We start from the raw sequence: 56,036 nt of genomic DNA, 5'->3' as shown, positions 1-56,036 counted from the left end.
GCGGGCCTTGATGCGAACGCCCTTCTGACCGCTTGCGAGGCGGCGCTCTAGGACGAGATGAAATCGCGCCTGCCTCAGGGCGAGCGCCCAAGACGAATAAGGGTTCGAGCCGGCCTCCCTCTCATGCGCCGGTGAGACGATAAGGAAGACGACCATGTTGGTGATTGACGATCTCAAAGCGCGTGTGGATGCGGAAGACGGCGACGGCCGTGAAATTCTCAAAGGCGTCAGCCTGAAAGTCCCGGCGGGTGAAGTTCACGCCATCATGGGACCCAATGGCTGCGGCAAGTCCACATTGTCTTACGTGCTCTCTGGCCGCGATGGGTATGAGATCACCGGCGGCTCCATGAGCTTTGAGGGTCAGGACCTCGCCGATATGGAGCCTGAAGAGCGCGCCGCGGCGGGCGTTTTCCTGTCCTTCCAGTATCCGGTCGAGATCCCGGGCGTGCCGACCCTGACCTTTGTGAAGGAAGCGCTGAACGCGCAAAAGCGTCTGCGTGGCGAAGAAGAAGTGCCGGCCCCGGCCTTCATGAAGCTGGCGCGCGAAGCCGCCGCTCAGCTGAGCATCAGCAATGACATGCTCAAGCGCCCGGTGAATGTGGGCTTTTCGGGCGGTGAGAAGAAGCGCATGGAGATTTTCCAGGCGCTGATGCTGCAGCCGAAATTCCTGATCCTGGACGAGACTGATTCCGGGCTCGACATCGACGCGCTGAAAGTCGTGGCCGACGGCGTCAACGCCCTGCGCAATGAAGAGCGCGGCATGTTGGTGATCACCCACTATCAGCGCCTGCTCGATTATCTCAAGCCGGACGTTGTGCATGTTATGGCCGCAGGCCGCATCCAGGAGACCGGCGGGCCGGAGCTGGCGCACAAGCTCGAAAAAGAAGGCTATGACAAATACGCAGGCGAGGCGGCGTAATGGGTGCGGCTGTCAAACTCACCGATATGGAGACGGCGCTGATTGATCAGCTGCCGCAAGATGCGCCCCTGCGCGCGCTCCTCTCCGAACAGGGCCTGCCCCATCGCCGCGTGGAAGAGTGGAAATGGACCGATCTGCGCACGGTCGTAGGCAAGTTGCCTGCGGAGCCAGGCGTTCTGACCTTCACCATTACGCGTGAGCCTGACGCCTGGGCCGAGCAGGATGAGGAGCCGGGCCTGCTCATGCCGCGCCTCGCCTCGGCCTTGGGTGAGGACATCCAGGTCTATACGCTGGAAGACGGCGAGCGCCTGGAGCTGGGCGTTGAAGCGACCAAAGGCTTCGCCCATCAGCAGGTTCTGGTGCTGGTGCCCGAAGGCGTGAAGGCGGAGCTGATTGAAAGCTATGCGGTTGAAGCGGGCGGGTTCGCCAATCTGACGCTGGTGATCGTCGTGATGCCGGGCGCTGTGCTGGACCGGATCATCGAGCAGGACGCGTCGCCGGATGCGGCCCTGGTCGTCACCAGCCTGATTGATCTGGCGCCAGGCGCGACATTGAACCAGACCACGTTGGGCTTCGGCGCCAAGCTGGCGCGGCTTGAAACTCATGTGAACCATGCCGGCGAAGGCGCAGAGCTTCAGCTCGACGGCGCCTATGTGCTGAGCGACGGCCTGCATCTCGATCAGACCTCTGTGGTGCGCCATGTGGGCCCGAACGGCGGAACGAACGAGCTGTTCAAGGGCGCGGCGGCCAAGGGCGGCAAGGGCGTGTTCCAGGGTAAGATCCATGTGGAGCAGGCGGCGCAGAAAACCGACGCCCAGATGCAGCATCGTGGATTGCTGCTGGACGACAAAGCCGAGATCGACGCCAAGCCCGAACTTGAAATCTACGCGGATGACGTGGTCTGCGCCCATGGCAACGCCTTTGGCGCCTTGGACGAAGACGCGTTGTTCTACATGCGCCAGCGCGGCCTGCCGGATGCGAAAGCGCGCGCGCTTCTGACGCAAAGCTTTCTGGCTGAGCCGATCGAACGGATTCGTGACGAGGATGACCGCGAGCGCCTGATGACGCGCTTGCTGTCGGCGCTGGAGGCGCTCTGATGTCAGCTGAACTCAAACAACCTGTGAGCGGTCTGGATGTGGTGCATGTGCGCGCCCAGTTCCCGATCCTCAGCCGTGAAGTGAACGGCAAGCCGCTGGTCTATCTCGACAGCGCGGCGTCGGCGCAAAAGCCCGAGGCGGTGATCGAGGCGGTCGCTGACGTGTGGCGTCATTCCTACGCCAATGTGCATCGCGGGCTGCATACGCTGGCCAACGAAGCGACTGAAGCCTTTGAAGCCAGCCGGGGCAAGATGGCGCGCTTTCTGGGCGCGGATCATGCCGACCAGATCGTCTTCACGCGCGGCGCCACGGAAGCGATCAATCTGGTCGCGGACAGCTTTGGCGCGACGCTGGTCGAGGGCGATGAGATCATCCTCAGCCAGATGGAGCACCATTCCAATATCGTGCCCTGGCATTTCCTGCGTGAACGCAAGGGCGTGGTGCTCAAATGGGCGCCGGTGACGGATGATGGCGCGCTGGACATGGACGCGTTTGATGCGCTCGTGACCGAACGCACCAAGCTGGTCGCCATCACCCATATGTCCAATGTCATGGGCACAATTTCACCGATTGAAACAATCGTTCAGAAGGCCCATGCCGTCGGCGCCGCCGTGCTGGTGGACGGCTCTCAGGGCGCGGTTCACATGCCGGTCGACGTCAAGGCGCTCGGGTGTGACTTCTACGTGGTGACCGGCCACAAGCTCTACGGCCCCAATGGCGCCGGCGCGCTCTATGCGGCGGGGGACTGGCTGGACCGGTTGCGCCCGTATCAGGGCGGCGGCGAGATGATCGCGGAAGTGCGCGAGGACGGCGTGGTGTACGCCGACGTGCCGCACAAGTTTGAAGCCGGCACGCCGGTGATCGCCGAGGTCATCGGCCTGGGCGCGGCGCTGGACTGGATGTGCGGTCTCGACCGGATCGCTTTGATGGAGCATGAGCGCCAGCTGATGGACCGGTTCGAGGCGGGGCTCGCCGAGTTTGATGGCGCGACCATTTACGGCCGCACTCAAGACAAGGGCGCCATCACCTCGTTCAGTCTTGAGGGCGCGCACCCGCATGATCTGGCGCAGCTCATGGACAAGTATGGCGTCGCCGTGCGTGCGGGCCATCACTGCGCCCATCCGCTGATGCAGCGCTTTGGCGTTCCGGGCACCCTGCGCGCCAGCTTCGCCGCCTACAACACCGAATCTGATGTGGATGCGGCGCTTGAGGCGTTGCGAAAAGCCAAGAGCTTTCTCATCTAGAGAGTATGACGAGCATGGATACTGACAACAAAAGCTCTGAGCGTGACATGATGGATCTGGGCGCCGCCCCGTCCATGACCTTGGACGCGCCGACTTCGGCTGAACCGGAATCGTCGGCAGACGCCGCGTCGGATCAGGACATTCCGCAAGAAGAGATCGAACGCATCACCCATGATGTGATCGAGGCCCTGAAAACCGTGTTTGACCCGGAAATCCCGGTCGACATCTATGAGCTGGGTCTGATCTACCAGGTTGATCTGGAGCCAGATCACAGCCTGAAGGTCGAGATGACCCTGACGGCGCCGGGCTGTCCGGTCGCCGGTGAAATGCCCGGCTGGGTGCGCGACGCCTGCGAGACCGTCAAAGGCGTCGAGCGCGCCGATGTAACCTTGACGTTTGACCCGCCCTGGACGCCGGACCGTATGTCTGACGAAGCCAAGCTGACGCTGAACATGTTTTAAGGAGCCGATCATGGCCCGACACAGACCCAAAGCCGTCACCCTGACCGAAGCCGCCGCTGAGCGCGTCAAAAAACTGATGGCGGATCGCGGCGCCGGCTATCTGCGCGTCGGCGTCAAAAACGGCGGCTGCGCCGGCATGGAATACGTGATGGATTACGTGTCCGAGCCAGATTTGCTGGATGAGCGGGTCGAGGACCAAGGCGTGGAAATCGTCGTGGATTCCAAATCCCTGCTCTTCATGCTGGGCGCGCAGATTGACTATGAAATCACGCCCTTGCACGCCAAATTCGTGTTTCGAAACCCCAATGAAACCGACGCCTGCGGTTGTGGTGAGAGTGTGACTCTGGCGCCCGCACAGCTTAGCGATTAGTCCGGCGCCTGCATCCTCCACTTGCCTTTCAACGGGCAGCGCGGCCACATGCCGATCCCAATAGAGGACTGGCGCTGTGAAACTGTATGTCTCTCCCACTTCGCCCTATGCGCGTAAATGCCGGGCGCTGATCATCGAGAAAAGCCTCGAGCGCAAGATTGAAGTGATCGACTGCGATCCGCGCAGTGATCCTGAAGCGCTCCTCGCCATCAATCCGTTGGGCAAGGTCCCCGCGCTTGATCGTGATGGCGCGCCAGCCTTGATGGACTCGCCTCTGATCTGTGAGTTCATCGACAGCATGGATGACGAGAACTGGATTCCGCGCCGCGGTGAGAGCCGGATCCTGGTCATGCGACAGCAGGCCCTGGCGGACGGGCTGATCGACCTGACCATTGGTCGCCGGATCGAGATGCAGCGTGACGCCGACAAGCAATGGGATTTCTGGTCAGAGCGTTGGGAACGCGGGGTGCGGCGCACTCTGGACGCGTTAAATCAGGGACGCGCGCAATATGAGCGCTCGGTGGATTTGGGCGCGCTCAGCGTCGCCATCGCACTTCATTATCTGGACCTGAGATTTGCTGAGTTGAACTGGCGCGAACACTATCCTGAACTCGCGGCTTTTGCGGCTCGTTGGGATCAGCGCGCCAGTTTCGAACAGACCCGCCCGCCATCTGGGGCTTAAGTCTCCTCTGGCTTTAGTCGCGATTCAGCGCGCATACCGCATACCCAGGCCACCAGACCCATCAAACTGTAGGCCATGCCGACAAAGGGCGACAGGGCGGTGGGCAAAGCGAATGCGCACGCAATGATCAGGACCGACAACGCCAGAACGCCTATTGCAAACTCCACCTCATAGCGGGTGTAGACGCGTTCGCGCGTATTGAGGCCGATTTCGTCGGCATGCCGAAGGGCATGGGCGTAGAGCAAAGCGAACAGACCAAACACCGCGGCGAAAAAGCCGCCATAGATCAAATATAGCCATTTGATTTGTGCAAAGGTGAGGACGTTGCTTGGTGGAGACTCGGCCGAGAAACCACCCGTGTATAGCTTCACGACGAACTCTGTCATGAACATCAGTGGATAGATGTAAGCCAATAGAAGAAATAGCAGAACGGCGTTGAGTGTGCTCACCACCGAGTCTTGCAGATCATATCGGCGGAAAAAGACGTGGTGAGTTCGCCAGAGAAAAATGATCAGCCCAAAGCAGGCCGCCAGAGACAAGGCGTCGCGCCATAGCCCGGTGAGTTCATCGAACGATTGAGGGATGGACTGGGTGGCGGCGAGAGCCAGGACAAGCGCAAACACGATGTCAGAGAGGTTTTCAATGCGCGAGACATCCATCCCGCGCCATTGAAAGTTCTTTTCGCCACGTAATTTGTAAGATCGAGACATGCCCAAAACTCGCCTGTTGAATTGGCGAGAGCATGCATCAATCACGATAAACGGGATAGCTGACAGATGTCAGAGCGCGGTTCAGGCGGCGGCGATACCTTGCCGATTGGGTAGCGCGTCACCATCCATCGTAACGCGATTACGACCGTTTTGCTTGGACTTGTACAGATTGGCGTCACAGCGCTCGATCAGGCATTCCACCACTTCAGACGGTCTGAACTGGGAGACGCCCATGGAAATCGTGATATTGCCCAGGTCCTCATTCGTGGACTTGCGCAATAAGCGTTTGCTTTCCACGACGTTACGGATTTTCTCCGCGATCGCTTTTGCGTCTTCAAGTGACGTATTGGGCATGACGATGCCAAACTCTTCACCGCCATAACGGGCGACTACGTGATGATCGGACGCATAGCGCGCCAGGCAGGCGGAGACGAAGCGGATGATCTGGTCGCCGGTCTGGTGACCCCAAGTGTCGTTGAAGCGCTTGAAATGGTCGATATCACACAGCACCAGTGAGAAGGGCGTGCCGTTCAGGTCTGCATCCCGGCGCGATTTGCGCATGGATTCGTCAAAGCGTTTGCGATTGGCGATGCCGGTCAGAGCATCAGTCATGGCTTCTTCGCGCACTTTTTCGAGATTGCTGCGAAGCTGATTAACTTCCTGACTGGTCTCCTGAAGGCGGCGTTCCAGATCACGGGACCGGCGCTGCATGCGCGCTGTCGCTGCGACTAGGCCTTCAACCATCTGTTTGATTCCAGTGGCGTCTGTCACCTTGTCCAGTCGGCCCGTGGCGCCAGCGAGTTCCGCGCCATAGGCGGCGGTGTCGCGTTCAGCGTCCTGCAGGGTTTGAACGACGGAGCCCAGCTCGCGGCTCATCGCGCCGCCCGCATCCAGAACTGCGCTCTGGATGCGTTTGAAGCTGAAATGCGTGTCGTAGAGGTCTTCTAGAAGCTCAGAAGACAAAGGTTGGTCGCGGTCAATATGGCTTTGAATAACAGTGCATAATTCAGGAATGGTGTCAGACACGTATGCCGTAAAGACCGCATAGTTATGCGGCGTGGGCACAAGTCCGAGACTCGCCATCAAATCCAGCGCCTTGCGCCCGATTTCGATCCCTTCAGCAGCGTGTAGACGACCGTTCAAAGCATACCCCTGACCTTGGACCGCTATTGAGCGGTTCTTGGCGGGAAGTATGGCCTCCGAATCAAAAGATCGGGTAAACGCAGACTATTTTTTGCCTAGGGAAAGGCGGGACGAAGCAAAAATTCTGGAACATGGTCGCCAAAACCAACCGGTGAGGTGTCCCGCTCATGACGGTCCTGTCGCGACGAACGGTCTTGCCGAGAGGAGCGTTGTGACCGCGAAGAACGCTCTCTGGGCGCCGCACGCTCTGTGCTCTGAGGCTCTTCATGGGCGCGCGCTTCAACCGGGGCCTCCGCCATGGCGGGCGCGTCTTCGGACGCCGCCATATCAGGGGATTCAGAGGCGTCGGCCTTCGCTTTGCTGGCGTCGGGTTTATTGCGCGAGCGCGACCGACGGCGAGGCTTGGGCTTGTCTTCACTGGCCGCTTCAGACGAGGCAGGCTCTGCGGTGGGCGTGCTGGGCGCTGGTGTGGCGGCGGCGCCGTCGAGCTTGAGCTCTTCAGGTTCTTTGCCAATCAGCTTGACGACCTTGGCGAGGGCCTTGGCGTCTTCAGCGGAGACCAAGGTCACCGCTTCGCCTTTCAGACCGGCGCGGCCGGTACGTCCGATGCGGTGGACGTAATCGTCGGCGTTGCGCGGAATGTCCACGTTGAACACATGGCTGACAGCGGGAATGTCGAGACCGCGTGCGGCCACGTCAGACGCGACCAGCAAGCGCAACTCGCCCGATTTGAAGTCGGCCAGGGTTTTGGTGCGCTGGCTCTGATCGAGATCGCCATGGATCGGGGCGGCGGAGAAGCCGTGACGCTGCAGCGATCGGGCGACCACATCCACATCGCGCTTGCGATTGCAGAAGATGATGCCGTTCTTCACCGTGTCGCGGTTGATGGCGTCGCGCAGGGCTTCGCGCTTGGTGCGCGCCTGATTGTCAGACACCCGGAGAATGTACTGGGTGATCAGTTCTGCGGTTTGCGCCGGACGCGCCACCTCAACCCGAACCGGGTCGTTGAGGAAGTTATCGACCAGATGCTTGATCTCCGACGGCATGGTGGCCGAGAAGAACAAGGTCTGACGCCGCGGCGGCAGCAGTTTGAGAATGCGCTCGATATCTGGGATGAAGCCCATATCCAGCATGCGGTCGGCTTCGTCGATGACCAGAATGTCGACGCCGGTCAGCAACAGGCCGCCGCGTTCGAAATGGTCCAGAAGCCGTCCTGGCGTGGCGATCAGGATGTCGGCGCCCTGATCGAGAATGCGTTTTTGCGGTTCAAAAGAGACGCCGCCGATCAGGAGCGCCATGTTGAGCTTGTGGTTCTTGGCGTAGAGCTTGACGTTATCGGCCACCTGCGCCGCCAGCTCGCGCGTGGGCGCCAGCACCAGAGAGCGCGGCATGCGGGCGCGGGCGCGGCCGCGCGACAGGCGCTCGATCATGGGCAGGGTGAAGGATGCGGTCTTGCCGGTGCCGGTCTGGGCGATGCCCAGCACGTCGCGTCCTGTGAGCGCAACGGGAATAGCGCCCTCCTGGATCGGGGTGGGCTTTTCGTAACCAGCGTCAGCAATAGCTGAAAGGAGTGCGGGGCTCAGCCCGAGGTCTTCAAACGTCATGCGCCTCTGAAGTCGCTAAATCGGCCAAGATCGGGGTCGATCTCGTCTTACCGGCGCCGATCATTCCGGCGCATCTGCGTGGCGCGAACATAAAAGGCCGGCGCGCGCTGTCAACGCGGCCGGCCCTTTTCTGTGTCTAAATCGCCCTGGTGTGGCGTTTTAGGGACGCGATCTAGTGCTCATAGGCGTAGGCGTGATCATCCGTCACCTCGGCGTAACGGTCCCGCAGACGCGTCTGGCGGGTCTCAAGGCTTTGAGTTTCGCCATTGATCAGCACGTGAGTCGGCGCGCTCATCACTTCAAGCGGATCACCGTCCCAGACCACCACGTCCGCCACATAACCCGTGGCAAGGGCGCCATACTGGTCGCCGACGCCGTAGATTTCAGCCGGCGTCAGGGTGATCGCGCGGAAAGCATCATCCCAGTCCGCCCCGTGCGCGACGGCGATGCCGGCGTGCTGGGCCAGAAGGCGCGGGTTGAAGTACAAATCCGAACCGACCGTGGTGTAGGCCAGCTGGACGCCTGCGGCATGCATGATCGCCGCGCCTTCATTGGTGGAGGCGAGGGTGTCGAAGCTGTCAGGCAGGTTGCGCATCGGGTCATAGATAACCGGGATGTCCGCCGCCGCCAGATCATCAGCCACCAGATGCGCTTCCGCGCCGCCGGCGATGATGATGGTGATGGCGGGGTATTGCGCGGCGAAGGCGATGGCGCGGCGGATATCCGCCGCCCGGTCCATGATCATCACCAGCGGCATTTCCCCCCGCACCGCGCCGACGAGCGCGGCTGCGTCATAGCGGTCAATGGCGTCGCCTTCATGGTGAGACATGAAGCGACCGGGATAAAACCGGGCGTCCTCGATGGCGGCGCGCAGGAAGGCCCAGGCCGCCGTGCGGGAGCCGCCAGCCGTGCGGGCGCCGGACTGGGACATGTCCACCAGCATGAACTGACGCGTGGCGAACAGGCTGTCCGGTTCGCCGCTGGCGTCGGCCAGGGCGCCGCGTCCAGCCAGAATAGCCGACCCGGTATTGGGGTGCACCGCGAAGCGGGTCACGCCCTCGATCCGGGTGGAATCGATATGGGTGCCTGACGGATTGAAGCCGTCCGCCACATCGATCGCCGCGGTGAAGCTTGAGTCGTCCGCCGCATCGTCATGGGTGGAGGGCTCGGCGCCCACCTCGATCAGTCCCAGCTGGGTGTGCGGGTGGAACAGGCCCGGCGTGATCCAGCCGCCCTGGGCGTCGATGACGGTCACGGACTCATCTTGAAATTCGCCGGACTCGCCGACGGATACGATGACGCCGTCACGAACGACCACTGCCCCGTTCTCAATCACGCCTAGGCTGGTATTGGTCACCACGCGGCCATTGTGGATCAGTGTCGTTTGTGCGCTGGCGGGGGCCATGACGGCGGCGGCCAGCATTAAGGATGTCAGGAGCTTTTTCATTAGTAGTCTCCTTCACCGGGCTGACCCAGCATGAAGTCGCGAATGGTGCGACGTTCGGGATCAGCGCGGTCGTACATGAGCGCGCCGTCAATGTAGACAGTGTCCGCCAAGGCATAGCTGGAGAAGGGGTGATCGGACCACAGCACGATGTCGGCGCGTTTGCCTGCCTCGATAGAGCCGGTCTCTTCGAAAATGCCGAGCGCACGGGCCGGCGCGGAGGTGAACCAGCTCACCGCCTCCGCATCTGAGATGTCCAGACCCATCCGGCGTCCATCAGAAAGCGCCTTGGCCACTTCATGGTTGAGGCGTTGAATCCCAAGATCACTGTCGGAGTGGATCATCGCGCATGCGCCGCCTGCATGGGTGAGCGGCAGGTTCTCGCGAATGGAGTCATAGGCTTCCATCTTAAAGCCGCCCCAGTCCGCCCACACCGCCGCACAGGTGTTGTGCTCGGCCAGGATGTCGGGGACTTTGTAGGCTTCCACGGCGTGGTGGAAGGTGGTGACCTGATAGCCGAACTCGTCGGCCATATCGAGGATCTGCACCATCTCGTCCGCGCGGTAGCAGTGCATCTGCACCAGGATTTCGCCGTCGAGCACGCCCATCAGCGTGTCCAGTTCCAGATTGCGCGTGGGCGGGTTGGCGTCTTCGCCGTTTTCAGCCGCTTCCCAGTATTCGTTCCAGGAGCGGCGATACTCAGCGGCGCGCTGCCAAGCTTCACGATAGCCCGCTACATTGCCCATGCGAGACCCAGGAGCGCGGCCCTGATTGCCGTAAACACGCTTGGGGTTTTCACCGCACGCCATTTTCAGCGTGTAGGGCGCGTCGGGGAATTTCATACCTTGCACCGAGCGCGAGGGCACATTGCGTAAGGTGACGCCGCGTCCGCCAAAGAGGTTCGCCGAACCCGGCAGCACGTGAAGCGTGGTCACGCCCGCCGCCAGCGCGGTGTCAAATCCGGGGTCTTGCGGCCAGACGCCATGCTCGGCCCAGACTTCAGCCGTGACAGGGCCGGTGACTTCATTGCCGTCAGAGTGGGCGTTCACGGCCGGCGAAGGATACACGCCCAGATGCGAGTGAATATCCACAACGCCAGGCGTGATATAGCGGCCATCCGCGTTGATCACGCTCGCGCCCTCAGGCGCCTGCAGCCCCTGGCCGATCGCGGCGATGCGGCCGTTCTCGATCAGAATGTCGGTGTTTTCCAGCTCGCCGCCGACGCCGTCAAACACGGTCGCGCCGGTGATCAGGGTTACGCCGGACGGAATAGGCTCATACGTGCTGGGAAACGGATTGGTCTCATAGCGGACGACATCGACATCGCCGCTGGATCCCGAACTGGACCCGGTTTCTGACGAGCACGCGGCGAGGCCGAACACGGACAGAGCCGCAATCGACGCGCCAAGCGCTTTGAGTGTTCTGTGCACGGAAGTCTCCCCTTATTGTCGCGTCATTTGCGAGACGCGGATCGCATAGCGCGCAGACTGGCTCAATTCCAGGGGCTGAGGGAAGGGGTTACTTGATAACGCCGGGTGGGCGCAGGAGCAGAAAAACCAGCCTTGAAGCGTTAGACGAGGTCTCTTTTGCCGGTGACCATGCGGACGGCGCACTGCACGGCAAGACGGGCTCCGGCCCTGTTGAGCTGGGCGATATAGAGGGCCGGTTTGAAGGCTGGTATGTGGGCTATCTGGTCCGCGAAGACCGCGCGCCCATCGTCTTCGCCCTGCACGCAGAAGCATCAAGTTTTGGCGGCCTTCGCACCTTCAGACGCGAGATGGCCGAGCGTCTATTGAGCGATGTCACGGCGCAAATTGAATAAGCTGAATGGATGGCCTGTGGGCGTCTGGGATCAGACGTCCACATCCTCCACGAAGGGCGCATGATCCTGAATAAACTGGAAGCGCAGTTCGGGCTTCTTGCCCATCAGGGTCTCCACCAGCGCATCTGCGCTTTCGCGCATCTCAGGCGTCACCACGACACGGGCCAGCGAGCGGCTTTCCCGGAGCATGGTGGTGGATTTCAGCTGAGGCGGGGTCATCTCGCCCAGACCTTTAAACCGGCCGACCTCGACCTTGCCTTTCTTGAAGGCGGTCTCCAGCAGGCGATCTTTTTCCGCGTCATCCTGAGCGTAGAGCGTCTTGCCGCCCTGGGTCAGGCGATAGAGCGGCGGCTGGGCCATGAACAGGCGGCCTGATTCAATGAGACCGGGCAGGAATTTATAAAAGAAGGTCGCCAGCAGGGCCGCGATATGGGCGCCGTCCACATCGGCGTCACACATGATGATCACGCGCTCATAGCGCAGATCTTCAAGATCAAACTTCCGGCCCGGCTGTACGCCCAAGGCCAGCAACAGGTCCGAGATTTCCTGGTTCGCCGCGATCTTGTCAGCTGTGGCCGAGGCGACGTTCAGGATCTTGCCGCGCAGGGGCAGAATGGCTTGGGTTTTCCGGTCGCGCGCCTGTTTTGCGGACCCGCCTGCGGAATCGCCCTCCACCAGGAACAGTTCAGCGCCTTCGGCGGAGTTTTGCGAACAGTCGGCCAGCTTGCCCGGCAGGCGCAACTTGCGCGTTGCAGACTGTCGTTTGACCTCTTTTTCGCGCTTGCGCTTTAGGCGGTCCTCGGCGCGCTCCACAGCCCATTCCACCAGGCGAGCGGCGTCTTTGGGACGGCCGGCGAGCCAGTGGTCGAACTGGTCGCGAATGGCCTGCTCCACCAGACGTCCGGCCTCGGCGGTTGACAGCCGGTCCTTGGTCTGGCCTTGAAACTCGGGATCCTTGATGAAGACCGAGACCAGAATGCCCGCGCCGCCCATCACGTCGTCGGCGGTGATCTGAGCGGCTTTTTTCACATTGGCCAGCTCGCCATAGGCGCGCAGCCCTTTAGACAGCGCGGCGCGCAGGCCTTGTTCATGGGTGCCGCCCATAGGGGTGGGCACCGTGTTGCAATAGCTTTGGCAGAAGCTGTCATCGGGGCCGAAGCCGTTCTCGGAAAAGGCGACCGCCCATTCCACGGCGCCCATACGGCCGTCTCGCTCCACCCGTCCTGCGAACTGTTCGGTGACGAGCGACGAATTGGGCGTCAGCTCGGTCAGACGGTCAGCAAGCCCGCCAGGGAAGGCGAGAGTGGTTTCGGCCGGAATTTCGGTGCCTTCGACCAGGGTTTCGGGGCATTTCCACCGAATCTGGACGCCGCGGCGCAAGAAGGCCTTGGCGCGCGCCATGTTGAAAATGCGCGGTGCTTTCAAGACAGCGCGCGGGCCGAAAATCTCAGCATCGGGTTTGAACCGTACTGTGGTGCCGCGGCGATTGGGGGCGGCGCCCACTTTCTCCACCGGACCTTGCGGCAGACCGCGTGCAAAGGTCTGACGCCAGAGCGTCTTATCGCGCGCGACTTCCACCTCGACCCGTTCAGACAACGCGTTCACCACAGAAATGCCGACGCCATGCAGGCCGCCGGCGGTCTGGTACGCCTTGTCAGAGAACTTGCCGCCGGCGTGCAGCGTGGTCATCACCACTTCCAGCGCGGATTTGTCGGGGAATTTCGGGTGCGGATCGACCGGAATGCCGCGGCCATTATCGCTGACCGAGACATAGCCGTCCTCATCCATGATGACTTCGATGCGGTCGGCGTGCCCCGCCACCGCTTCGTCCATGGAGTTGTCGAGGATTTCCGCGAACAGGTGATGAAGCGCGCGCTCATCGGTGCCGCCGATATACATGCCGGGGCGTTTGCGGACCGGCTCCAGCCCTTCCAGAACCTCGATCGAGGAGGCGTCATACCCCTTGTTCTCAGCGGACGCCGCAGGCGGCGGGCTGGCGGGTTTGGGGGCAGGCTTGGGCGCTGGTTTGTGCGCAGCTGCTACGGGATCGGGCTTGGGCGAGGGCGAGCTGGGCGGCTCAGAAACCGGCGCTGACTTGGGCGCAGGAGCAGGCGCCGTCTCGCGCGGGGCGGACGGCGTCGCGGGCCCTCTGGGCGCCGACGGAGCGGAAAACAGATCGTCTTGCGAATCATCAGCCATCACATCGTAATCTGCCCCAGCGTCGGCCCATCGTGTAGTGGGAGGACGCAGCCCGTGCCGCAATGCCATGTGGAAAGTTGATCGTCATGCAGCCTATCACCGATCTCGACGTATTGGTGCGTCAATTAAGTCCAAGGCTTGACCCAGAGCGCTACGCCTATGCCGCACTGCCACGGTCGCAGACGCCGGACGCGCTATCACCCATCGCGGTCTTTGAAGAGGCGGAAGGGCGTTCGGTGATCGCGCCGCTCAAGCGACTAAAAGACCAAGGAATTGAACCCGTCTTCATCTGCCGCCGCATCATTCTTGAAGTGAACTCGGCGCTGGAGGCAGTGGGGCTGACGGCGGCGGTCAGTCAGGCGCTTGCGGAGGCGGGCGTCAGCGCCAATATCGTCGCTGCGCTTCACCATGACCATGTGTTCGTCCCCGAAGACCGAGCGGGCGAATCGTTGAGCGTGCTCAAACGGCTTTCAGACCGTCACAGCGCCTAGAAGAACGGGATCAATCTGCGCCCGAGCCGTCGTTCGCAGCGGCTGATCTGGTTGTCGTATCGGGCCGCATCGGTCTGGACAGTGCGCGCGGCGCGCAAAAGCCAGTCCTTGTTGCGATAGGTGCGCCGGTTATACCCGCCATGCCCCTCATGATAGGCGAGATAGAGCGAATACGGGTCATTGAGAGAAATCCCGGACAGGCGTTGGGATTTGTTGGCGTACCAGCCGATGAAATCCACGGCGTCGCCGAAATCGTTCCGGTCAGCGCCACGCCGTCCCGTGTCTTCGCGATACCAGTCCCAGGTGCCGTCCAGCGCTTGGGCGTAGCCAAACGCCGAAGAGGGGCGTGCGCCGGGAATGACGCCCAGCAAGCGTCGCCTCGCCGGGCGTGCATTGCGGTTGAAGCTTGATTCTTTTTTCAGGAAGGCGAGCTGGGTTCCTGGCGAAACGCCCCAGCGACGCTCGGTGCGCTGCAGATCGCGCCACCAGCTACGATTGTCTTCCAGGATCAGGCAGGCGTCATGGACCTGATCAGGCGGCCCTGAGGCGCAACCCGACAGCAGCACAAGGCCCAGAACGCCTATGATGAATGACCTGATGACCATGATCACAGTCTCGCCGGACACGGTTAACCAGCGATGAAACGCGCCCGCAGCTTTAGCGAGGATCGACCGAGCGGAGACGAGGGAGACCAGGGCTCTGACCCGAACCTCCCGGTTCGCAAGGCCAAAGGCCGCCCGCAGCTTTAGCGAGGATCGACCGAGCGGAGACGAGGGAGACCAGGGCTCTAGTCCGAACCTCCCGGTTCGCAAGGCCAAAGGCCGCCCGCAGCTTTAGCGAGGATCGCCTGAGCGAAGCGAGGGGGACCTGGAAAAAAAAGGGCCGACGCGCCTGCGTCGCACGCGCCGACCCATGTCTCCGCCGTCAATGCATGGGGTCAGGACAGGAAGACGAAAGAGTCTTACCCGATTCCCCTGACGCGTGCAATTGGGCTATGTGCGGTTGTCCCTTAGAAGGTCAGGCGGATGACCAACCGGGCGACATGGCGTACGAAATCATCTCGGATATCAGCGTCATACGCAAAGGTGAAGGTGGAATAGTCCGACCCTGCGCTAAACCCGAATCCGACCAGCGCGCCCGTATTGGAGAGCTGCTGGGAGCGCAGGGTGAACGGATTACCGTCCTGGCCGAACTGCGCCGTGGTCTCACCGCCCGAGCTGGAGAATTCACCGCGATAGCCGACACGGATCGAGGGCGCCCACCAGGACACGTCCGTTCCGAAGCGGCGTGCCAGGGTCAAGGTGCCTGACCCCAGGACGATCGAGGAATCACGGTCATCCACCGTAAGCGCGAGGCCGCTGATCGCATCGGCGTTGCTGCCGGATGTGGTCTCGGTGTAGCCGCTTTCAAACAGGGACAGATAGGTCACAGCCGCTTCAGGACGCAGCACCCACTCGCCGAAGGCGAAATCACGACCGGCCTGAAGGCTTCCGGTGGCGTGCCAGCCGCTCCAGTCGGCGTTGGTCAGGGCGCTGAAATCACCAATTCGGATTTCACGGTCGATTTCAAAATAGTCATAGCCAAGGCCGATATTGCCCGAGATATCAAATCCGCCGAGATCTATCGCAGCATAGCCGCCGATCTGGCCTGTCATCGACACCATAGGCTGGTCAAAGCCGTTGGTTTCTTCGATCTCGCTTGCGGCGCCCACAAGCTGAACGCCCACGGCGTAGAACGGCCCCACCGGGCGATCCAGACCGATGGCGAGGCCGACGCCCTGACCGCGATAGCCCGAGCCGAGAGCAGAGCCGGAGCGGTCAGCATAATAGCCAAATTCCTGAATCCACACGCCCGCCAGATTGTCAGGTGCGAGACGCGCATTGCTCAGGCGTCCCTGCAGCGCGCCCGCCGCCGCATCGTTGGAGGCGAGGGCGAACTGGATCGCGCTGGCGGCGTATTCAGGCAGCAGTTGATCGTATGCGCCGTAAAACTGCTCGGCGCTGCGCAGGCTCGCAAAGGCCGCGCCCAGGGTTTCAACGGTTTCGAAAGCGGCGAGGGCTTCGTCATAGGCCGCGGCCTGATTGGCGTGCATGCCCAGTTCATCCGCCGTCTTGAGCTGGAGCGTCAGGACGATCTTGTTTTCGTCTTGGGAGGAGCGTTCCAAAGACACATTGTACAAGAAAGGGGACTCAGTCGTGGTCAACGTGCCGTCTGCATCGGCCAGCGTCAGATCGCCGGCTGAAACGATGTCGAAGTCGCCGCCCTGACCGATCATGTTGGCCAGCCCCACGGACAGGGAAGAGCCTTCTTCAAAAGTGACGTCGCCGGAAGCGTCCAAAAAGGCGTTGGACCGATCAGCGGTGTCGATGGTGACTTCCAGAACGCCGCCATTGCGGAACACGGCGTCGCGCAGGGCCAGGGCGTCGGTGCCGGTCAGACCGATCTGACCATTGGTGACGTCGAGCACAAGATCGCCGTCCGCATCGCTCAACGCGCCGTCCAGCGTGGCGTTCTCGATGATCAGGACATCCGACCCCAGGCCGAAAGCAATGTCGCCATTCACGGAGCCCGCAAGGATTTGGACGTTGTCATCGCCATCGCCCAGCAAGATGTCGCCATTGATGACGGGGGCGTTCAACGCCTCGCCGTCATCGTCAAAGCCTTGCTCCTGAATAATGCTCAGGCCGCCATTGTTGTTGCGGGCGTCTACAGCGATCAGATCGATGTCGTCAGCGGAAAAGGCGTCGTCGATGCTGCTGATGAATGACGAGATTACGCCTGTATTCCGGAGTTCTTCGAGGCTGTCATCATTGGAGCGAATCGCGACGGCGCTCTGCCCGCCGCGGACGAGTGACGCGGAGATGGTCGCCGCTTCATTCAGGATGCTGCGGATCTGAGAGTTCTCATCAAGATCAATCGCGACGGCTTCACCAGAGCCATAGGCATCGTCGGCGAAACCATCCTCGGCATGGCCGAGCACCGAAGAGGCGCGGATGGCGCCGGTATTTTGCAGCGTGTCCGCCTGAGCGCCTTCACCAAAGTGCATGGCGACAGCACGACCGTCATATGCGGTGGCGGTGACTGAGCCGACATTCGACAATCCATCAGCGCCCAGGATCACGGAACGCAACACGCCGTTGTCATTGCGTCCAACCACAAGAAACGCTGTCACGTCTTTGCCGTCAAAAACGCCATTATTGCTGATGGCGCCTTCGTTCACGACGCCGAAGCCGAGCTGGTCGCCATCATCGTCATCATCGGTGCGGTCGCTGGTGTAATCGTCAGGCAGAGACACTTCGCCGATCACAACATCTCCGGAACCGTCTTCATCGGGACGAATTTCCAGACCCGCGCCGCCGCCGGTGTAGGCTTGGATCGTGCCGGCTGAAGAGATGAACACGCCATCTACGACCGAGCCTGCGATCAGAAAAGCAGAGCCGGAATCGAGATTGTCGGCGACATCGCCGCGCTCAGCAGCCTCCGCCTCACTTTCAAACAGAGCCATCAGGGTCTGATTGTAGCGCGTCGTGATGCGATAGCCCGAAGCCTGGATCGTGCCGTTGGCGCGAATGCCGCCTCCGACATCACCTTCAATGACGACGGCCTCGCCGCCAGGGGTGACGGCAGAGACCGTGCGAATATCAACATCACCGCTGACATCGCCTTCGAGTGAGATTGCGCGGCTGCCTTCCCCGGTGACGCCCACTGAGCCGTCGACGATGAAATCGCCGTCAAGATCCGTAACAGCCCGCACGCCGAAGCTGTTCTGTCCCTGAACACTGACTGAGCCGCTGCCCGTAATGCTCACATCGCCTGTCACCGCGTCCTGATTGGCGACCGGGTTGAAGTCGGAGTCGACCGCGCCGATGAGGAGGCCAGTCTTGTTCTGGTCCTGAGCGAAGGGGCCGTCAGCTTCCTGATCCGGATCATCCTCCTGACCGTCGAGATCTGAATCGACGAGGTCGTCGGTTCCGCTATCGGACGGGTCGTCGCTGTCATCAAGGATGATGCGGCCGTTATGCACGAAGTCGCCTTCGACGCCCGGATCCATCTGGACGCCGACCGCGCCGTCTACATTGACGGCCTCGCCGTCCGCGTCGCGATCATTGATCCGGATGATCGAACCGCTGTTCGTCGTCAGATCATTGTTGGAGTTGACGTGCACGGCGGGCCCCGGAACGCCGATCAGCGTCACGCGCCCGTTCGTGCCGATGACGATGTCATCGGCGTTGCCGGCGCCATCCGCGTCAGAAGTCTGGACCGGTTCGGTGCGTTCGTCGTTGATCGTCTCTTGCGCCCAAGTTGGCGAAGCGATGAGGGCGGTCAGGGAAACGGCGGCGAAAAGGCTGCGGCGCATGCGTCGGTCTCCGGTCAGGCGCAGGTTCACAACTTGTGAACCAAACGTGCGTCATCCCATCTTTCTAGCCCATGGTTTTGCGCACGTCGACCATTGCAAGCCCGCGCGCCGCAGCCATTTTTCGCGCTGTCCCCGAAACAGGTTCCCAAATGCGAAAGGCCGCCCCGGATATCTCCAGAGCGGCCGATCGTCATGAAATGGGGCCTGAGCCTAGACTTTGTAATACATGTCGAACTCAACCGGGTGCGGGTGATGCTCGATACGGGTCACTTCTTCCATCTTCAGATCGATATAGGCGTCGATCTGGTCATCATCCATCACGCCGCCCTTCTTGAGGAAGTCGCGATCCGCGTCGAGGGATTCGAGCGCCTGGCGCAGCGACGAGCAAACGGTCGGGATGTCCTTGAGCTCTTCAGCCGGCAGATCATAGAGATCCTTGTCCATCGCGTCGCCGGGATGGATCTGGTTCTCGATACCGTCCAGGCCCGCCATCAGCAATGAGGCGAAGGTCAGGTACGGGTTGCCGGCCGGATCGGGGAAGCGGGTTTCCAGGCGCTTGCCCTTGGCGGATGGCACGTGCGGGATGCGGATGGACGCCGAACGGTTGCGCGCTGAATAGGCGAGCAGAACCGGCGCTTCAAAGCCCGGCACGAGACGCTTGTAGGAGTTCGTCGAGGCGTTCGCGAACGCGTTGATAGCGCGGGCATGCTTGATGATGCCGCCGATATAATACAGGCAGGTGTCGGACAGGCCGGCGTATTTATCGCCTGCGAACAGCGGATTGCCGTCTTTCCAGATCGACTGGTGCACGTGCATGCCAGAGCCGTTGTCGTCATGGACGGGCTTGGGCATGAAGGTCGCGGTTTTTCCATAAACGGCGGCGACATTGTGCACGATGTACTTATAGGTCTGCATGCGGTCGGCCATCTCGGTGAGGGTGGAGAACTTCATCCCCAGCTCATGCTGCGACGGCGCCACTTCGTGGTGATGTTTTTCAGGCTGCAGGCCCAGCTCTTTCATCACCGACAGCATTTCAGAGCGCATGTCCTGAAGCGAATCGATCGGCGGGACCGGGAAATAGCCGCCCTTCGGACCGGGACGGTGGGCGAGATTGCCGCCTTCCATCTTGGCGCCGGAATTGTAAGGGCCTTCATCGGAATCCAGCGCATAGAACGTGTTGTTCTGAGCGGTGGACCAGCGCACATCGTCAAAGACGAAGAACTCAGCTTCCGGTCCGAAGAATGCTTTATCGCCAATGCCTGAGGCGGCGAGGAAGTTCTCGGCTTTTTTCGCCGTGGTGCGCGGATCGCGATTATAGGCTTCGCCTGAGTCCGGCTCCAGAATGTCGCAAACGATGGACAAAGTGGTCTGCTGGAAGAACGGGTCGATATATGCGCTGCTCGTATCGGGCATCAGCACCATGTCGGACTCGTTGATGGCCTTCCAGCCACCAATGGAAGAGCCGTCGAACATGGAGCCTTCTTCAAAGAAGTCTTCATCCACCATGTCCACGTCGAAGGTGACATGTTGCAGCTTGCCACGCGGGTCAGTGAACCGCAGATCGACAAACTCGACGTCTTCGTCCTTGATTTGCTTGAGAATCTTTTCAGCAGACATGGTAGGGTCCTTCTGGCTGGCTTTGGGTGCTGGCGGGCGTTGTCTTACGGGGGTCAGATGGCGTCGTCATCAGTCTCGCCGGTGCGGATGCGGATCGCGCCTTCCACCGGGAGAATGAAGATCTTGCCGTCGCCGATGCGCCCGGTCTGGGCGGCGGTCTGGATCGCCTCGACGGCGGCCTCGACGCGGTCATCGGGAATGACCAGTTCGATTTTGATTTTGGGCAGGAAGTCCACGACATATTCTGCGCCGCGATACAGCTCGGTATGCCCTTTTTGACGTCCGAAGCCCTTGGCTTCAGTCACGGTCAGGCCTTGCAGCCCGATTTCTTGCAGGGCTTCCTTTACGTCGTCCAGCTTGAACGGCTTTATGATCGCTTCGATTTTTTTCATTCGGGGCCTCCGCTCACCAGATGGACGCTAACCGTCGCGCCGAACGTCGCAAGTCGGAGCAAGGTCGCAGGGATGCGCAAAACCCGCATTGCTCGATTCTGCAGCGCGGATGCTCGATACTGATGCGAATTTGAAGGATGTCTGTGACCATGTCTGATCAGCCCCATGCCATCCTGACGGCTTCCGCCATGGGAGAGGCGGATTCCTTTGCGGTTTCGCAAGGGGTTTCGGGTCAGGTGTTGATGAGGAATGCGGGGGAGGCCGCCGCCCGGACCATCCTGCGAAACTGGGCGCCGCGTGAGGCGGCGGTGCTGTGCGGGCCTGGCAATAACGGTGGTGATGGCTGGATCATCGCCCAGCGATTACGTGATGAGGGCTGGCCGGTCCGTGTTTTCACGCTGGCGCAAGTCTCCGGCCTCAGCGGAGACGCCGCCTGGGCTGCGGCGGGCTGGGGCGGACCTGTTCACCCGCTTGGCGACTGCCGTCTGAGCGATCACGCCTTGATCGTTGATGCGTTATTTGGCGCAGGGTTGAACCGGCCCCTTGAGGGCGAAGCCGCACGTCTGGCGCAAGACAGCCAGGGGTATGACGGCGTGTGTGTGGCTGTGGATACGCCCAGCGGCTTGTCAGGCGATAGGGCGGCTGTACAGGGAGTGGTGTTCCGTACGGACCTGACCGTCACCTTCCATCGCTACAAGCCCGCGCATCTATTATCGCCGGGGCGCGCCTTGTGCGGGCAGGTCGTCTTGTGCGGCATTGGGATTCCGGATGGTTGGAGCAAACAGGCGACGCCCTGTGCGGCGCTGAACCATCCCGATCTGTGGCGCGTGCCGGGAGCCCGAATTGATCAAGACGCCCACAAGCACAGCCGGGGACGGCTCTGTGTGCTGGCGGGCGGGCGCGGGGCGACCGGTGCGGCGCGCCTGGCGGCCAGAGCAGGGCAGATCGGCGGAGCGGGGTTCGTCACCGTCTTGTCCGGGCAGGGCGCGCTCAATGAGATCGCGTCATCCTCTGAAAGCCTTGTGGCGCGACAGTATGAGGCTGACGCGCCGTTCGGCGACGTGCTCGAAGATCACCGCGCCAGCGCGGCCGTCATGGGGCCGGGCGCAGGGATCGGCCCGCGTTTGAAAGCGCAGGTGCGCTCCGCTTGTGGGCTCAAGATTCCGCTAGTGCTGGATGCGGACGCACTGAGCGTCTTCGAAGACGCGCCGGACGCCTTGTTTGAAAGCCTGCACGCGGACTGCGTCCTGACCCCGCATGGCGGAGAATTCGCGCGGCTTTTTCCCGATCTCACAGAGACGGCGCATGCCGGCGACAAGATCGAACGCACACGAGAGGCCGCCCGGCGCTGCGGCGCGGTGGTGGTGTTCAAGGGCGCGGACACGGTGATTGCTGCGCCGGATGGCGAGGCTTGGGTCAATGTGCATGCCAGCGCGCGTCTGGCGACGGCGGGCACGGGCGATGTCTTGGCGGGTCTGATCGGCGCGTTTCTGGCCCAGGGCGCACCGGCGCATGAGGCGGCCTGCGCGGCGGTCTATGTGCATGGCGATGCGGGACGGCGCCTGGGGCCGGGCGGCACGGCGGACACGGTGCTTGTACAATTGCCCCAAGCGCTTGACGCTGTTTCACAGGCGCAATTTCGCAAGGCGGCTCTGCAGCGATTGAACCCACACATGGTGTAGCAAGCGAGCGCGCAGACGCGTATAGCTCATTCACGACTTTCCCAGAGCAGATAGATCCATCATCGCCATGTCCGACACAGAAAAGCTTTCCTCGACCGACGCAGACGCGCTGGAATTTCACCGCGCGAGCCCGCCGGGCAAGGTGGCGATGATTCCGACCAAACCGATGGCGACCCAGCGCGATCTGGCGCTGGCCTATTCGCCAGGCGTCGCCGCGCCCGTGCGGGCCATCGCGGAGAACCCGGACGCGATTTATGATTATACGTCCAAGGGCAACACCGTGGCGGTGGTCTCCAACGGCACGGCGATCCTGGGGCTGGGCAATCTGGGCGCGGCCGCTTCAAAGCCTGTGATGGAGGGCAAGGCGGTCCTGTTCAAACGCTTTGCAGACATTGACGGCTTTGATCTGGAGATCAACTACACCGACCCTGACAAGTTCGTGGATTGCGTCGCCGGGTTCGGCGACAGCTTTGGCGGTATCAATCTTGAGGACATCAAGAGCCCGGAATGCTTCGAGATCGAGGCGCGCCTGCGCGAAAAACTCGATATCCCCGTCTTCCATGATGATCAGCACGGCACCGCGATTATCGCGGCTGCGGGTCTGATCAACGCCTGCCATCTGACAAACCGCAAGTTTGAAGACATCAAGCTGGTGCTGTGCGGCGCTGGCGCGGCGGGCCTGTCGGTGCTGGAGCTGGTGAAGTCGCTCGGCGTGCAGCACGATAATGTCACCGTGGTGGACGTGAACGGCGTGGTTCATACCGGCCGCAATGATCTTCATGACCGGCTGGCGCAACATGCCCGCGAAACGGATTTGCGCACGCTTAAAGAGGCGATGGTGGACGCGGATGTGTTCCTCGGCCTCTCGGCGGGCGGCATTGTCAGCCAGGACATGGTGAAGTCCATGGCGGCGGACCCCATTCTCTTCGCCATGGCGAACCCGACGCCGGAAATCATGCCCGACGAGGTCCGTGCGGCGCGCTCGGACGCGATCGTGGCGACGGGGCGGTCTGATTTTCCCAATCAGGTCAATAATGTGCTGGGCTTTCCTTACATTTTCCGTGGGGCGCTGGATGTGCGCGCGCGGACCATCAATGAAGAGATGAAGCTAGCCGCCGCTCGTGCACTCGCCGATCTCGCCCGTCAGGACGTGCCAGACGAGGTCTCGACCGCCAACAAGTCTGACAGCGGGTTACGCTTTGGCCGTGATTACATCATCCCGTCGCCGTTTGATCCGCGCCTGATCAGTTTCGTGCCGCCCTATGTGGCGCGAGCCGCGATCGAGACCGGCGTGGCGCGCATTTTGATCGAGGATGAAGAAAAATACCGCCAGTCGCTGGCGCGTCGTCTTGATCCGACCGCCGCCCTGCAGCAACGCGTCACCCAGGCGATCTCTGGCTCTGACAAGCGCATCGTCTTCGCTGAAGGCGAAGAGCCGAGCGTGATCCGCGCCGCTTTCGCCTTCCAGTCCCAAGGGCTGGGCAAGGCGGTGCTGGTGGCGCGCGAGGAGATCGCCCGCGCCAATATGCGCGAATTGGGATTGCCTGACGATGTGCTGGAAATCCAGAATGCGCGTCTGTCTGATCGCAACGCCGACTATGCGGACTGGCTCTACAAGCGGCTTCAGCGTCAGGGGTATCTGCGCCGCGATGTGCAGCGCCTGGTCAATAACGATCGCAACGTCTTCTCCGCCTGCATGCTCAAATTTGGCGACGCCGACGGCATGGTGACGGGCGTCACCCGCCATTTCACCAACACGATGAGCGATATTCGACTGGTGCTGGACCCGGCGCCGGGCGGGCGTGTGATCGGCCTGACCGTGGCGTTGGCGCGCGGCAAGATGCTGGTCATCGCCGATACGAACGTCACCGAATTCCCAGATTCTGACGGCTTGGCTGAGATCGCCGTCGGCGCCGCCCACGCCGCCCGCCGGTTGGGGCTCGATCCGCGTGTGGCGTTCATGAGCTATTCCACCTTCGGCAACCCGCCGGGCGAACGGACAACCAAGGTCCAGAGCGCGGTCAGCAAACTTGATAAGCTCGATCTGGATTTCGAATATGAAGGCGAGATGGCTGTCGATATCGCCCTCGATCCCAATCATCGCGACCGCTATCCGTTCTCGCGCCTCTCAGACGCGGCGAACGTTCTGGTGATGCCGGCGGTGCATTCCGCCTCCATCGCGGCGCGCTTGCTGAAATCTGCGGGTGGCGCGACGGTGATCGAAGGGCTTTTGATCGGGCTGGAGCAATCGGTTCAAGTGGCGCGCGTCGGCTCCAATGTCTCCGACATCGTCAACCTGGCGGGGCTGGCCGCCTATGATCTCAATCATACGCCATCGCAAAAAGCGACATAGCGCAGAGCTTTAATCTCTGCGCGCTAGGGTGCCCCGAAACTTTCAAGGGGGGGGCTCTTGCGTACTTTGATCAGAACACTTGCGGCATTGGGTTTTGGATGGCTCAGCTTCGGACACGCGGCTGCGCTGTCTGACGATGATCCACTACAAGACCGGGCCTGGGAGGTGGTGATCTCGTCCAGCGCGGCGGCCTATCATCAGGACTTCACGATTGAGTTCCGCTTTGTAGGCAATTGCGTCGAGATGAGCAGCTCTGATGGAGAGGTAGAGTATGAGTATTGCGCATCGCAATTTGCGCTGACCGAAGTCGGTGAAAACAGCTTCACCTACGCCTTCAGCTATGACTTTCCGTTCGCCTATATCTATCCCGTGAGCACCGGGCTTTCGACGTCGACAATCCATGAGACCGGCCGCGCGCAAGGCGAAGCCGACTGCGCCGGGTTTGATCTGATGGAGATCGGCGAGACACGGTCAGAGGTCTGCGGCTTGCCCGAGCTGTCGGTCGAACAGAGTTCGGCTCATATTCGCTACACGTCCATCACCCGTACCCAATAACAGGGCGCGGGTGCGGCTCAGCGCCGCCACAGCAGATGTGAACAGACCTTTTCCATGAAAGACATGGTGTAGCGCTATAGGGCGTCCTACCTATGACGCTGATTTGATTCTTGTGAGTTTCTGAAAGCGCTTTCATGGCTTCCACCCGCGCCTCCAATGATCTGACGCAGGGGCCGGTCTTCGGCCATATCCTGCGCCTGGTCGCTCCGATGAGCTTCGGCATTCTCGCCATGATGCTGGTGGGGGTGATCGACGCTTACTGGGTAGGACGCCTGGGCACGGACCAGCAGGCCGCCGTCCAGTTCGTCTTCCCCGTCTCCATGCTGGTGATGAGCATCTCCATCGGTCTTGGGGCCGGGGCGGTGTCGGTGGTGGCGCGCGCGGCTGGCCGGGGTGACAGCGACTCTACGCGCCGCGTAGCGACAGACGCCATTACCTTGTCTTTCATTGTGGTTCTGCTGGTCAGCGTGCTCGGCATACCGCTGATCGGTCCTGTCTTTCGAGCCATGGGCGCGACCGAAGCCATGATGCCCTTCGTGCGTGAATACATGACGATCTGGTTTGCCGGCGCGGTCTTCATGGTCGGTCCCATGGTGGCCAGCAATCTGCTGCGCGCCATGGGCGACGCCATCGTGCCGAGCGTCATCATGATCATCGCCGCTGTGATCAATATGGTGCTGGATCCGATTTTGATCTTCGGCCTGGGACCCATCCCGGCGATGGAAGTCACCGGCGCGGCGCTGGCGACGCTGATCGCCAATATGGCGGTGTTCGCGATTGCGATGGCCGTCCTGGTGTTTCGTGAAAAGCTGATTGATTTCAGCTGGCCCGGTTTTGACACCCTGTTCTGGAACTGGCGCGAGATCGCCCGGATCGGCGCGCCGGCTTCGGGCTCCAACATGATCGGGCCGCTGGCCAACACGCTCGTCTTCGCGGCCATTGCTCCTTATGGCGAACCGGCGGTGGCGGGGCTGGGCGTGGGCATGCGGGTGGAGGCGCTGGCGCTGATCCCGCTCTTCGCCCTGTCAGGCTCCATCGGTCCTATCACCGGTCAGAACGGCGGCGCCGGGCTTGACGCCCGGGTGCGCGAAGCCTTCGTGAAATCCTTCATCTTCTGCTGGGGCTGGGGTGCGTCGATGGCCATCTTGCTATTGTTGGCGGGGCGTTTCCTGGCGCCGGTCTTCCTGCCATCCGAAGACGGCCAGGCCATGGCCGTCGCCTATTGGGCGATCGCGCCTTTCGCCATGGGCGGCTATGGCGTAGCCATGGCGGCGGCGGCGGGCTTCAACGGCCTGGGACGACCGTTTCTCGGCGTGGCGTGTAATGCATTCCGCGGCCTGGTCCTGATCATACCCTTGAGCTGGCTGGGCGGTTTTCTGGGCGGCGCCAACGGCGTCATTTGGGGCTTGTTCAGCGCCAATCTGATCGCGGGCTTGCTGATCGGATTCCTGGTGCTCAGATATGCGCCCCTGACAGCCAAAGAGGGCGGCAAGCGCTAGATCCGCGTTAGCACCATGCCCAGCTCCGCCTTGCCGTTCAGCCCGCCATGCGGGTAGGGACGCGCTTCGGCCTCGGGCCAACGCCAGCGGTCTTCGGCGAACAGGGCGCGCATGGCGTCAAGGCCGCAGCCATAGGGCGGGCCGCCCTGCTCGGATTTCTGCATGAACAGCGCCAGCAGTAGTCCGCCCGGTTTCAGACAGGCATGGGCCATGGCTTCATACGCATCGCGCTTTCTGGGATGGATGGCGCACAAAAAGGTCTGCTCGTACAGCACATCAACCGGCGTATCAGGGCGCCAGGCAAGGGCGTCCGTTTCTATCGCTTGCGCGCTGACGCCAGCGCTTTCAAAGCGCGCCTTCTGCCAGGCGATGGCGCTGGGCGCTATGTCTGTGGCGATGACGCTCAGCCCCTGTTGCGCCAGAAAGACGGGCTCTTCGCTGCGCCCGCATCCGGGGGTCAGGACAGTCTGGCCCGGCTTCAGAACACCTGAATCAATCCAGTCGATCAAGGCCGGGTGGACGCCCTGACGCTCCCAGGGTGCGTCATCGGCCTGAAAACGCGCTTCCCAGTCAAAGCCGCTGCGGTCTTCTGATGGGGGAGCGTCGGCGGGGCGGTCAGTCGTCATGGAGCGATCTCTCATGGTGAAAGCTTCGGTCATGATGAAGCGCTGGCGTCTGACGTCCAGATGCAGACGCAGGTCTGATGCGGCCTGTTGATCTGTGTTGCGACGGCAAACGCAGATTGACCGCGGCATGACCCTGACGCTAATTCTGCGGCCTGCCTTGTCTGTGCGGGTGTGGCGGAATTGGTAGACGCGCTGGTTTTAGGTACCAGTGTCTTATGACGTGGAAGTTCGAGTCTTCTCACCCGCACCATTTTCCTTGTTCTCCCTCGCTCCGCTCGGTCGATCCTCGCTAAAGCTGCGGGCGGCTCTTGGCCTTGCGAACCGTACCGGTTCGAGATTGGTCCGCTTTTGCGCACCACTTCCTTTCCAGAGATCCTCGCTACGCTGCGGGCGGGCGTTCGCCCTTTCGAACCCGCCGGGTTCGGTTTTCCCTGATGCCCAAGCCCCTCCGGGCTTTCGGGCCTCGCTAAAGCTGCGGGCGGCCTTCGGCCTTGCGAACCCGTTGGGTTCGGGTTTCCGCAGTATGACAGAATTAGCCCTCGCTCAGATAGACTTCGGGCGCTGGAGGGGGAGAGCTCCAACGCCCGATGGTCAGGTTAACGATGTGCGCCAGTCTAGCGGCGCGTGGCGATGATCCAGACGGCGTGGATGATGCCGGGGATATAGCCGAACAGGGTCAGGACGATGTTCAGCCAGAAATGAAGGCCGAGACCGACCTGGAAGAACACGCCCAGCGGCGGCAGAAGAATGGCCAGGATAAGGCGCAGAATATCGCCGCCGGTTGCAGTAGATTGAGTGCTCATTAAAGGTCTCCTTTGAATGTAATAAGCGGATCAGGACGCGTTTGACGCGCTCAGAAACAATGAGGTGTCCCGGCCCGCCAGCGCGTTGATCTGTGCGTCATTGACGGTCGTGGCGACGGTCCAGCCCTGGGGGGCGTCATAGTCAAAGTGCAGGGCGTTCACCGGGATGCGGCCGTCCAACGCATCAAAGGCGCGCCAGCCGGTGTCCTCAAAATGCACCGCCATGACGGCGCCGCCCTGGCTGATCTCAAAATCATCAATCGCGATATCGGGCGCAGTGGCGCTGACATTGATGGATTGACCCAAAAGCGCGCGCGCTGACTCCGCTTCGCGATATTCAGACGCCCAGCTCAAGCCGATAGGTTCGTACCCGCCGCCTTGAGCGAGCATCTGAAATTCCTCGCGCGTGATGTCGGCGCGCAGAGTTTCATCACCAGGAGCGCCAGCCAGGTAGACGAGATCGGCTGCGATCGCAGCGTCCCCGTCCAGCCAATTGGGGTGATCAACAACGATGGCGTGCAGATTGCCCGCTTCGTCCACCAGCAAATCCTTGATGGGAAGATCTCCGTCAGTGAATGTCAGGCGCGACCGCAACAGGGTGGAGGCCAGATAATACGCCTCACCGTCGGCCGTTTCGTGGACCAGCGTATTCTGTGGCGCGTCAAGATTTTGGGTGAAGGCGGTCGCCGACAGTCCGGCCAGGGCCAGGATCGCAGTCAGGGTCATAGCGGTCTTCATCAGCAGGGCCTCCTTCGTGTATGTTCAGGCTTGCTATAGAAACGTGCCATGGGCTGACCGGTTCCCGGTTTTGTCAGAGAATCGCGATGACCGTTGCTAAAACTGAGCTTGCTGAAGACCGGACGAACTGGGCCGAAGACCGTACGCTGATGGCAAGTGAGCGTACTTTCGCCAGCTGGCTGCGCACGGCGTTGGCCGCTATCGGCGTCGGGCTGGGGATGCAGGTGGTTTTTGACAGCTTTGAGCCCACTTGGGTCGCCAAGCTGATCTCAAGCCTGTTCATGCTGCTGGCGGTGGGATTGATCGTGATGGGCCGGTTGCGTGACCGCGCCGTCGCACGGTCGCTCAGCGCCCATTGTCTTGAAGGGCGCACGAACTGGCTGGGAGATCTGGTGTCTGCGGGATTGTGCCTGGGCGCACTGGGGGCTGTCTTGGTGATCTGGCTGGTCTAGATCACCACGCCTGACGATAGCTCAGCCCGACGAAATCAGATTGTGCGTTCCAGCTGTTTTCGCCGAAGCGGATTTCCCGGTTCTGACGGATATAGCCAGCCGTGATCGCGCCGTGATCATTGAGCGACATGCCCAGGCCCGCGAATCCGTCCGCCACTCCGACTTCGCCAGCCACACGGGTCAGGGCGCTGACGCCGCCGCCGCCCGGACGCATGATGACGGTCTCCTGGTCATAGGAGACGATCAGGCTCAGCCGGGAGATTGAGCCAAAGGCGAGAGGGCTCGTTTCCAGCTCCAGTCCGACGCCGAAGGCGGACAATTCATCGCTGTCTTCGCGGCTTTCATTCTGGGCGGAGAGGGTGGGGATCAGCGCTGCGTTGTCCGCGCCGCCCAGCGGGATGGACCAAGCGCTATCGCCGGTGTCACGAAACTCAGCCTGCAATTGCTCGGCGAAAGTGCTCAAGACAGGATCAGGAGCTTGCACGCTCGAAGCCTGCGCAGCTTGCAAAGCCAGCATGACAGCAGTGGTTGCGAACATGACGTCCTCCCGGTTCCGTATGAAAAACTAACGTCAGGGCGGCGAAACAGTTCCGTTCAGAGGGGAGCTGAAGTGTTCAAGGCGTTCATTGGCCGTCGCGCAGCGCCTTGATCAGCTCGCTCTTTGTCATGTTCGAGCGCCCCTCAATGCCGATCTCCTGAGCGCGGTCGTACAATGCGTCCTTCGTCCATTCTTCATAGGCTTTGTGCGCGGCCCCTTTCGCAGAACTGTCCTCATCATCGGAGGCTTGCGCATTGGCGATGCGGGCGGCTTTGGATTTGGACGCGCCGTCCTCGCGCAGGGCTTCATAGGTTTCGTCATCCTTGACGGATGGACCATGGTCCTTGGTCATTGGTCACCTCTTTCTTGGGGCTTGGGTTTTGCAACCGGGTCGACGACCGAGCCGTCATCGCGTGCAAGCATCAAAGTGCGCGTGGGATAGGCGAACTCGACGCCTTCATCGGCGAACTTGCGGACAAGGGCGAGATTCACAGCGTGACGCACATCCATGTAAACGGCGTAGTCCAGGCTCTGGGCGTGACAGACGATCTCAAATTCAATTGCGCTGTCGGCGAAGCGGGCGAAATGGGCGCGCTCAAAGCGAGCTTGGTCGGTTTCGTCGATAATGGTTTTGATCCAGTCCGGGATTTGCTCAAGCTGATCTGCGGCGGTCTGATAGGTGACGCCGATCTGAAACAGCCAGCGCCGCTCTTCGAGCCGCTGGAAATTGCGGATCGTCATGTCGAGCAGATTGGTGTTGCGAATGACGATCTCTTCGCCCGACAAGGAACGCAGGCGTGTGGTTTTCAGTCCGATCTTGCTGACTGTGCCCAGACACTCGCCAAACTCGATCAAGTCATTGCGTTTAAAGGGTTTGTCGAACAGAATAGAAATGCCGGCGAACAGGTCGCTGAACAACCCCTGGGCCGCCAGGCCGATGGCGATGCCGCCAATGCCGAGACCCGCGATCAGGGCGGTGATGTCCACGCCGGCGTTATCAAGCAGAACCAGGAAGGCCGCGGACCAGATAAAGGTGCTGATCGCCCATTTGATGATCGCGATGCCGTTCCAGACCGCACTTCGGCTGTCCGCACGTTGAAGCGCGCGGCGTTGCACCAGATCGACAGCCAGACCGCGCAGAATCGCCGCGACCTGTATGATCAACACCAGGCCCAGGACATACCAGACGGCGTCGAGAACGCTTTGAGGCGAGGATGTGGCGCTCAGCCCGATCGCAGCGCCGATGATCAGGAAGGTCATGGCGGACAGCCGCTCGGCCGTTCCTAACATGACGCGCGACAGACTGCTTTCATCCATGCGCTGGCGTGCGAACGATACGCCCCATTTGATCAAGAGCGCGGTGATGGTCACCGCAATGGTGATTGCAAGCGCCAGGGTCACCGATTGAGTGTCTTCGGCGATCCAGGCCAGTAATTCAGTGACGGCTGTGCGTCCTTGCTCGACGACGCCCTGGACGTTGTCTTCCACAGCGTTGAGGGCGTTTGACGCGGATGAATCCGGAGCTTGGGTCATGACAGGTCCCCACACATGAAAAAGCGGGCCCGCGGGCCCGCTTTTTCAAATCAGATGAGCTTATTGCTCGGCGATGATGGCGTTGAGCATCCAGATCGCTTCTTCGTGCCAGCTCATGCGTTCGATCAGCATGTCGGCGGTGACGAAGTCTTTCTTGTCTTCACACCATTCGATGGCGGCGCGCATGGATTTGACCGCCGTACGGTGATCATCCACCAGCATGCGGACATGCGCGTCAGCAGACTGTTCCAGGTCGTAATCGCGGATTTCCGACAACTCGCCGTATTTGCGGTAAGAGGCGGGGGCTTTCTCACCCAGAGCGCGGATCCGCTCGGCCAGTTCATCAATGGCGCGATAGAGGTTCTCATAATGCTCTTCGGTCAGTTTGTGCAGGCTGTAGAAGGTCGGGCCAACCACATTCCAGTGCACGCCTTGGGTCTTGATGAACAGCATGTAGCTGTCGGCGAGCACCTTGCCCAGCGCGCCAGCGATCTGCGTGCGATCCTCAGCCTCAATGCCGGATTGCGGGGCGAAGGCGGCGGACTTGGATGCGAGAGCGGTGCTGCTCATATCAATTCTCCATCAGTTGCGGACCCTATCAACGCGGGTCGTGACGGATGGGTTCCGAAAATTGACAGTAAATCTGCAGCGTCCCTCATGGGTCGCTAAAACACATCCTTTGAAAAACGCCGGCGCCGACATTCAGAAGATAACTATGCTTTATTATATGGGCTGAAGTCGTAGTGGTTTTTTTGAAGTTTTTTGGGAACCGGTTTTGAGTGGGGGCGTTGATTGGGGGACTGTTTGATATTGAAGGAGCTACCCAATGCTGAGACTGGCCCTTGGATTTTTCGTCGTCGCCCTGATCGCGGCTCTGTTCGGTTTTGGCGGCATTGCAGCCGGCGCGGCCTCTATCGCGCAAGTCCTGTTTTTTGTCTTTCTGGTGCTGTTCGTGGTGTCGCTGCTGTTTGGCGCCCTGCGCGGCCGCTCACCCCGAGCCTGAACCTGACACCCTAGTGAGGTCTGGCGGCGCGGACGCCGCCAGATCTCTCTTACACGCTTCACAAACAAGGATATTTTATCATGAAAAAGTATGCCCCGCTGTTCATCGCCCCGTTCTTCATGGCGGCTGCGGCCTGTTCAGACGGCCCGGCTGAGAACGCCGGCGAAAATGTCGACGAGGCGGTCGAGGACGTGACTGGTGAAGACCAGGGCATGTTCGAAGAAGCCGGCGAAAATCTCGATGACGCGGCCGATGACGCCGAAGACGCTGTTGAAGACGCGACCGACGAGCCGCCTCGCTAAGTTCGGCCTTGCGACCATCACCCCCTTCAGAAAATAAAGGAGAGCGACATGGCACGCGCCACTGCTAATTCCGACGTTACGACTGAAGAGCTTAAAGCCGATCTGGATTCGCTGCGTGCGGATATGGATCAGCTTGTCGGCGATCTCTCAAAGATCGTCCAGCAAAGCGGGGAATCAGGTGTCAAAGCCGGACGTTCCGCCATTGAAGACGGCTTGGACGCCGCTGAAGAAGCGCCCAACCAATTGCGCGAGCTCATTCGTGAGAATCCGCTGGGCGCTTGCGGCGCCGCGATTGGCGCAGGCTTTCTCGGCGCCTTGCTGATGCGTCGCTAGGAGACGCGTTGTGAACGTGCTTCTGATAGCCATCGCGCTGATCGGACCCGTGCTCGGCGCAGTATTCGCCACCCATGCGGGATGGAGCTGGGCGTCAAACCAGTACTCTCCATGGGTGGCTAGCGCGCTGGTGGGCGCTATCTATGCGTCCGTGGGGTCAATCGCCGCGGCGACACTGTTGTGGAAAGCCAAGGCGAGCAAGCCCCCGGCTCAAACGCCTTCGAGTTCCGCGTCGCCTCTGGCGCTGGTTGAGACCGCAATGAAACGTAAGCCGCTGCAAACAACGGCAGCCTTGATGGGACTGGGCGCGCTTCTGGCTCGAAAGCCAAAGCTTGCCCTGTCAGCTCTCTCAAAGTTTGCGGCCTCCAGTTAAAGGGTCTTCCCTTGTCAAAAAAGAATGATCAGGAGCTGCGCGCCAAACGATTTGCGGCGCGCAGCGAAATTGCGTCTAAAACGCTGTATTCCATTATCGCCGAGACGGGCAAAGAAGAGCTTTTGCGCCCCTCGAGCTCTTTATTGTATTCCGCTTTGACAGCCGGACTCGCCATGGGCGCGTCTGTATTGTTGATGGGCGCAATCGAGCGCGCTGTCGGAGATGTCGGCTGGAACTATCTGGCGATCGCTGTGGGATACCCGGCGGGCTTTTTGCTTATCGCAATGGCGCGTATGCAGCTGTTCACGGAAAACACGCTAACGGCGGTTCTGCCTGTGACCAAACACCGGCGCTGGAGATCCGTGCGCCTGTTGATGCGGCTCTGGGCGATCGTCCTGTTCGGCAATCTGGTGGGGGCGGTTCTGATCGGCTCAGTGCTCAGTCATGTAACCGATCCTGAATTATTTGACGCGATGGTCACGGCATCCTCTCACATCATGCACCGCGACATTGTCGGCAATTTCATTGCTGCGTTGCCGGCCGGCTTCCTGATTGGACTGATGGCCTGGTCTTTGCCCGGCCTGCCATACGAAAAGCTCGGGGCGGTGTTTATTGTGACCTATCTGGTCGGAGCCGGCGGATTTCCGCACATTGTGGCCGGCACCGTTGAGGCGACCGTCTTGATCGTCGCGGGCAGTTGGGGCGTCGGCGACGCCATCAGCTTCATCATTCCCGTTCTGATCGGCAATACGTTGGGCGGTGCAGCGCTCTTTGCAGGGCTGGCCTATGGTCAGGTGCATGAAGAGGTCGAATGATCCAAGGGCGCCTGGAACCTTCCAGATTGACAGGCGTTAGTAAGATGTCCCGAACCCCGATTGGGTGTTGAGACAGCGCTGCACGGTCGATCCTCCCCCTGACCATCACCGGCAGCGCAAAATGAAACCGCCCTCGTATCGAGGGCGGTTTTGTTTTGCGCTGCTACCAGTTCAGTACGTTAAACGCCCCTGGGCTCTCGGGCGACGGGTCTGTGACCGCGCTGATCTGAGTGCCTACTCCTCTGCTCTGTCCATCGCGCGCCATCGTCAAGCCGTGGCGTGGGGCGAGCAAGGGCGAGGCATGGGGGAGGCGGGTGAGCCTGCGAACCGCCGAAGCAGCCTCAGTCCTTTTAGCCTCAACGGAGGCTTCTGGACGCGATCAGGGTCTGCCGGGGGCGCACAAAAAAGGGGGCGCGCCGAAGCGCGCCCCCAGATCAAAGGTTGGTCGACCTTTGAGATTTAGCGGCCGTCAAGATAGGCGCCGGCGTTCACCGGGGTCTCTTCGAGCATCTCGACATCATCCGAAGTCAGATCGGCTGAGACAGTCCAGCCCGCTTCAGCAGTGTAGCCAAGCTCAAGCGCGTCAAAGTCAACGCGGCCGACTTCGCCGCCAAAGCCGATGAACCCGCCGTCACGGATGATGGCGTATTCGGTGTCGCCTTGCGCAGTGAACGCCACATCTTCGATATGGGCGATGGTTTCGCCTTCAGCGTTCACGATGGCAGAGCCTGTCAGCTCGCTGTAAAACAGATCGCCGTCTTCGCGTTGGTCTTCAACGGACACAGTAAACGGGCTGTCTTCGATCACCTCGGCGTCATCCAGCTGATCGTCGGTGATGGATGCGGTCGCGATAAGCGCGCCCTCCGAATTATAAGACAGGTTTGCAGCGACCGTGGAGACTGCGACTTCCTCGTCAAACAGACCCAGAAAGCCGCCGCGGGAAATGATCAACGCTTCAGGATCGCCTGCATCGCTCATCCGGATATCGGTAATGGCGGAGGCGCCGTCTGCGTATTGAAGATCCGCGCCGACAACATCGGACGCCTTGATGGTGTCAGCCATAATAGCGGTTTCGGCATGGGACTCGGTTTCCGTGTGAGCCATCGCATCCTGAGCTTGCGCCGTTGCGAGAGCAGTGGTGGAAACCAGAGCGATCGAGGTGGTCAGCATCAGCTTGTTCAACATAATTGTCTCCTTTTGATAGCGATCAATTCGAACGCAATTAAGAAACGTTGTGAGGTTACACTGGTTCCATAATATAGTTGGGCGATTTCACGGAACTATTGTGTCGAAGCTTCGTTATTTGGACACATTGTCAGGCGCATAAAAAACGCCGGGGCTTTCACCCCGACGTTTTGTCGTTCGTGTCTTGCTTGTGCTTGCTTTCTATTCGGCCGCAACAGCTTCTTTGTCGAAAAAGAACAGCGCCTGGCTCATTGTGGCGGTGACGGTTTCGGGCATGAAGGGCTTGGTCACCAGATAGGTCGGCTCCGGTTTCTCGCCAGTCAGCAAGCGTTCGGGGTAGGCGGTGATGAAGATCACCGGCAAATTCATCTCGCCCAGAATATCTTTGACCGCGTCGATGCCAGAGCTGTCGTCGGCCAGTTGGATGTCAGCCAGAACCAGTCCGGGCGGGGATTTTTGGGCCAGTTCCACAGCTTGGTCACGTGTTCGGGCCACGCCAGTAACCGTATGGCCGGCGTTTTCCACGATGGCGCGCAAATCGAGGGCGATCACAGGTTCGTCCTCAATGATCATCACTCGTGTGGCGAGACCGGCGTTCAGCTCTTGCTGCGCAGAAACCAGTAAGGCCTGTGCTTCATCATCGTCTATGCGCAGGATGGACGCCACATCCTCGATCGAGAACCCTTCAACCGAGGTCAGCAGCATCACCTGCCGGGCTTTCGGTGTGACATGCGACAGCGGGTTTTGGCTGTCAGCAGGGTCGGTGACGTCGAGCTGGCTGTTCCAGCAGGCGTGAAACAGCTGAAATAGCGCGACGTGAGGCGGCAAATCCCGACCCAGTTCTTCATTACCCTCAACAGCCGCTTCCAGGCAGGCGCGCACATGGGCGTCGCCGCTTTGCTGTGACCCCGTCAGGATGCGCGCATAGCGGCGCAGGTAGGGAATGTGTGAGCGTATCGCTGAAACAAAACTCATATTCGGGCTCTCCCCACAATAAATACCAAACCACCAACGAACGACGATCCGAACGGTTCCAAAAAAAATTCAGTTTTTTTGGGAACCCGATGCCGCTTTCCTCGTTTCTTTATTATGACCGACGTATTCGGTGTGAGAGTATGAATATCAGAATGGCGATTAATAATGGCAATGTCTGAGGGTAAAAACAGGGCTGCCGACAAGCTGGACCCTGCGATGCTGCAGCGGACTCGCAAGCAGCAGGAAAACCTGGGCGCTGGATTGCGCAAAATGTTTGATTCCGTGGTTGATGAGGGTGTTCCCGACGCCTTTGCAGATCTTCTTGACCGTTTAGAGCAAGGCGAGTCTGAGCGCGCCGCCGATAAGGATGACTCTAATGAGTAAGTCCGGTTCAGGCGGCCCTGGCCTCAGCGCCTCCGAACTCATGCCTCAGGCGGAGTTCCGAAAAGAATTGACTGAAGCTATTCCTCATATGCGCGCCTTTTCGCGAAGCCTCACAGGGGATGCGGCGAGTGCGGACGACCTTGCGCAAGACGCCATGATGAAAGCCTGGTCCGCACGCGACAAATTCAAAGCAGGCACGAATTTTCGCGCCTGGGTCCTGACCATCGTTCGCAACCAGTTTTACTCAGATAAACGCCGGTCCTGGCGCCAGGCGGACTGGGATCAGGAGCTGGCGGAGCGGACTTTGCCGGCTGTCGACAACCAAGAGCAGGTCGTGGCTCTGGACGAACTGCGACGCGGCCTCGCCGAGTTGCCGGAGGACCAGCGTGAAGCGCTCATTCTGGTTGGCGCGGGCGGCTATTCCTATGATGAAGCGGCCGAGATTTGCGGTTGCGCGACAGGAACCGTGAAAAGTCGGGTCTCTCGAGCGCGTCTGGCTTTGGAAGGCATTATGAAAGCCGGGCCGGCCGCCAAAGCGAACGCAGATGGCGTCGCCGCCTCTGATGCGGTGGATACGCTGCTCGGTCATGTCAGCGATCTGGCTGAACAGGTGCGCTGACCATGCCGTTTAAACCCGGGGGAGCAATGACCGGGCGATTACGTTTCGTACTCGCCCTGGTACTCGCCGTGGCGCTGTTTCCGCTTTTGTTGATCGCTGTGGCGCAAACCTGGAGTGAAGCGCGTGAGGAGCAACGCGTTCAGAAGGATCGCATGATCATTCTGGGCGCTTTGGCTGCGTCTGAGCTCAATGAATCCATCGCGCGCGCTCAGGGCGTCGTCGATGCTGTCTCCACACGGGGGTTCGCCTTCATGAGCGCGCCGGGTGGGTGCAGCCGCGCCATGGCGCAAATCGCCAGCGGCGATTCCGTCTTGACCAATATCGCTCTGACCGACGCCGATGGAGAAATCATATGTTCAGGTCTTGAGGAAGCTCAGGATCTGAATATGGGGTCCGAGGATTGGCACGCAGCGCTTAGTAACGGCGATCAGCAAGCCGTGTCCGGGGTTTTGATGGGACCGGTCTCCAGAACACCCATTCTCGTGGTCGCCAACCGGCTTGGAGACGGGCCTGATTTCAGAGGCTCGGCGGCGGCCGCCATCGATGTGCTACGCGCCTCAAGAATTCTCATCGATAACGCTATGGCGGATGGCAGTCAGGTCCTGCTTGTCACGCCGACGGAGGCGCGGGAAGTGGATCGCTCCCGTACGCTCATGCCGGCGAGCATCGAAATACAAGGCGATTTGCTCCAAAGCGTCCTGCAAATCGACCAACCACAACCAACGAACATTCGGTTTGAAGGCGCAGACAGACCCGCCGTTCTTGCCCCGCTTGTCGAGGGACAATTAGCCTTGCTGCTGATCTCACCCACAGCGACGACGCAATGGGGGCTGGTGTCAGTCGCCGCGACCTTTCTCGTGCCTATGCTGATGTACGCTCTGGCGCTTGTGAGCGTGTGGTTGGCGGTCGATCACTACGTCCTGCGCTGGCTAGGCTATTTACGCCGGATCGCAGCGGTGTATGGCGGCGGTCGTCTGGACGTCGTGCCTGTGCGCGCGCGCAAGGCGCCGGGCGAAATTCGCGAGCTTGCAAACACAATGGGCGAGATGGCGGCGTCCCTGGAAAAGCAGCAAAGCGAGCTTGAAGCCTCGGTTGAGCAGCGTGGCGCGCTGCTTCGCGAAATTCACCACCGGGTCAAAAACAATCTGCAGATCATCGTGAGCCTGCTCAACCTTCAGGCCGGGCGCATGACGGACGGGGAGGCCCGGATGGCGTTGATGGAGGCGCGCCGACGGATCAACGCTTTGTCGCTCGTGCACCGCAGCCTGTACGAGGCGGATGATCTCAGGGCGGTCTACATGCCTGAATTTCTCAATGAGCTCGCGCTGAATCTCCAACACGCCAGTGATGACGGATCGCGCGCTGTCAGCGTGCAGGCAGAGTGCGATGAAGTGTCCTTTGAACCGGACACGGCGGTGCCGATCGCGCTGTTCGTCGCTGAAGCTGTCACCAACGCGTACAAGCACGCCTTCACCCGGCGCAGCCAGGGGCGAATTCTAATCTCCCTGACCGCCAGTGAGCCTGAAGCTCTGATCTTGCGGATCTCTGATGACGGTGAAGGCATGGAGGAGGGGGCGTCACAGGGCACGGGCTCTTCATTGATGGAGGCGTTCGCCATGCAGCTGGACGGTCGGACCTGGTCTGAAATCAATGCAGACGGCGGCATGGATTTTGTTCTGCAGGTGGGCGAACAAAACGACTGACTTTAAGGGAACGCCCTGTGTTCTGGCGCGTTTTATTAAAGCCACAACCCAGGAGGTTTCTATGAAATACGTTGTTCTTTGTGCTTTTGCTGTCGCCACGATTCTGTTGACCGGTTGCAATACTATTGCAGGTGCAGGTCGCGATATTGAAGAAGCTGGCGACGCTATCGAAGACACTGCTGAAGAAAATCGGAACTAGGCTCTGCCCTATCATGGAAAAGGCCCCGCCATTTGGCGGGGCCTTTTTTATTGGCATTGCTTGATGAACGTCCTGAAAAGGCGCCTCATATCACGCCTGTATACAAGCAATTCGGGGTGGAACTGCACGCCAAGCCGCAAGGGTGCGGTGTCTGACTGTATGGCCTGTACGCCGCCTCGCTCGCCGCAGGCGATGGCATGAAACCCGGGTGCGACCTTGCGCACGGCCCGGCGGTGGAGACTGTTGACCCAAACGCTCTCATGAGGCGCGACGCTATCGGCCAGCAGGCTTTCGCCGGTCAGCGTGATCGGCTTTCTGAAAAAGGCGTAGCCGATCGGGCCGTTCGGCCAGTCGCGCGTCATGTCGGGGTCCAGCGTCTGGTGTAGATCCCCGCCGTAAAAGACGTTGAGCATTTGCAGGCCGCGGCAAACGCCCATGACAGGCAGATCGTGATCTTTTGCATGCTGAAGCCAGCTGGTTTCAAGCGCGTCCCGATCAGGATCAAACAGGCTCTCGACCTCGATGGATGCGTCATATCGGCTCGGATGGATGTCCAGTCCGCCCATCAGGATCAGGCCGTCAAACCGCCGCGCGACCGTATCAGGCTCTCTTTTCACGCGCACCGGTTTGCCGCCGGACAGGCGGATCACAGCGTCCACCAGTACAGACAGCAATATATCGCCCTTGGGGGCGGTCACATAACCGATGACAGGACGTGTCATGATCCGACCGAGTCAAAGCTGATTTCTGGCGGCAGCTCACCGTATTTGGCCAGGTGAGACACGATGAACAAAGCGCCGAGCGCCGCCGCCGGATCATCCTTGGCCAGCAGATCCACATCCAGATGAGACCGGTCCATCACGCGATGCGTCACATCTTCAAGCGCTTCTTTCGCGGCTTTGGCGTCTGACAGGGACGCGACCAGTCGCCCGAAATTTTTCAGACTGAAGCCCTTGGAGTTTTTAAGTTGCTTCCAGCTGTCCGACAGCTGGTTCGCATAATCGCTTGCGCTGAAAGCCCCGTCTATGGCGGAGGGAATCCAGGCGAGCGGGACTTGGGATCGGAAGCCGATGTCCGGCGTGCCCGGCTCAGATTGCAAGGCGCCATGCAAGGTCAGCTCCGCCAGCAAGCGCGCATAGTCGACGCCGCTTAATGTGGAGTGGCGCAACCCAGCCCAGAACCGCGCATTCACCTCGATGGCTGAAGGGGCGTCGCTGTCCTCGCCGGTCCACATGAAGTCGGCTTCAAAGACACCCGTCCAATTGGTGGCTTTGGCGATCTTGCGGACATCCGCTTCGAAAGGCGCGGTGCTGACGGTCTCACGCACAACGCCGGCGCCGGCTTCGACGGGTTGGTTCTCAAGATTGGTGTAGGCGGACATCACCAGCACTTCGCCTTCATGCACCAAGGCGCTGACGCAATAATCGTCGCCGTCCGCCAGTGATTGCGCGAGCAGCGGGTAATCGTTTTGATGTTCTTTGAGATAGGCCTCGTATTCATCCTGTGAAGCGATCTTTGAAATCCCGCGACCGCCTGCACCGCGGCTGGGTTTCATCAGGATCGGGAACGCCGTGTCCGGTCCCTCTTGCGCGTCTTGCTCTGTCTCAAACACCTGGGTTTTCGGGGCGTTGATGTGGTTGTCGTCGATCAGAACCGCAAAATGGTGTTTGGGCGTGACTTTTTCGATGGATGAGCAGTCCGGAGCGGCCAGCCTGGCGTTGTCCGGCAGCAGAGATTTATGACGCGCCAGCGCTTCCATATCTTCAAACCCTGGCAGGATCAGAACCGTGTCCTCTGCAAACTCCTTGCAGATCTCTGCAATGTCGCGCGTGTAGGCAGCCTCATCTGAAGGCTCGCACACCGTCCGCGTTTCATCGCAATATTTCGAGAAGGACAGGGCGGTCAGCCCGATTGTGTCCAGACCAATGACATGGTCGACCAGAGGCCGGACCGATTCTGCAATGGTCAGAGCCATCAGGCTGCGGCCATAAGTGATCAATGCACGTGTTTTCATAGCGCTCTTAACGCGCGGAACGCACATGTCGTTCCCAGTAGTTTTTGGGAACTCTTCGTCGGCGACGTGCGTTTGTGATGCCTGTAGCCATGGAGCAGGTGATGAAAAACCAAAAGCCGAGCCCAGTCGTTCTGGTCGCCGCCGCCCTCGTTCTTGTGCTGATCGGCACGCTTGGCACGCTCGTCTGGCAAGAATTTCAAGAAGACACGGTTGAAATCCAGTTCGGGGATGGAAGCGTGCGCTTTGAAACAGGCGGTCTGAGATAACCTTTCGGCTCCACCGGCTGCTTTTTGGCCATACTTGTTTCCGATAGGATGCATGATCGGCGAGGCTAAGGCCCCGCCTTTCTTTTTTACGGACGATTGCGGAACCCGTGCTGATGATTGTGCTTCGCGCACTTGCCTTGATGGCGTGCATCGCCCTGACCGCTGAAGCCCGCGGGCAAACTGTGTCGGTGACTGGAGAGGACAGCGCTGGGGTGTCCAACGCACTGCAGTCGCTTCTCGATGAGCGGGCCAAAAGCGGCGCATCAGATGCGCAGGCGACCGCGAACACCCTGCTGCGATATCTTCGCTCTGAGGGCTATTATACGGCCCGCGTGATCGTTGATCAAAGCGATGAGGCGCCGACTTTTCAGGTGACCCCGGGTGAGCAGTTTCGCTTTTCCTCCCTGGAGGTCCTGACGAACGGGCGGGATCGAGCGCGGTCAGTCGCGCGCAATGGCATCGCGCTTGATGAAGGGGATGCGGTTCGAGCGGCGGATGTTCTGGCCGCAGAGACGGATGGTCTGCGCGCCTTGCGTCTTTCTGGATGGCCGGATGCGCGCCTGGAGAACCGCGTGGTCACGGTCGACCACGCAGACGCCAGCGGTGATGTTGTTTTCACATTTGAGCCTGGCGCTGAAAGCCTTTACGGCGACATTTCACTCGACACGGATCGGTGGCGCGCCAGCTTTGTGCGCCGGTTGGCGCCGTTCACTTCAGGTGAGCGAGTCAGCGCGGCCACGCTGCGCAGTTTTGAAAGCCGACTTGAGGCGCTTGAAAGCATATCGAGCGCAGCTGTGATTTTGTCAGCGCCGGCTGAGCTGGACGGGCCGCAACGCCGCGACGTCAACGTCTCTGCGACGCCGTCGCCCCGTCATGTGGCGGAAGCAGGCTTTAGCCTTTCCACCAGCGAAGGCGGCGGAGTCAGCGGCGCGTACAAGCGGCGCAACCTGTTCGGCGGTGATGAAACCCTCGACGTCTCATTGAATCTGGCGACCGTACTGAGCGGATTGACCGTCGAACTCAGCGCACCCCACTGGCGGCGGCTGGGGCAAAAGCTGACCCTGGAGGCGCACACCGGGCGCGAGGAGACAGACGCCTATGATTTGCTGGAAAGCGGTGTCGGCGCGCGTGTGTCACGCCCGCTCAGTGAGACGATGACCGTCTCTCTGGGGGCGAATTTTACTGTCGCTCACAGTGAAACAGATACGTTTGATCTCGATGTTTACACCAGCTCGATCTCGCTGGGCGCCGTCTGGGATGATCGCGACAGCGCGATCGCGCCCACGGAAGGGTATCTGTTGTCTGTGGACGTCTCTCCGGCGGTGGTGACCGGGGACGCGGCGACCCAAGACTCAAGGACTGTGGGAGAGACGCAATACCTCAAGACTGTGGGGGAGGCGCGCACCTATCAACGGCTCTCCTCATCGCTGATTATTGCAGGGCGTTTGAGGGCGGGGGGCATTGTCGGCGCGCCGTTATACGCTCTGCCGCCCGAACAGCGGTTCTTCGCCGGGGGCGGCGGGTCCGCGCGCGGTTATGACTATCAATCGCTCGCGCCCCGCAACGAGGCTGGCGCCTTGATAGGCGGGCGCTCCATCATTGAAACCAGTCTTGAAGCGCGCTGGCGGCGGTCACGGCGCTGGGGCGGCGTCTTGTTTGTTGATTCGGCTGCAGCTGGCCGCGATGAGACCCCTGATTTCGGCGCGATGCGAAGCGCTGTCGGGTTCGGGCTGCGCTATTACCTCGATTTCGCGCCTCTGCGCATTGACGTGGCGACGCCCCTGGACCCCATCGCCGGAGACCCTGAACTTCAGCTTTATATCGGGCTTGGGGAGGCGTTCTGAATATGCGCGCTTCAACGCTTCTGAAAACCGGCTTCGCCATACTGGTCGCGGCGTTGGTCCTTGGCCTGGCAGGCCTAGTCAGTCTCAGCCATGCGCCGGGCCGCGCTCTGGTTTCTCATCTGGCGGACGGACGCCGGATTGATGCGGTCGGGGTTGTGCAGCTCATCGGTCTTCAGGGCGATGTGCTCTCAGACTTCAGCGTCGAGCGGCTTACGCTGTCAGACGAACAGGGTGTGTGGCTGGAAGCAGACAATGTGCGAGTGGCGTGGCGCGCGCGCTCCTTATTGGGATCAACTATAGCCGTCGAGGCTGTTGAAGCGGACCGTATCGTGGTCCATCGCCGCCCTGATCTTGAGCGCGCAGACGCTTCTGAAGGCGGGGCGTCGCGCGGGGTGAGGCTCAATCAGCTTCGGATCTCTGAGCTCGTGCTGGAGGCGCCTGTTCTGGGCGACCGTGCGGCCTTGCGCGCTTCAGCGGCTCTGACGAGCAGCCCTCAATCCGGACAGAATCTGACAGCTGAAATCGTGCGCATTGACGGCGCCTCTGACCGCCTCGTTGCGGACCTGACGCGCAATCGTCAGGGCATGATCGAAGGGCGAGTGTCCGCGCAGGCCGAAGCAGACAGTCCGCTCGCAGGTCTGGTTTACGCCGGTGGACGCGGTTTTTTGCTGGAAGCGACTATCAGCGGCACGCCGGACGCCGGGCGCGCGGATTACAGTTTTGAGGTGGGTGAAACGGTGGGCCTTGAAGGACGTGGGTCTTGGGATGACGGCGCATGGCGGGTCGAAGGCGTGACGGACGCCGAAGCCTGGCCGGATTTGCCGGCTGATATTCGCGCGCTTCTGACGGGAGGCGCGCTGTCAGGCGAGGGGGCGCTTGACCCGCTGACTGGGCGCCTGGTCTTCACGAGCGCTGCTGGTGAGCTGTCGGTGAGCAAGGCTGATACGCCGTTGATTGACCTGACGGGGCAGTTCTCGGCTGAGGGGCTATCGCTGTTTTTGCCGGAATCCGTGACCCTTCAAAACGCCCGCTTTCAGGCGCAGCTTGATCGCGCCGACCCTGAGAATTGGGTGTCAGGCGATGTACAGGCGCAAGGCGTCGAGCATCCCCAGATCGGCATGGATGAAATGAGCGCCCGCTTTGTGCTGGGGCGTGCGGAGGATGCGTTTGCGTTCGATGTGACGGGTGATTTGCAGAATCTGCGCTGGGCGAATGCGCGAGCCGGGGCGGTTTTGGGAGAACAGGTCCAGTTTTCCGCCGTCGGCGTGTATGAACCAAGCCGCCAGCAGGCTAGGTTTGAAACCGCGCAACTGAGGTCTGAAGGCATGTCCGCCAGCGCTATGGGAGATGTGTCCCTGGCGCCGCTGGACTTTCAGGGGCGGTTTACCCTCTCGCTCGATGACGCCGGTCGAATTCAGGATGGGCTGTCCGGTCCGGTGGAGCTTGAAGGCGTCGGTGACGCCAATGGCGTCACCCTGACCCTTATGGGCGAAGACCTGGCCGGAGACGGCGCGCCCTACGCGCTCGCCACGGGGCTGAGCGGGCAGGGGCGGCTAGACCTCAGTGACGGGATCGCCGTTTCTGATCTTGATATTGAAGGGCGGTATGTGCGTCTGAGCGGTGATATGCAGCGCAGTGAAGCAAGCCAGGGCTGGCGTGGCGCTCTCGAATATGCAGTCGACGCTGAGGGCTTGAACGTCGCGGGTTTGTCAGGCGTCATCGCCGGCGCTGCGGAGCTTGATCAGGGAGAGGACGGGCTGTCCGCACGCATTCAGGCGCAAGCAGACACGCTGTCAGCGCGCGGCGTCGCGCTTGAGCAGCCCGTGCTGCGTATCGAGATCACGCCATCTGACGCCGGGCTGGCGGGCAATTGGCGTTTTGACGCAATGAACGGCGACACGACCGTGCTGTTGCAGGGCGATATCGCCTGGGCCGATGATGCGGGGCGTGTCGGTGTGCGGTCAGGGCGGTACGCCGATATCCTGGCTCAAGGCGAGGCGCGGCTGAGCGATGAGGCTTTGATCCTTGATTTCACAGCCTCACAGGACGGCGCGATTGAGCTGTGGTCTGCGTCGCTGGAGTATCGGGCGTCACGCGCTGACTTGCTTGCGGGCGAGCTGGATCTCAGCGGCGCGCTAGAGGGATACCGCGTCTCGGGCATGACATTGAATACGGCTCGAGCGCGATTGTCCGGGCCTTTGGAAGCGCTGACGTTTCAATTGAATGCAGAAGGGGCGTTCACCGAGCCTTTCGCTCTCTCGGTCGCCGGTCCTATCAGCTATGAGGCGGGTCGCGCTGACGCCGTTCTGGATGTTTCAGGTGAGATTTCCGGGCGTAATTTGACATCGCCCGGGCCGCTCTCCCTCCTCTATGACGCGGGTGAAATGGCAGTGGACGCTCAGTTGGCGCTGGATGGCGCGAGGGTGGCGTTCACACTGCGGCGTGACGCGCAAGAGACTGCGCTGTCTTATGATTTCAGCGCCATTCCCGCCGATCTGGTCATGGGCTTGCTCAGCTTGCCGCAGGCCCAGGGCGAGCTCCAGCTCGTAGGTGATTTCACCCGCGCAGACGACCGATGGACAGGGCGTTCCAATCTGGCTGTGTCTGACCTGTCCTCGGCGACGGATCATGAGCTGGGCGCGCTGAATGGCGAGATCAGTCTTGAGGTTCAGGCTGACCAGTCCCGATTGAACGGGCAATTTTCAGGCACTGAGCTTGAGATCAGGCTTGATCTGGCGCTGCCAGGCGCCGTGACGGGGCTAAGCGATTTGTCGCGGCCGGACTGGCGGGGTGATTTGAGCGTCAATGGAGACGTCGCCGTGCTGGCGGGGCTCTATCTGCCAGAAGGCGAAATCTTGCGCGGCAGCCTGTCCGTCGACGCTTCGATTGAAGGGGTGGAGACGTCGGGTGTCGTCAGCTTTACAGACGGCGCGCTTTCATCCGCGCTCGCCGGCCGCAGCTTTGAGCCGATCAATGCACAGGGCGGCTGGCGCAATGGCGCGCTGGTTATCGAATCGCTGCGCATCGGTGAGGATGCGAAGAGCGGCGCCCATGCGCAGGCCGAGTTCCGTATGACAGACGAGGGCCTGGAGGGGGAAGGGCGTATCGAGCTGAACCGCTTATATCTGGTGGATCGTCCCGAGCTGTCTGGCGGGGCGTCAGGTCATGCTGATTTCACTCTCAGTGAGCGGGTTCTGACGGTGACAGGCGAAGCGGATGTGCAGCGGCTGGATGTGCGTCCGACATCGGGCGGCAATGGTTCCTCCATCCCCCAGATTGAAGTGGTGGAGCTGAACCGGCCCGATGCTCTTGATCGCGCCTATCGTCGTCCGATTCGTCTGGAGCTGGATTATCATCTGCGCGCGGATGACCGGCTGTTCGTCTCCAGCCGGGCGTTTACGTCCGAATGGTCCGCCGACGTGCATGTGACCGGGACGGCGACCCGGCCGAATCTGTCTGGCCAGGCGACGCTGATATCAGGACAGGCGTCCTTGCTGACGGCGCCGTTCACCCTGACGACCGGGCGCGTGACCTTTGACGGCCCGGTGAATCAGAGCCGCGTCGCGATCGAAGCGCGTCATGAAACCAGTGATCTGACCGTAATCGGGCGTGTTCAGGGATCAGTGCGGGCGCCAGAGGTGTCGTTTGAGAGCACGCCGAGCCTGCCGGAAGACGAAATCCTCTCGCGGCTCTTGTTTGGCTCAGGCGTTTCTGACCTTAGCCCCTTGCAGGCCTCTCAGCTCGCCGCCCAGCTGTCTGGAGCGGGTTGGCTGGACGCCATGGCGGGGGTTCGCGCCGTTCTGGGCATGGACCGGCTGGATGTTCGTCAGAACGGCAACGGCGCCGTCAGCGTGCTGGGCGGGCGGCAACTGACCGAAGATGTCTATCTGGAGCTTGAAACAGGCGTTGGACAAACGCTGGGCGCGGCGCGCATCGAATGGCGGTTGACCCCGTCTTTCGTTCTGGCGTCGGAAGTCAGTGGTGATTCCAGCAATGAAATCTCGCTCAGCTGGCGACGAAGCTTTGATTGAGTCCGGGGCGGGGGCATGCTGTTTGACGCGTTCCTGCACCCGTCTGACGCCCCCGATATCTCTGCGCGGGAGCCCGGGCTGCACACATTCACCGCCGCTGGGCGTTGCGTCTGCAAATTCTGCGTGACATAACGCGCGCTCATTCCCGGCCGCCGCCCCGCGTGCATCTGCACGTTTGAGCAAGGCGGCGACCGCATTCTAACAAGGCCTCGCCAAGATGAACGTAGTTGAAAAATCCGCTGAAGGGCTCTCGCGCACGTTTGAGGTTGTCGTGCCCGCGTCGGAGCTCGAAGCGAAACTGACCGCCAAGATCGAAGAGATCCGTCCTGAAGTGCGCCTGAAGGGCTTCCGCCCCGGCAAGGTGCCCGCCAACCACATCCGCAAGATGTTCGGCGCGTCCATCATGGGCGACATCCTTCAGGAGCTGGTCCCGCAAGCCACTCAGGAAACCCTGGACGAGCGCAAGATCCGCCCGGCCTCTCAGCCGGCTGTGGATGTGAAATCCGATGCGGAAGACGTTCTCAAAAGCGGCGCTGATTTCGCGTTTGAGATCAGCCTCGAGATCATGCCGGAATTTGACACCGTCGATCCCAAGACCCTCAAGCTGACCCGCCCGGTCGCCAAAGTGGCTGACGCGCAGGTCGATGAGGCTCTGGAAGAGCTGGCCAAGCAGTCTATCTCTTATGAAGACAAGGACGGCAAGGCGGCGGACGGCGACAAAGTCGTGATTGACTTTGTCGGCTCCATCGATGGTGAGGAATTTCAGGGCGGCGCCGCGGAAGGCGCTGAGCTGGTCATCGGTTCCGGCCAGTTCATTCCCGGCTTTGAAGATCAGCTGATCGGCGCCAAGTCGGGCGACAAGGTCGAGATCAAGGTGACCTTCCCCGAAGATTATCAGGCTGAACACCTGGCTGGCAAAGACGCTGTCTTCGCCACCGAGGTGAAGACCGTTCAGGCGCCGGGCGAAACCACGATTGATGATTCGCTGGCCGAACGTCTGGGCCTGTCGGATCTGGAAGCGCTCAAGGATGCGCTGGTCAAGCGTTTCGAAGGCGAGCACAGCCAGGCCTCGCGCATGAAGGTCAAGCGCACCTTGCTGGACGCGCTCGACGCCGAGCACGACGCTGTCGAGCTGCCTGAGAAAATGGTCGAGCAGGAGTTCGAGCAGATCTGGCGCGAAGTCCAGAACGCGATCGAGAACGACCAGCTTGATGATGAAGACAAGGGCAAGTCCGAGGACGAGCTCAAGGATGATTACCGCAAGATCGCCGCGCGCCGCGTGCGTCTGGGCCTGGTGCTGGCGGAAATCGGCCGTAAAGCCAATGTGGACGTCACTCAGGAAGAGCTGTCGCGCGCTGTGAACCAGGAAGCTGTCCGCTTCCAGGGTCGTGAGCGTGAAGTGGTCGAGTTCTATCAAAAGAACCCGGGCGCCATTCAGGCCCTGCGTGCGCCGATCTATGAAGAAAAAGTCGTCGATTACATTCTCGAACTGGCTGACGTGACCGACGAGGAAGTCGATCGCGAGACCCTGTTCGCAGAAGACGATGAGGCGCCGGCCGCCGAAGAGAAAAAGCCTGCCAAAAAGAAGGCTCCGGCCAAGAAAAAGGCGGCTCCGAAGAAAAAGGCTGCAAAGTCCGACGAGGACTAATCCAGTCTTAACCCTGACGGGACCATCAAGGCCTGGGTCGATTTCTTCTCGATAGAGAGGAAAAAGGCCCGGGCCTTGTGCATTTGAGGGTTTGCGCCCAGGCGCGGGCCTTGTCACAGTGCTGAACCATGGCCATATCCGGCCGACCTAGACGAACACTGCTTTCCTTGAGGAGCTGGCTATGCGTGAGCCGCAGGATGTGATGATGAACCTCGTTCCCATGGTGGTCGAGCAAAGCGCGCGGGGCGAACGCGCCTACGACATCTATTCGCGCCTGCTGAAGGAACGCATTGTGTTCGTCACCGGGCCGATTGAAGACCATATGGCGAGCCTGATGGTGGCTCAGCTCTTGTTCCTCGAATCGGAAAACCCGAAAAAAGAGATCGCCATGTACATCAACTCGCCTGGCGGGTCGGTGAGCGCAGGTCTCGCGATCTATGACACCATGCAATATATCAGCTGCCCGGTGGCGACGGCCTGCGTCGGCATGGCGGCCTCCATGGGCTCGCTGCTGCTGACGGCGGGCGACAAGGACATGCGCTTCGCGACGCCGAACGCGCGCATCATGCTGCACCAGCCGTCTGGCGGGTTCCGCGGCACCGCAGCGGATATCGAGCGTCACGGCGAGGACATCCTCAAGATCAAGCGCCGGATGAACGAGATTTACGTGAAACACACCGGCCAGCCGATTGAAAAAGTCGAGAAAACGCTGGATCGGGACTTCTACATGGATGCGATGGAAGCCAAGGATTTCGGCCTGATCGACCATGTTTACGAGAAGCGCGGCGGCCCCGAAGCGTCCTGATTTAAGTCAGGTCTGTCTCGGTTCTGAGCACTCAAGCCGCGCTGCGCCAGATACGGCCAGCGCGGTTTTGCATGCTTGATCACCCCCCTCTGGCTGTGATCACATGCGCTTTAGAAACGTTTCGCTAAGGTCCGGCCTTGATCTTGCAGGAACGGGCTGAGTCGTTGATGACGATTTTTAAGGCCAAAACGAACCAACCGCGCCACGGCGCACAGCGGGACCGACGGGAGCAGCCATGACCAAGGCGACCACAGGCGACGGAAAGAGCACGCTGTATTGCTCATTCTGCGGCAAGAGCCAGCATGAGGTCCGCAAGCTCATCGCAGGGCCTACGGTTTTCATCTGCGATGAATGCGTTGAACTCTGCATGGACATCATCCGCGAGGAGAACAAGACCTCGCTTGTGAAGTCCAATGAGGGCGTGCCCAGCCCGCAGGAAATCTTCCAGGTCCTGCAGGACTATGTGATCGGCCAGGCCAAGGCCAAGCGCGTGCTCTCGGTCGCCGTTCACAACCATTACAAGCGTCTCAACCATGCCGGTCAAAACGGCGAGGTGGAGCTGTCCAAGTCCAATATCCTGCTGATCGGCCCGACCGGTTGCGGCAAGACGCTGCTGGCCCAGACGCTGGCGCGCATTCTGGACGTGCCCTTCACCATGGCCGACGCCACCACGCTGACCGAAGCCGGTTATGTGGGTGAGGATGTGGAGAACATCGTTCTCAAACTGCTGCAATCTGCGGACTACAATGTCGAGCGCGCCCAGCGCGGCATCGTCTATATCGACGAAATCGACAAGATCAGCCGTAAATCCGACAATCCTTCGATCACCCGCGATGTGTCGGGCGAGGGCGTGCAGCAAGCGCTTCTGAAGATCATGGAAGGCACGGTGGCTTCGGTTCCGCCCCAGGGCGGCCGCAAGCATCCCCAGCAGGAATTCCTGCAAGTGGACACCACCAACATCCTGTTCATCGTGGGCGGCGCCTTCGCCGGTCTCGAAAGCATCATCTCCCAGCGCGGCAAAGGCTCAGCTGTCGGTTTCGGCGCTGATGTGCGCGATCCTGACGCCCGTCGTCAGGGTGAAGTGCTGTCTGAAGTCGAACCGGATGATTTGACCAAATTCGGTCTGATCCCCGAATTTGTGGGTCGTCTGCCCGTGATCGCAACGCTCGAAGATCTGGATGTGGATGCTCTGGTCCAGATCCTGACCGAGCCGAAGAACGCTTTGGTCAAGCAGTATCAGCGCCTGTTCGAGATGGAAGGCGTCGGCCTGTCCTTTACCGAGGATGCTCTGATCGCCATCGCCAATAAGGCGATCCATCGCAAGACCGGCGCGCGCGGCCTGCGTTCGATCATGGAGGGCATTTTGCTCGACACCATGTTCGACCTGCCAAGCCTTGAAGGTGTCGAGGAAGTGGTGGTCAACGCTGAAGTCGTCACCGGTGATGCGACCCCGCTTTACATCTACGCCAAGTCCAAAGGCGAGGCTGCGCCGAAACAGGGCGCGTAATCGAAATATTACCGGGAGTTAATTCGCTTCAGAATTGCACCCCGCACTAGGCTTCAAAGGCTGCACCTTGGTGCAGCCTTTTTGCTGTGAAACGGGGCGTGCAGATGGTGTTTTCCAGACGGTTTGCTGTGCTGCTGGCGACCTGGGCAGGCGCATTGAGCGTTTTGGCGCCGGCGACAGCTCAGGATGCGCCGCCCCGGTTTGAGGCTGTGGATGAGGGGGAGAGCTTTCCTCTCACGGTCAGCGGCCCACGCTATCAGCGCGGGTATCTGGTAGTGACGCAAAGCGATGATCCTGAAGACACGCTGGAGCTGCGGCTTCCAGTCATCCACATCCGCGCGTCCGAGCCCCGGCCTGGTCTGGCGCCGGTTCTGTTTCTACCGGGCGGGCCGGGTGTGGGCGGTTTATCCGCAGCACAGTACCCTGGCGCCTATCCCTGGAGTGCGGAGCGCGATTTCGTCATACTGGGACGGCGCGGCACGCAATACGCTGAGCCTTCCATGCGGTGTGAAGCAATCGGTCCGGCTCTGTCGAGTACAAAGCCCGGCGCTGAAGCGCGGCTGGAGACGGCTCTGCAAGAGTGTCGCGCGGCGCTCGTTGCGCAAGGCGTAAGGCTCGACGCCTATCACAGCGCCGCCAGCGCGTCTGACATAGAGGCTTTGCGGCAAGTTCTGGGCTTTGACCAATGGTCTTTGTTCGCTCTGTCATACGGCACGCGATTGGCCCTGACCTATGCGCGGGAGTATCCCGAGCGCGTGCAGTCCATGGTTCTGGATTCGCCTTTGCCTCACAGCGCACGGTTTGACGACGCATACCCTGGTAATCTTGAAGCCGCACTGCGCCGGGTCGCGCAGATGTGCGCCGCTCAAGCCGAGTGTGACGCGGCCTTCCCAGACCTCGAGTCCAGGTTCTTCGCGGCGATTGAAGCGGCTCCCAGACAGTGTGACTCCGACCAGGTGTGTCAGCGCGCCCTTGTGAATTCAGTCCCGCTCGGCTCCGCCGCTGATCTGGCGCGCGCGCCGCTCTTGATGGATCAGGCGACCGGTATGGAGTCTGTCCCGGCCCGGGGCTATGGCGTGTCAGACTTTGATTGGGGTGTGCGCTTGTCTGTGTGGTGCAGCGAAGCGCTGCCCTATGCCGAGCGCCGCAACGGCCCCTTGCCGGACAGTTTCGCCGGGATCGACAGCGCCACTTTCACACCGCAGACCTGTGAGACCTGGGGCGCGCCGGCGCGACCGGCGTCTGAGGTGGCGATCACCACAAGCGATGCGCCGACCTTGATCCTGGCGGGAGAGCTGGACGTGCTTACCCCTCCGGCCTGGGGCTATGATGCGGCCCGAACCCTCAGCCGCAGCCGCGTGATCGTCCTCCCTGGCGGGTTTCACACTGAAAGCACTCAATGGGATGGGGATGGCTGCGCGATGTCGCTTGCTGTGAGATTTTTTTCATCACCCGATGAGATGATCGACGACACGAGCCCGGCGCCCTGCATACAGGCGCGCGCCAATCCGGCTTTCATCACCCGCTAGGCCCATGCGCTGCAATCTGCGCTGAGCCTCAGGCTTGAAGCTGCTAGGCGCCGCCTCCACTTGTTTAGGCATGCAAACACGGCGAGGCTCGGCTTGATGAGCGGGCCAGGTCGTGAGGCCGGCGCCGCAAGGGTCGGCGAGGTTGAGTTGCGCCCCGGTTCGGGAGCGACCCGGCCCCTTGGAGAATGACTATGAGCGAAACTAAAACGCTTCCCCTGCTGCCGCTGCGCGACATCGTCGTCTTTCCGCACATGATCGTGCCCCTGTTTGTGGGCCGCGAAAAATCTGTGCGGGCGCTCGAGGAAGTCATGCGCGCGGACAAGCAGATCCTTCTGGCCACTCAGAAGAATGCGGCTGACGACGATCCGGCCCATGAAGCGGTCTACAATGATGGCGTTGTGGCGTCTGTGCTGCAGCTTCTCAAACTGCCCGACGGCACGGTGAAAGTACTGGTCGAAGGCGGTCGCCGCATGACCATTACCCGCTTTCTGGACAATCAGGCCTATTTCGAAGCTGAAGCCGAACTGGTGGAGGAAGAGCTGGCCGATCCGGCGGAAGTCGAGGCGCTGATGCGCGCGGCGGCTGAAAAGTTTGAAGACTATGTCAAGCTGAACAAGAAAGTGCCGCCCGAAGCGCTGGCCGCTGTGGGCGAGATCACGGACGCCGCCAAGATGGCGGACACGATCGCGGCGCATCTGTCGGTGAAGATCGCCGAGAAACAGGCGCTGATGGCCAATTCCAATGTGGTGGAGCGCCTGGAAAAGGTGTTCGCGCTGATGGAAGGCGAGATCAGCGTGCTGCAGGTCGAGAAGAAAATCCGCAACCGCGTGAAGCGGCAGATGGAGAAGACCCAGCGCGAATATTATCTCAACGAGCAGATGAAGGCGATCCAGCGCGAGCTGGGCGAGGGCGATGACGGCCGTGAAGAGCTGTCTGAGCTTGAGCAGAAAGTCGCCGAAGCCAAGCTCAGCAAGGAAGCGCGCGAAAAGGCCGAGGCGGAGCTCAAGAAGCTGCGCCAGATGAGCCCCATGTCGGCGGAAGCCACGGTGGTGCGCAATTATCTCGACTGGATGCTGGCGCTGCCCTGGGGCAAGCGCAAACGCCTGAAGAAAGATCTGGGCGTGGCCGAGCAGGTGCTCGACCGTGATCATTTCGGGCTTGAGAAGGTCAAAGAACGCATTGTCGAGCATCTCGCAGTGCAAACGCGCGTGAAGAAAATGCGCGGCCCGATCCTGTGCCTCGTGGGCCCGCCGGGTGTGGGCAAGACCTCGCTGGGCCGTTCCATCGCGGAGGCGACGGGACGCGAGTTCGTGCGCGTGTCTCTGGGCGGCGTGCGCGATGAAGCCGAGATCCGCGGTCACCGTCGCACCTATATCGGCTCCATGCCGGGCCGCATCATTCAGTCGCTGAAGAAAGCCAAATCGACCAATCCGATCATCTTGCTCGATGAAATCGACAAGCTGGGTGCGGATTACCGCGGCGATCCGGCGTCGGCGCTGCTTGAGGTGCTCGATCCGGAACAGAACTCCACCTTCAATGATCACTATCTGGAAGTGGATTATGATCTGTCCGACGTGATGTTCATCACCACGGCGAACACGCTCAACCTGCCTCAGCCGCTTCTCGACCGGATGGAGATCATCCGGATCGCGGGCTACACCGAAGATGAGAAGGTGGAGATCGCGCGTCGTCACCTGATCCCCAAACAGCTCAAAGTGCATGCGCTGAAAGAGGGTGAGTGGACGGTTGAGGATAGCGCCTTGCGCGACCTGATCCGTTATTACACCCGCGAAAGCGGCGTGCGGAATCTGGAGCGCGAGATTGCACGTCTGGCGCGCAAAACCGTGCGCAAGCTCGTGGCGGGTGATAATGACCATGTCACCATCACTTCCGAGAACCTCGATGACTTCGCCGGCGTGCGCAAACACCGCTATGGCGAAACCGAGGACGAGGACAAGGTGGGTCTGGTCACGGGCTTGGCCTGGACCGAAGTGGGCGGTGATCTGCTGACCATCGAAGCGGTGCAGATGCCCGGTCGCGGCAAGATGACGGTGACCGGCAACCTCAAAGAGGTGATGAAGGAATCGATCTCGGCGGCGAACTCTTATGTTCAGAGCCGGGCGCCGGCCCTGGGCATCAAGCCCACGGTCTTCCGCACCACCGATATTCACGTTCACGTGCCTGAAGGCGCGACGCCCAAGGACGGCCCGTCTGCGGGCGGGGCCATGATCACCGCCATCGTTTCCACGCTCACTGGCGTGCCGGTGCGCAAGGATGTGGCGATGACCGGTGAGATCACCCTGCGCGGCCGCGTGCTGCCCATTGGCGGTCTTAAAGAGAAAATGCTGGCGGCCTTGCGAGGTGGCGTGAAGACAGTGCTGATCCCCAAGGACAATGAAAAGGATCTCGCCGAGATCCCGGACAATGTGAAAGAGGGGCTCAAGATCATCCCGGTCGAAACCGTCGAGGAAGTCCTCAATGTGGCTCTGACCGAACCGATCCAGCCGGTGGAGTGGACTGAAGCGGATGCCGCGGCGCTGGCTGCGCTTCCCGGTTCCACTGAAGTCAGCGGCGGCGGCGAGCAACGCCCGCACTAAAAGCGCTTAAGACTGAGGGAAAAGGCTCCGCAGGCGACTGCGGGGCCTTTTCCTATGGCGCAGGCAATTGCTTTAGACGTTTAGCGACTTGGCTTTTCTCACCGAACTGGGATAGCGGTATAAATCTATGTTGTTGTCTCGTCTCTTGGCGAGCCTTGCCTGTTGAGAGAATGAATGAGCGCCAGCAGTCCCCGTTTGTATTCCGCCGTGATCAAAAGCGCCGAACGGCTTCGCCAGGAAGCGGACTCCGTCGTCATCGAGGCGGCGGGGCTGACGGTTGCGCAAGCGGCGCTTCTGGGTGTGGTGCTGAATGACCCTGACGCGACCCAGAGCGATATCGCCGTGCGTCTTGAGCTGTCGGAACCGGCCGTGACCCAGATGGTGGCGCGGCTTCAGCGTGAAGGCCTGATCGAACGGACCCGCGATGAAAACGATCGCCGCCGCTGGCGCCTGAAGGTCACGACCGATGGCCTCGCCAAGGCGGAGCGCGCCCGCGTGGCTTTTGAGGGGGTGAATGCGCGGCTTGAAAAGATGATGGGCGAGGACGTTGCAAGCGATGTCGCCCAACGCCTG

53 protein-coding genes and 1 tRNA gene (2 of these 54 running past the window's edge) are annotated in these 56,036 nt (G+C 60.9%); 33 read left to right on the top strand and 21 right to left on the bottom strand.

Annotation, left to right across the window (positions count from 1 at the left end):
• The 7 genes from ACQ66J_RS00550 to ACQ66J_RS00520 all read left to right on the top strand — a co-directional run.
• Positions 1–51: the 3' end of a hypothetical protein gene (locus tag ACQ66J_RS00550; protein WP_430430036.1), read on the top strand. It extends 84 nt beyond the left edge of the window; the window shows 51 of its 135 coding nt (coding positions 85–135); its start codon lies beyond the left edge, outside the window; it ends in the stop codon at positions 49–51.
• A gap of 103 nt (positions 52–154) precedes the next feature.
• Positions 155–919 carry a Fe-S cluster assembly ATPase SufC gene (gene sufC / locus ACQ66J_RS00545; protein WP_375548917.1) on the top strand — a complete coding sequence of 255 codons (765 nt, stop codon included), beginning with the start codon at positions 155–157 and terminating at the stop codon, positions 917–919.
• Positions 919–2,016 carry a Fe-S cluster assembly protein SufD gene (gene sufD, locus ACQ66J_RS00540; protein WP_375548918.1) on the top strand — a complete coding sequence of 366 codons (1,098 nt, stop codon included), beginning with the start codon at positions 919–921 and terminating at the stop codon, positions 2,014–2,016. Before sufC ends, sufD begins: the two co-directional genes overlap by 1 nt.
• Positions 2,016–3,260: a cysteine desulfurase gene (locus ACQ66J_RS00535; protein ID WP_430430034.1), complete on the top strand. Its 1,245-nt coding sequence runs from the start codon at positions 2,016–2,018 to the stop codon at positions 3,258–3,260. The genes sufD and ACQ66J_RS00535 overlap by 1 nt, the downstream gene beginning before the upstream one ends.
• A 47-nt stretch (positions 3,261–3,307) precedes the next feature.
• Positions 3,308–3,721 carry an SUF system Fe-S cluster assembly protein gene (locus tag ACQ66J_RS00530; protein WP_430432211.1) on the top strand — a complete coding sequence of 138 codons (414 nt, stop codon included), beginning with the start codon at positions 3,308–3,310 and terminating at the stop codon, positions 3,719–3,721.
• Positions 3,722–3,731: 10 nt separating this feature from the next.
• Positions 3,732–4,091: a HesB/IscA family protein gene (locus tag ACQ66J_RS00525; RefSeq protein WP_375548921.1), complete on the top strand. Its 360-nt coding sequence runs from the start codon at positions 3,732–3,734 to the stop codon at positions 4,089–4,091.
• Positions 4,092–4,167: 76 nt separating this feature from the next.
• Entirely contained in the window at positions 4,168–4,773 is a 606-nt protein-coding gene (locus ACQ66J_RS00520; RefSeq protein WP_430430031.1) for a glutathione S-transferase, read from the top strand.
• On the opposite strand, the gene ACQ66J_RS00515 is transcribed toward ACQ66J_RS00520, so the two are convergent.
• From ACQ66J_RS00515 to ACQ66J_RS00495, 5 genes are all read right to left on the bottom strand, one after another.
• Positions 4,770–5,483, bottom strand: a complete 714-nt coding sequence (locus tag ACQ66J_RS00515) for a TMEM175 family protein (RefSeq protein ID WP_430430029.1) — start codon at positions 5,481–5,483, stop codon at positions 4,770–4,772. The genes ACQ66J_RS00520 and ACQ66J_RS00515 overlap by 4 nt on opposite strands.
• 81 nt (positions 5,484–5,564) lie before the next feature.
• Complete coding sequence (locus ACQ66J_RS00510; protein WP_375548924.1) at positions 5,565–6,626, bottom strand: GGDEF domain-containing protein; 1,062 nt, start codon at positions 6,624–6,626, stop codon at positions 5,565–5,567.
• A gap of 95 nt (positions 6,627–6,721) precedes the next feature.
• A complete protein-coding gene (locus ACQ66J_RS00505; protein WP_375548925.1) occupies positions 6,722–8,230 on the bottom strand; it encodes a DEAD/DEAH box helicase in 1,509 nt (502 codons plus the stop codon).
• Positions 8,231–8,402: 172 nt separating this feature from the next.
• Positions 8,403–9,677, bottom strand: coding sequence for an amidohydrolase family protein (locus ACQ66J_RS00500; protein ID WP_430430026.1), 1,275 nt, complete (start codon positions 9,675–9,677; stop codon positions 8,403–8,405).
• Complete coding sequence (locus ACQ66J_RS00495; protein WP_430430024.1) at positions 9,677–11,104, bottom strand: amidohydrolase; 1,428 nt, start codon at positions 11,102–11,104, stop codon at positions 9,677–9,679. Before ACQ66J_RS00495 ends, ACQ66J_RS00500 begins: the two co-directional genes overlap by 1 nt.
• Before the next feature lie 92 nt (positions 11,105–11,196).
• Between ACQ66J_RS00495 and ACQ66J_RS00490 the strand changes: the two genes are divergently transcribed.
• Complete coding sequence (locus tag ACQ66J_RS00490; protein WP_430430023.1) at positions 11,197–11,496, top strand: hypothetical protein; 300 nt, start codon at positions 11,197–11,199, stop codon at positions 11,494–11,496.
• A gap of 30 nt (positions 11,497–11,526) precedes the next feature.
• Here the strand turns inward: ACQ66J_RS00490 and parE are convergent, their stop codons facing one another.
• The gene (gene parE / locus ACQ66J_RS00485; protein ID WP_430430021.1) at positions 11,527–13,695 is read right to left on the bottom strand and encodes a DNA topoisomerase IV subunit B; all 2,169 of its coding nucleotides are present in this window, start codon (positions 13,693–13,695) and stop codon (positions 11,527–11,529) included.
• An 86-nt stretch (positions 13,696–13,781) separates the two neighbouring features.
• On the opposite strand from parE, the gene ACQ66J_RS00480 reads away from it, so the two are divergent.
• Positions 13,782–14,186, top strand: coding sequence for an ACT domain-containing protein (locus tag ACQ66J_RS00480; protein ID WP_430430019.1), 405 nt, complete (start codon positions 13,782–13,784; stop codon positions 14,184–14,186).
• On the opposite strand, the gene ACQ66J_RS00475 is transcribed toward ACQ66J_RS00480, so the two are convergent.
• From ACQ66J_RS00475 to ACQ66J_RS00460, 4 genes are all read right to left on the bottom strand, one after another.
• Entirely contained in the window at positions 14,183–14,791 is a 609-nt protein-coding gene (locus tag ACQ66J_RS00475; protein ID WP_430430017.1) for a hypothetical protein, read from the bottom strand. The genes ACQ66J_RS00480 and ACQ66J_RS00475 overlap by 4 nt on opposite strands.
• A gap of 404 nt (positions 14,792–15,195) precedes the next feature.
• Entirely contained in the window at positions 15,196–18,543 is a 3,348-nt protein-coding gene (locus ACQ66J_RS00470; protein WP_430430016.1) for an autotransporter outer membrane beta-barrel domain-containing protein, read from the bottom strand.
• Between the two features lie 210 nt (positions 18,544–18,753).
• Positions 18,754–20,160 (bottom strand): type I glutamate--ammonia ligase, encoded by a 1,407-nt coding sequence (gene glnA, locus ACQ66J_RS00465; RefSeq protein ID WP_375548933.1) that lies wholly within the window; start codon positions 20,158–20,160, stop codon positions 18,754–18,756.
• Positions 20,161–20,213: 53 nt separating this feature from the next.
• Positions 20,214–20,552 carry a P-II family nitrogen regulator gene (locus tag ACQ66J_RS00460; RefSeq protein ID WP_022699639.1) on the bottom strand — a complete coding sequence of 113 codons (339 nt, stop codon included), beginning with the start codon at positions 20,550–20,552 and terminating at the stop codon, positions 20,214–20,216.
• Between the two features lie 149 nt (positions 20,553–20,701).
• Here ACQ66J_RS00460 and ACQ66J_RS00455 point away from each other — a divergent pair, with 149 nt between their 5' ends.
• The 4 genes from ACQ66J_RS00455 to ACQ66J_RS00440 all read left to right on the top strand — a co-directional run bounded on the left by ACQ66J_RS00455 (position 20,702) and on the right by ACQ66J_RS00440 (position 26,641).
• Positions 20,702–22,234, top strand: coding sequence for an NAD(P)H-hydrate dehydratase (locus ACQ66J_RS00455; RefSeq protein ID WP_430430013.1), 1,533 nt, complete (start codon positions 20,702–20,704; stop codon positions 22,232–22,234).
• 67 nt (positions 22,235–22,301) lie between these two features.
• A complete protein-coding gene (locus tag ACQ66J_RS00450) occupies positions 22,302–24,587 on the top strand; it encodes an NADP-dependent malic enzyme (protein ID WP_430430011.1) in 2,286 nt (761 codons plus the stop codon).
• Between the two features lie 57 nt (positions 24,588–24,644).
• Complete coding sequence (locus ACQ66J_RS00445; protein ID WP_430430009.1) at positions 24,645–25,142, top strand: hypothetical protein; 498 nt, start codon at positions 24,645–24,647, stop codon at positions 25,140–25,142.
• 134 nt (positions 25,143–25,276) lie between these two features.
• Positions 25,277–26,641 carry an MATE family efflux transporter gene (locus tag ACQ66J_RS00440; RefSeq protein ID WP_375548937.1) on the top strand — a complete coding sequence of 455 codons (1,365 nt, stop codon included), beginning with the start codon at positions 25,277–25,279 and terminating at the stop codon, positions 26,639–26,641.
• Here the strand turns inward: ACQ66J_RS00440 and ACQ66J_RS00435 are convergent.
• The gene (locus ACQ66J_RS00435; protein WP_430430007.1) at positions 26,638–27,267 is read right to left on the bottom strand and encodes a methyltransferase domain-containing protein; all 630 of its coding nucleotides are present in this window, start codon (positions 27,265–27,267) and stop codon (positions 26,638–26,640) included. The two genes, ACQ66J_RS00440 and ACQ66J_RS00435, sit on opposite strands and share 4 nt — an antisense overlap.
• A 165-nt stretch (positions 27,268–27,432) precedes the next feature.
• On the opposite strand from ACQ66J_RS00435, the gene ACQ66J_RS00430 reads away from it, so the two are divergent.
• A tRNA-Leu gene (locus ACQ66J_RS00430) sits at positions 27,433–27,517 on the top strand.
• 364 nt (positions 27,518–27,881) lie between these two features.
• On the opposite strand, the gene ACQ66J_RS00425 is transcribed toward ACQ66J_RS00430, so the two are convergent.
• Together ACQ66J_RS00425 and ACQ66J_RS00420 are read right to left on the bottom strand one after the other, a co-directional pair.
• On the bottom strand, positions 27,882–28,070 hold the full coding sequence (locus tag ACQ66J_RS00425; RefSeq protein ID WP_286799757.1) for a YqaE/Pmp3 family membrane protein: 189 nt from the start codon (positions 28,068–28,070) through the stop codon (positions 27,882–27,884).
• A gap of 30 nt (positions 28,071–28,100) precedes the next feature.
• Complete coding sequence (locus tag ACQ66J_RS00420; protein ID WP_430430005.1) at positions 28,101–28,808, bottom strand: hypothetical protein; 708 nt, start codon at positions 28,806–28,808, stop codon at positions 28,101–28,103.
• Between the two features lie 86 nt (positions 28,809–28,894).
• Between ACQ66J_RS00420 and ACQ66J_RS00415 the strand changes: the two genes are divergently transcribed.
• Complete coding sequence (locus tag ACQ66J_RS00415; RefSeq protein WP_375548940.1) at positions 28,895–29,260, top strand: YidH family protein; 366 nt, start codon at positions 28,895–28,897, stop codon at positions 29,258–29,260.
• A gap of 1 nt (position 29,261) precedes the next feature.
• Here ACQ66J_RS00415 and ACQ66J_RS00410 read toward each other — a convergent pair whose 3' ends face one another.
• The 4 genes from ACQ66J_RS00410 to ACQ66J_RS00395 form a co-directional block, all read right to left on the bottom strand.
• Positions 29,262–29,798, bottom strand: coding sequence for a hypothetical protein (locus ACQ66J_RS00410; protein WP_430430002.1), 537 nt, complete (start codon positions 29,796–29,798; stop codon positions 29,262–29,264).
• A gap of 85 nt (positions 29,799–29,883) precedes the next feature.
• Positions 29,884–30,150, bottom strand: a complete 267-nt coding sequence (locus ACQ66J_RS00405; protein ID WP_430430000.1) for a DUF7218 family protein — start codon at positions 30,148–30,150, stop codon at positions 29,884–29,886.
• On the bottom strand, positions 30,147–31,331 hold the full coding sequence (locus ACQ66J_RS00400) for a mechanosensitive ion channel family protein (RefSeq protein WP_430429998.1): 1,185 nt from the start codon (positions 31,329–31,331) through the stop codon (positions 30,147–30,149). Before ACQ66J_RS00400 ends, ACQ66J_RS00405 begins: the two co-directional genes overlap by 4 nt.
• A gap of 60 nt (positions 31,332–31,391) precedes the next feature.
• Positions 31,392–31,901: a Dps family protein gene (locus ACQ66J_RS00395; protein ID WP_430429996.1), complete on the bottom strand. Its 510-nt coding sequence runs from the start codon at positions 31,899–31,901 to the stop codon at positions 31,392–31,394.
• Positions 31,902–32,157: 256 nt separating this feature from the next.
• Between ACQ66J_RS00395 and ACQ66J_RS00390 the strand changes: the two genes are divergently transcribed.
• The 5 genes from ACQ66J_RS00390 (at position 32,158) to ACQ66J_RS00370 (ending at position 34,157) form a co-directional block, all read left to right on the top strand.
• Positions 32,158–32,334, top strand: a complete 177-nt coding sequence (locus tag ACQ66J_RS00390; RefSeq protein ID WP_022699625.1) for a DUF1328 family protein — start codon at positions 32,158–32,160, stop codon at positions 32,332–32,334.
• Positions 32,335–32,414: 80 nt separating this feature from the next.
• A complete protein-coding gene (locus ACQ66J_RS00385; RefSeq protein ID WP_375548945.1) occupies positions 32,415–32,636 on the top strand; it encodes a hypothetical protein in 222 nt (73 codons plus the stop codon).
• Between the two features lie 48 nt (positions 32,637–32,684).
• Positions 32,685–32,969 carry a hypothetical protein gene (locus ACQ66J_RS00380; RefSeq protein ID WP_375548946.1) on the top strand — a complete coding sequence of 95 codons (285 nt, stop codon included), beginning with the start codon at positions 32,685–32,687 and terminating at the stop codon, positions 32,967–32,969.
• Between the two features lie 10 nt (positions 32,970–32,979).
• Entirely contained in the window at positions 32,980–33,342 is a 363-nt protein-coding gene (locus ACQ66J_RS00375; protein ID WP_375548947.1) for a hypothetical protein, read from the top strand.
• A gap of 11 nt (positions 33,343–33,353) precedes the next feature.
• A complete protein-coding gene (locus ACQ66J_RS00370) occupies positions 33,354–34,157 on the top strand; it encodes a formate/nitrite transporter family protein (protein ID WP_375548948.1) in 804 nt (267 codons plus the stop codon).
• A gap of 459 nt (positions 34,158–34,616) precedes the next feature.
• On the opposite strand, the gene ACQ66J_RS00365 is transcribed toward ACQ66J_RS00370, so the two are convergent.
• Both ACQ66J_RS00365 and ACQ66J_RS00360 read right to left on the bottom strand, forming a co-directional pair.
• Positions 34,617–35,342 carry a PRC-barrel domain-containing protein gene (locus ACQ66J_RS00365; protein WP_430429992.1) on the bottom strand — a complete coding sequence of 242 codons (726 nt, stop codon included), beginning with the start codon at positions 35,340–35,342 and terminating at the stop codon, positions 34,617–34,619.
• A gap of 201 nt (positions 35,343–35,543) precedes the next feature.
• Positions 35,544–36,317, bottom strand: coding sequence for a response regulator (locus ACQ66J_RS00360; protein WP_375548950.1), 774 nt, complete (start codon positions 36,315–36,317; stop codon positions 35,544–35,546).
• A gap of 165 nt (positions 36,318–36,482) precedes the next feature.
• On the opposite strand from ACQ66J_RS00360, the gene ACQ66J_RS00355 reads away from it, so the two are divergent.
• The 4 genes from ACQ66J_RS00355 to ACQ66J_RS00340 all read left to right on the top strand — a co-directional run bounded on the left by ACQ66J_RS00355 (position 36,483) and on the right by ACQ66J_RS00340 (position 39,222).
• The gene (locus tag ACQ66J_RS00355; protein ID WP_430429990.1) at positions 36,483–36,701 is read left to right on the top strand and encodes a NepR family anti-sigma factor; all 219 of its coding nucleotides are present in this window, start codon (positions 36,483–36,485) and stop codon (positions 36,699–36,701) included.
• A complete protein-coding gene (locus tag ACQ66J_RS00350; RefSeq protein WP_430429988.1) occupies positions 36,694–37,320 on the top strand; it encodes a sigma-70 family RNA polymerase sigma factor in 627 nt (208 codons plus the stop codon). Before ACQ66J_RS00355 ends, ACQ66J_RS00350 begins: the two co-directional genes overlap by 8 nt.
• Before the next feature lie 26 nt (positions 37,321–37,346).
• On the top strand, positions 37,347–39,023 hold the full coding sequence (locus ACQ66J_RS00345) for a sensor histidine kinase (RefSeq protein ID WP_430429986.1): 1,677 nt from the start codon (positions 37,347–37,349) through the stop codon (positions 39,021–39,023).
• Positions 39,024–39,084: 61 nt separating this feature from the next.
• Positions 39,085–39,222, top strand: a complete 138-nt coding sequence (locus tag ACQ66J_RS00340; RefSeq protein ID WP_430429984.1) for an entericidin A/B family lipoprotein — start codon at positions 39,085–39,087, stop codon at positions 39,220–39,222.
• 47 nt (positions 39,223–39,269) lie between these two features.
• Here ACQ66J_RS00340 and ACQ66J_RS00335 read toward each other — a convergent pair whose 3' ends face one another.
• Both ACQ66J_RS00335 and ACQ66J_RS00330 read right to left on the bottom strand, forming a co-directional pair.
• Positions 39,270–39,944 carry a gamma-glutamyl-gamma-aminobutyrate hydrolase family protein gene (locus ACQ66J_RS00335; RefSeq protein WP_430429982.1) on the bottom strand — a complete coding sequence of 225 codons (675 nt, stop codon included), beginning with the start codon at positions 39,942–39,944 and terminating at the stop codon, positions 39,270–39,272.
• Entirely contained in the window at positions 39,941–41,236 is a 1,296-nt protein-coding gene (locus ACQ66J_RS00330; protein WP_430429980.1) for an ATP-grasp domain-containing protein, read from the bottom strand. Before ACQ66J_RS00330 ends, ACQ66J_RS00335 begins: the two co-directional genes overlap by 4 nt.
• A 101-nt stretch (positions 41,237–41,337) precedes the next feature.
• Between ACQ66J_RS00330 and ACQ66J_RS00325 the strand changes: the two genes are divergently transcribed.
• The 9 genes from ACQ66J_RS00325 to ACQ66J_RS00285 form a co-directional block, all read left to right on the top strand.
• The gene (locus ACQ66J_RS00325) at positions 41,338–41,502 is read left to right on the top strand and encodes a hypothetical protein (RefSeq protein ID WP_375548956.1); all 165 of its coding nucleotides are present in this window, start codon (positions 41,338–41,340) and stop codon (positions 41,500–41,502) included.
• 113 nt (positions 41,503–41,615) lie between these two features.
• Positions 41,616–43,346 (top strand): autotransporter assembly complex protein TamA, encoded by a 1,731-nt coding sequence (locus tag ACQ66J_RS00320; RefSeq protein WP_430429977.1) that lies wholly within the window; start codon positions 41,616–41,618, stop codon positions 43,344–43,346.
• A 2-nt stretch (positions 43,347–43,348) separates the two neighbouring features.
• Entirely contained in the window at positions 43,349–47,377 is a 4,029-nt protein-coding gene (locus ACQ66J_RS00315; RefSeq protein WP_430429975.1) for a translocation/assembly module TamB domain-containing protein, read from the top strand.
• Positions 47,378–47,594: 217 nt separating this feature from the next.
• On the top strand, positions 47,595–49,025 hold the full coding sequence (tig, locus tag ACQ66J_RS00310; protein ID WP_430429973.1) for a trigger factor: 1,431 nt from the start codon (positions 47,595–47,597) through the stop codon (positions 49,023–49,025).
• A gap of 181 nt (positions 49,026–49,206) precedes the next feature.
• Positions 49,207–49,830: an ATP-dependent Clp protease proteolytic subunit gene (locus ACQ66J_RS00305; RefSeq protein WP_107713103.1), complete on the top strand. Its 624-nt coding sequence runs from the start codon at positions 49,207–49,209 to the stop codon at positions 49,828–49,830.
• A gap of 235 nt (positions 49,831–50,065) precedes the next feature.
• Positions 50,066–51,337, top strand: coding sequence for an ATP-dependent Clp protease ATP-binding subunit ClpX (clpX, locus tag ACQ66J_RS00300; RefSeq protein WP_375548960.1), 1,272 nt, complete (start codon positions 50,066–50,068; stop codon positions 51,335–51,337).
• A 104-nt stretch (positions 51,338–51,441) separates the two neighbouring features.
• The gene (locus ACQ66J_RS00295) at positions 51,442–52,866 is read left to right on the top strand and encodes an alpha/beta fold hydrolase (protein ID WP_430429970.1); all 1,425 of its coding nucleotides are present in this window, start codon (positions 51,442–51,444) and stop codon (positions 52,864–52,866) included.
• Between the two features lie 191 nt (positions 52,867–53,057).
• Positions 53,058–55,463, top strand: a complete 2,406-nt coding sequence (gene lon / locus ACQ66J_RS00290; RefSeq protein WP_430429968.1) for an endopeptidase La — start codon at positions 53,058–53,060, stop codon at positions 55,461–55,463.
• Positions 55,464–55,637: 174 nt separating this feature from the next.
• A protein-coding gene (locus tag ACQ66J_RS00285; RefSeq protein WP_430429966.1) for a MarR family winged helix-turn-helix transcriptional regulator crosses the window boundary here: on the top strand, positions 55,638–56,036 show its 5' portion. Its footprint extends 30 nt past the window's final position; 399 of the gene's 429 nt are visible here — the first part of the coding sequence; the start codon lies at positions 55,638–55,640; the stop codon falls past the right edge of the window.

This window comes from Oceanicaulis sp., from assembly GCF_965284345.1.
Classification (GTDB): Bacteria; Pseudomonadota; Alphaproteobacteria; order Caulobacterales; family Maricaulaceae; genus Oceanicaulis; species Oceanicaulis alexandrii_A.
The sequence above is the reverse complement of the archived record's forward strand: the minus strand, read 5'-3'. Positions and strand labels throughout refer to the sequence as shown.

Coding starts and splice junctions, on each gene's coding strand:
- sufC (WP_375548917.1), top strand. CDS start 155: ATGTTGGTGATTGACGATCTCAAAGCGCGTGTGGATGCGGAAGACGGC.
- sufD (WP_375548918.1), top strand. CDS start 919: ATGGGTGCGGCTGTCAAACTCACCGATATGGAGACGGCGCTGATTGAT.
- ACQ66J_RS00535 (WP_430430034.1), top strand. CDS start 2,016: ATGTCAGCTGAACTCAAACAACCTGTGAGCGGTCTGGATGTGGTGCAT.
- ACQ66J_RS00530 (WP_430432211.1), top strand. CDS start 3,308: ATGATGGATCTGGGCGCCGCCCCGTCCATGACCTTGGACGCGCCGACT.
- ACQ66J_RS00525 (WP_375548921.1), top strand. CDS start 3,732: ATGGCCCGACACAGACCCAAAGCCGTCACCCTGACCGAAGCCGCCGCT.
- ACQ66J_RS00515 (WP_430430029.1), bottom strand. CDS start 5,483: ATGTCTCGATCTTACAAATTACGTGGCGAAAAGAACTTTCAATGGCGC.
- ACQ66J_RS00505 (WP_375548925.1), bottom strand. CDS start 8,230: ATGACGTTTGAAGACCTCGGGCTGAGCCCCGCACTCCTTTCAGCTATT.
- ACQ66J_RS00500 (WP_430430026.1), bottom strand. CDS start 9,677: ATGAAAAAGCTCCTGACATCCTTAATGCTGGCCGCCGCCGTCATGGCC.
- parE (WP_430430021.1), bottom strand. CDS start 13,695: ATGGCTGATGATTCGCAAGACGATCTGTTTTCCGCTCCGTCGGCGCCC.
- ACQ66J_RS00480 (WP_430430019.1), top strand. CDS start 13,782: ATGCAGCCTATCACCGATCTCGACGTATTGGTGCGTCAATTAAGTCCA.
- ACQ66J_RS00475 (WP_430430017.1), bottom strand. CDS start 14,791: ATGGTCATCAGGTCATTCATCATAGGCGTTCTGGGCCTTGTGCTGCTG.
- ACQ66J_RS00470 (WP_430430016.1), bottom strand. CDS start 18,543: ATGCGCCGCAGCCTTTTCGCCGCCGTTTCCCTGACCGCCCTCATCGCT.
- glnA (WP_375548933.1), bottom strand. CDS start 20,160: ATGTCTGCTGAAAAGATTCTCAAGCAAATCAAGGACGAAGACGTCGAG.
- ACQ66J_RS00460 (WP_022699639.1), bottom strand. CDS start 20,552: ATGAAAAAAATCGAAGCGATCATAAAGCCGTTCAAGCTGGACGACGTA.
- ACQ66J_RS00455 (WP_430430013.1), top strand. CDS start 20,702: ATGTCTGATCAGCCCCATGCCATCCTGACGGCTTCCGCCATGGGAGAG.
- ACQ66J_RS00450 (WP_430430011.1), top strand. CDS start 22,302: ATGTCCGACACAGAAAAGCTTTCCTCGACCGACGCAGACGCGCTGGAA.
- ACQ66J_RS00440 (WP_375548937.1), top strand. CDS start 25,277: ATGGCTTCCACCCGCGCCTCCAATGATCTGACGCAGGGGCCGGTCTTC.
- ACQ66J_RS00435 (WP_430430007.1), bottom strand. CDS start 27,267: ATGACGACTGACCGCCCCGCCGACGCTCCCCCATCAGAAGACCGCAGC.
- ACQ66J_RS00425 (WP_286799757.1), bottom strand. CDS start 28,070: ATGAGCACTCAATCTACTGCAACCGGCGGCGATATTCTGCGCCTTATC.
- ACQ66J_RS00420 (WP_430430005.1), bottom strand. CDS start 28,808: ATGAAGACCGCTATGACCCTGACTGCGATCCTGGCCCTGGCCGGACTG.
- ACQ66J_RS00415 (WP_375548940.1), top strand. CDS start 28,895: ATGACCGTTGCTAAAACTGAGCTTGCTGAAGACCGGACGAACTGGGCC.
- ACQ66J_RS00410 (WP_430430002.1), bottom strand. CDS start 29,798: ATGTTCGCAACCACTGCTGTCATGCTGGCTTTGCAAGCTGCGCAGGCT.
- ACQ66J_RS00405 (WP_430430000.1), bottom strand. CDS start 30,150: ATGACCAAGGACCATGGTCCATCCGTCAAGGATGACGAAACCTATGAA.
- ACQ66J_RS00400 (WP_430429998.1), bottom strand. CDS start 31,331: ATGACCCAAGCTCCGGATTCATCCGCGTCAAACGCCCTCAACGCTGTG.
- ACQ66J_RS00395 (WP_430429996.1), bottom strand. CDS start 31,901: ATGAGCAGCACCGCTCTCGCATCCAAGTCCGCCGCCTTCGCCCCGCAA.
- ACQ66J_RS00390 (WP_022699625.1), top strand. CDS start 32,158: ATGCTGAGACTGGCCCTTGGATTTTTCGTCGTCGCCCTGATCGCGGCT.
- ACQ66J_RS00385 (WP_375548945.1), top strand. CDS start 32,415: ATGAAAAAGTATGCCCCGCTGTTCATCGCCCCGTTCTTCATGGCGGCT.
- ACQ66J_RS00380 (WP_375548946.1), top strand. CDS start 32,685: ATGGCACGCGCCACTGCTAATTCCGACGTTACGACTGAAGAGCTTAAA.
- ACQ66J_RS00365 (WP_430429992.1), bottom strand. CDS start 35,342: ATGTTGAACAAGCTGATGCTGACCACCTCGATCGCTCTGGTTTCCACC.
- ACQ66J_RS00360 (WP_375548950.1), bottom strand. CDS start 36,317: ATGAGTTTTGTTTCAGCGATACGCTCACACATTCCCTACCTGCGCCGC.
- ACQ66J_RS00355 (WP_430429990.1), top strand. CDS start 36,483: ATGGCAATGTCTGAGGGTAAAAACAGGGCTGCCGACAAGCTGGACCCT.
- ACQ66J_RS00350 (WP_430429988.1), top strand. CDS start 36,694: ATGAGTAAGTCCGGTTCAGGCGGCCCTGGCCTCAGCGCCTCCGAACTC.
- ACQ66J_RS00345 (WP_430429986.1), top strand. CDS start 37,347: ATGACCGGGCGATTACGTTTCGTACTCGCCCTGGTACTCGCCGTGGCG.
- ACQ66J_RS00340 (WP_430429984.1), top strand. CDS start 39,085: ATGAAATACGTTGTTCTTTGTGCTTTTGCTGTCGCCACGATTCTGTTG.
- ACQ66J_RS00335 (WP_430429982.1), bottom strand. CDS start 39,944: ATGACACGTCCTGTCATCGGTTATGTGACCGCCCCCAAGGGCGATATA.
- ACQ66J_RS00330 (WP_430429980.1), bottom strand. CDS start 41,236: ATGAAAACACGTGCATTGATCACTTATGGCCGCAGCCTGATGGCTCTG.
- ACQ66J_RS00325 (WP_375548956.1), top strand. CDS start 41,338: ATGAAAAACCAAAAGCCGAGCCCAGTCGTTCTGGTCGCCGCCGCCCTC.
- ACQ66J_RS00320 (WP_430429977.1), top strand. CDS start 41,616: ATGATTGTGCTTCGCGCACTTGCCTTGATGGCGTGCATCGCCCTGACC.
- ACQ66J_RS00315 (WP_430429975.1), top strand. CDS start 43,349: ATGCGCGCTTCAACGCTTCTGAAAACCGGCTTCGCCATACTGGTCGCG.
- tig (WP_430429973.1), top strand. CDS start 47,595: ATGAACGTAGTTGAAAAATCCGCTGAAGGGCTCTCGCGCACGTTTGAG.
- ACQ66J_RS00305 (WP_107713103.1), top strand. CDS start 49,207: ATGCGTGAGCCGCAGGATGTGATGATGAACCTCGTTCCCATGGTGGTC.
- clpX (WP_375548960.1), top strand. CDS start 50,066: ATGACCAAGGCGACCACAGGCGACGGAAAGAGCACGCTGTATTGCTCA.
- ACQ66J_RS00295 (WP_430429970.1), top strand. CDS start 51,442: ATGGTGTTTTCCAGACGGTTTGCTGTGCTGCTGGCGACCTGGGCAGGC.
- lon (WP_430429968.1), top strand. CDS start 53,058: ATGAGCGAAACTAAAACGCTTCCCCTGCTGCCGCTGCGCGACATCGTC.